General features: G+C 69.0%; 41 protein-coding genes. 13 read left to right on the forward strand and 28 right to left on the reverse strand.

Annotation, left to right across the window (positions count from 1 at the left end; genetic code table 11):
- Positions 1–37 precede the first annotated feature (37 nt).
- Positions 38–529 carry a MarR family transcriptional regulator gene (locus AB0C20_RS11030; protein ID WP_357567833.1) on the reverse strand — a complete coding sequence of 164 codons (492 nt, stop codon included), beginning with the start codon at positions 527–529 and terminating at the stop codon, positions 38–40.
- A gap of 109 nt (positions 530–638) precedes the next feature.
- Here AB0C20_RS11030 and AB0C20_RS11035 point away from each other — a divergent pair, with 109 nt between their 5' ends.
- The 3 genes from AB0C20_RS11035 to AB0C20_RS11045 are packed head-to-tail and all read left to right on the forward strand — an operon-like array spanning position 639 to position 3,438.
- On the forward strand, positions 639–1,688 hold the full coding sequence (locus AB0C20_RS11035) for an LLM class flavin-dependent oxidoreductase (RefSeq protein ID WP_357567834.1): 1,050 nt from the start codon (positions 639–641) through the stop codon (positions 1,686–1,688).
- Positions 1,681–2,709 carry an LLM class flavin-dependent oxidoreductase gene (locus AB0C20_RS11040; RefSeq protein ID WP_238686411.1) on the forward strand — a complete coding sequence of 343 codons (1,029 nt, stop codon included), beginning with the start codon at positions 1,681–1,683 and terminating at the stop codon, positions 2,707–2,709. The genes AB0C20_RS11035 and AB0C20_RS11040 overlap by 8 nt, the downstream gene beginning before the upstream one ends.
- Before the next feature lie 27 nt (positions 2,710–2,736).
- On the forward strand, positions 2,737–3,438 hold the full coding sequence (locus AB0C20_RS11045; protein WP_357567835.1) for an NAD(P)-binding domain-containing protein: 702 nt from the start codon (positions 2,737–2,739) through the stop codon (positions 3,436–3,438).
- Positions 3,439–3,532: 94 nt separating this feature from the next.
- On the opposite strand, the gene AB0C20_RS11050 is transcribed toward AB0C20_RS11045, so the two are convergent.
- From AB0C20_RS11050 to AB0C20_RS11060, 3 genes are all read right to left on the reverse strand, one after another.
- Entirely contained in the window at positions 3,533–4,000 is a 468-nt protein-coding gene (locus AB0C20_RS11050; RefSeq protein ID WP_357181882.1) for a hypothetical protein, read from the reverse strand.
- 118 nt (positions 4,001–4,118) lie between these two features.
- Complete coding sequence (locus tag AB0C20_RS11055) at positions 4,119–4,841, reverse strand: tetratricopeptide repeat protein (RefSeq protein WP_357181879.1); 723 nt, start codon at positions 4,839–4,841, stop codon at positions 4,119–4,121.
- Between the two features lie 44 nt (positions 4,842–4,885).
- A complete protein-coding gene (locus AB0C20_RS11060) occupies positions 4,886–5,647 on the reverse strand; it encodes a GNAT family N-acetyltransferase (protein ID WP_357181876.1) in 762 nt (253 codons plus the stop codon).
- 208 nt (positions 5,648–5,855) lie between these two features.
- Between AB0C20_RS11060 and AB0C20_RS11065 the strand changes: the two genes are divergently transcribed.
- The 5 genes from AB0C20_RS11065 (at position 5,856) to AB0C20_RS11085 (ending at position 9,697) form a co-directional block, all read left to right on the forward strand.
- Positions 5,856–6,302: a hypothetical protein gene (locus AB0C20_RS11065; protein WP_357181873.1), complete on the forward strand. Its 447-nt coding sequence runs from the start codon at positions 5,856–5,858 to the stop codon at positions 6,300–6,302.
- A gap of 120 nt (positions 6,303–6,422) precedes the next feature.
- On the forward strand, positions 6,423–6,938 hold the full coding sequence (locus tag AB0C20_RS11070; RefSeq protein ID WP_357567836.1) for a hypothetical protein: 516 nt from the start codon (positions 6,423–6,425) through the stop codon (positions 6,936–6,938).
- Positions 6,939–7,008: 70 nt separating this feature from the next.
- Positions 7,009–7,809: an inositol monophosphatase family protein gene (locus AB0C20_RS11075; RefSeq protein WP_357181867.1), complete on the forward strand. Its 801-nt coding sequence runs from the start codon at positions 7,009–7,011 to the stop codon at positions 7,807–7,809.
- A gap of 111 nt (positions 7,810–7,920) precedes the next feature.
- A complete protein-coding gene (gene sodN, locus AB0C20_RS11080; protein ID WP_357182395.1) occupies positions 7,921–8,325 on the forward strand; it encodes a superoxide dismutase, Ni in 405 nt (134 codons plus the stop codon).
- A gap of 61 nt (positions 8,326–8,386) precedes the next feature.
- A complete protein-coding gene (locus AB0C20_RS11085) occupies positions 8,387–9,697 on the forward strand; it encodes a radical SAM protein (RefSeq protein WP_357181864.1) in 1,311 nt (436 codons plus the stop codon).
- A gap of 52 nt (positions 9,698–9,749) precedes the next feature.
- Here the strand turns inward: AB0C20_RS11085 and AB0C20_RS11090 are convergent, their stop codons facing one another.
- Positions 9,750–11,309 carry a pectate lyase gene (locus tag AB0C20_RS11090; protein ID WP_357567837.1) on the reverse strand — a complete coding sequence of 520 codons (1,560 nt, stop codon included), beginning with the start codon at positions 11,307–11,309 and terminating at the stop codon, positions 9,750–9,752.
- Between the two features lie 414 nt (positions 11,310–11,723).
- Here AB0C20_RS11090 and AB0C20_RS11095 point away from each other — a divergent pair, with 414 nt between their 5' ends.
- The gene (locus AB0C20_RS11095) at positions 11,724–13,037 is read left to right on the forward strand and encodes a hypothetical protein (protein ID WP_357567838.1); all 1,314 of its coding nucleotides are present in this window, start codon (positions 11,724–11,726) and stop codon (positions 13,035–13,037) included.
- A gap of 61 nt (positions 13,038–13,098) precedes the next feature.
- Here the strand turns inward: AB0C20_RS11095 and AB0C20_RS11100 are convergent, their stop codons facing one another.
- The 8 genes from AB0C20_RS11100 to AB0C20_RS11135 all read right to left on the reverse strand — a co-directional run bounded on the left by AB0C20_RS11100 (position 13,099) and on the right by AB0C20_RS11135 (position 24,540).
- The gene (locus tag AB0C20_RS11100) at positions 13,099–14,166 is read right to left on the reverse strand and encodes a hypothetical protein (protein WP_357567839.1); all 1,068 of its coding nucleotides are present in this window, start codon (positions 14,164–14,166) and stop codon (positions 13,099–13,101) included.
- Between the two features lie 59 nt (positions 14,167–14,225).
- On the reverse strand, positions 14,226–14,858 hold the full coding sequence (locus AB0C20_RS11105) for a hypothetical protein (protein ID WP_357567840.1): 633 nt from the start codon (positions 14,856–14,858) through the stop codon (positions 14,226–14,228).
- A 27-nt stretch (positions 14,859–14,885) separates the two neighbouring features.
- On the reverse strand, positions 14,886–17,303 hold the full coding sequence (locus AB0C20_RS11110) for a family 43 glycosylhydrolase (protein WP_357567841.1): 2,418 nt from the start codon (positions 17,301–17,303) through the stop codon (positions 14,886–14,888).
- Between the two features lie 204 nt (positions 17,304–17,507).
- A complete protein-coding gene (locus AB0C20_RS11115) occupies positions 17,508–20,024 on the reverse strand; it encodes a glycoside hydrolase 43 family protein (RefSeq protein ID WP_357567842.1) in 2,517 nt (838 codons plus the stop codon).
- A 231-nt stretch (positions 20,025–20,255) separates the two neighbouring features.
- On the reverse strand, positions 20,256–21,410 hold the full coding sequence (locus AB0C20_RS11120) for a serine hydrolase domain-containing protein (RefSeq protein ID WP_357181844.1): 1,155 nt from the start codon (positions 21,408–21,410) through the stop codon (positions 20,256–20,258).
- A 3-nt stretch (positions 21,411–21,413) separates the two neighbouring features.
- Entirely contained in the window at positions 21,414–22,238 is an 825-nt protein-coding gene (locus AB0C20_RS11125; protein WP_124860646.1) for a carbohydrate ABC transporter permease, read from the reverse strand.
- Positions 22,235–23,188 carry a sugar ABC transporter permease gene (locus tag AB0C20_RS11130; protein WP_357181839.1) on the reverse strand — a complete coding sequence of 318 codons (954 nt, stop codon included), beginning with the start codon at positions 23,186–23,188 and terminating at the stop codon, positions 22,235–22,237. The genes AB0C20_RS11125 and AB0C20_RS11130 overlap by 4 nt, the downstream gene beginning before the upstream one ends.
- Positions 23,185–24,540 carry an extracellular solute-binding protein gene (locus AB0C20_RS11135; RefSeq protein ID WP_357567843.1) on the reverse strand — a complete coding sequence of 452 codons (1,356 nt, stop codon included), beginning with the start codon at positions 24,538–24,540 and terminating at the stop codon, positions 23,185–23,187. The genes AB0C20_RS11130 and AB0C20_RS11135 overlap by 4 nt, the downstream gene beginning before the upstream one ends.
- Positions 24,541–24,912: 372 nt before the next feature.
- Between AB0C20_RS11135 and AB0C20_RS11140 the strand changes: the two genes are divergently transcribed.
- On the forward strand, positions 24,913–25,938 hold the full coding sequence (locus AB0C20_RS11140) for a LacI family DNA-binding transcriptional regulator (RefSeq protein WP_357181833.1): 1,026 nt from the start codon (positions 24,913–24,915) through the stop codon (positions 25,936–25,938).
- Positions 25,939–25,957: 19 nt separating this feature from the next.
- Positions 25,958–26,968 (forward strand): family 43 glycosylhydrolase, encoded by a 1,011-nt coding sequence (locus AB0C20_RS11145; protein ID WP_357181830.1) that lies wholly within the window; start codon positions 25,958–25,960, stop codon positions 26,966–26,968.
- Positions 26,969–27,034: 66 nt separating this feature from the next.
- On the opposite strand, the gene AB0C20_RS11150 is transcribed toward AB0C20_RS11145, so the two are convergent.
- The 6 genes from AB0C20_RS11150 to AB0C20_RS11175 form a co-directional block, all read right to left on the reverse strand.
- A complete protein-coding gene (locus AB0C20_RS11150; RefSeq protein ID WP_357181827.1) occupies positions 27,035–29,428 on the reverse strand; it encodes an RICIN domain-containing protein in 2,394 nt (797 codons plus the stop codon).
- 80 nt (positions 29,429–29,508) lie between these two features.
- Positions 29,509–30,360: a sugar phosphate isomerase/epimerase family protein gene (locus AB0C20_RS11155; protein WP_357181824.1), complete on the reverse strand. Its 852-nt coding sequence runs from the start codon at positions 30,358–30,360 to the stop codon at positions 29,509–29,511.
- Positions 30,361–30,366: 6 nt separating this feature from the next.
- Positions 30,367–31,551 carry a substrate-binding domain-containing protein gene (locus AB0C20_RS11160; protein ID WP_357181821.1) on the reverse strand — a complete coding sequence of 395 codons (1,185 nt, stop codon included), beginning with the start codon at positions 31,549–31,551 and terminating at the stop codon, positions 30,367–30,369.
- Positions 31,552–31,564: 13 nt separating this feature from the next.
- Complete coding sequence (locus tag AB0C20_RS11165) at positions 31,565–32,548, reverse strand: ABC transporter permease (RefSeq protein WP_091401048.1); 984 nt, start codon at positions 32,546–32,548, stop codon at positions 31,565–31,567.
- Between the two features lie 2 nt (positions 32,549–32,550).
- Positions 32,551–33,522 carry an ABC transporter permease gene (locus AB0C20_RS11170; protein ID WP_357181818.1) on the reverse strand — a complete coding sequence of 324 codons (972 nt, stop codon included), beginning with the start codon at positions 33,520–33,522 and terminating at the stop codon, positions 32,551–32,553.
- Positions 33,519–35,030 carry a sugar ABC transporter ATP-binding protein gene (locus AB0C20_RS11175; RefSeq protein WP_357181815.1) on the reverse strand — a complete coding sequence of 504 codons (1,512 nt, stop codon included), beginning with the start codon at positions 35,028–35,030 and terminating at the stop codon, positions 33,519–33,521. The genes AB0C20_RS11170 and AB0C20_RS11175 overlap by 4 nt, the downstream gene beginning before the upstream one ends.
- Positions 35,031–35,549: 519 nt before the next feature.
- Here AB0C20_RS11175 and AB0C20_RS11180 point away from each other — a divergent pair.
- Positions 35,550–39,098 (forward strand): ThuA domain-containing protein, encoded by a 3,549-nt coding sequence (locus AB0C20_RS11180; protein ID WP_357567844.1) that lies wholly within the window; start codon positions 35,550–35,552, stop codon positions 39,096–39,098.
- Between the two features lie 89 nt (positions 39,099–39,187).
- On the opposite strand, the gene AB0C20_RS11185 is transcribed toward AB0C20_RS11180, so the two are convergent.
- From AB0C20_RS11185 to AB0C20_RS11220, 8 genes are all read right to left on the reverse strand, one after another.
- Positions 39,188–40,180, reverse strand: coding sequence for an aldo/keto reductase (locus AB0C20_RS11185; RefSeq protein ID WP_357181809.1), 993 nt, complete (start codon positions 40,178–40,180; stop codon positions 39,188–39,190).
- Entirely contained in the window at positions 40,177–41,055 is an 879-nt protein-coding gene (locus tag AB0C20_RS11190) for an amidohydrolase family protein (RefSeq protein ID WP_357567845.1), read from the reverse strand. The genes AB0C20_RS11185 and AB0C20_RS11190 overlap by 4 nt, the downstream gene beginning before the upstream one ends.
- Positions 41,052–41,813 carry a 2-dehydro-3-deoxy-D-gluconate 5-dehydrogenase KduD gene (gene kduD / locus AB0C20_RS11195; protein ID WP_357181803.1) on the reverse strand — a complete coding sequence of 254 codons (762 nt, stop codon included), beginning with the start codon at positions 41,811–41,813 and terminating at the stop codon, positions 41,052–41,054. Before kduD ends, AB0C20_RS11190 begins: the two co-directional genes overlap by 4 nt.
- Positions 41,810–42,835 (reverse strand): alcohol dehydrogenase catalytic domain-containing protein, encoded by a 1,026-nt coding sequence (locus AB0C20_RS11200; RefSeq protein ID WP_357181800.1) that lies wholly within the window; start codon positions 42,833–42,835, stop codon positions 41,810–41,812. The genes kduD and AB0C20_RS11200 overlap by 4 nt, the downstream gene beginning before the upstream one ends.
- A 106-nt stretch (positions 42,836–42,941) precedes the next feature.
- Positions 42,942–44,165 carry a mandelate racemase/muconate lactonizing enzyme family protein gene (locus AB0C20_RS11205; protein ID WP_357181798.1) on the reverse strand — a complete coding sequence of 408 codons (1,224 nt, stop codon included), beginning with the start codon at positions 44,163–44,165 and terminating at the stop codon, positions 42,942–42,944.
- 1 nt (position 44,166) lies between these two features.
- Positions 44,167–44,994, reverse strand: a complete 828-nt coding sequence (locus AB0C20_RS11210) for a carbohydrate ABC transporter permease (RefSeq protein ID WP_238682275.1) — start codon at positions 44,992–44,994, stop codon at positions 44,167–44,169.
- The gene (locus AB0C20_RS11215; protein WP_238686464.1) at positions 44,994–45,968 is read right to left on the reverse strand and encodes a sugar ABC transporter permease; all 975 of its coding nucleotides are present in this window, start codon (positions 45,966–45,968) and stop codon (positions 44,994–44,996) included. The genes AB0C20_RS11210 and AB0C20_RS11215 overlap by 1 nt, the downstream gene beginning before the upstream one ends.
- Positions 45,969–45,978: 10 nt before the next feature.
- Positions 45,979–47,241, reverse strand: coding sequence for an extracellular solute-binding protein (locus tag AB0C20_RS11220; protein ID WP_357181795.1), 1,263 nt, complete (start codon positions 47,239–47,241; stop codon positions 45,979–45,981).
- A 147-nt stretch (positions 47,242–47,388) separates the two neighbouring features.
- Between AB0C20_RS11220 and AB0C20_RS11225 the strand changes: the two genes are divergently transcribed.
- Entirely contained in the window at positions 47,389–48,159 is a 771-nt protein-coding gene (locus AB0C20_RS11225; protein ID WP_210781643.1) for a FadR/GntR family transcriptional regulator, read from the forward strand.
- Between the two features lie 72 nt (positions 48,160–48,231).
- Here AB0C20_RS11225 and AB0C20_RS11230 read toward each other — a convergent pair.
- Positions 48,232–49,142, reverse strand: a 911-nt coding sequence (locus AB0C20_RS11230) for a glycosyl hydrolase (protein ID WP_357567846.1), incomplete at its 5' end; no start/stop codon positions are given.

Below are 49,142 nucleotides of genomic sequence, written 5' to 3' on the forward strand. Positions count from 1 at the left end.
CTCGGGCAGCTCGCCAGATGAGCGGAAAGCCCGGTGATCAGTCCTTGCCCAGGACGTCGAGCTGCGCTCGCAGCGCCGTGGCGATCTCGCCCGCCGCGACGATCTGCTTCGGCGTGAGGGCGTCGACGAAGAGCTCCCGGATGGCGCGCAGGTGGGGAAAGGTGGCTCCCCTGAACGCCTCGGTGCCGGCCGCCGTGAGCAGCACCTCCGCCCCGCGGGGAACCGTGGCGCACTCCTGGCGGCGGATGAGGCCGCGCCGCTCCATCCGCCCGAGATGGTGGGAGAGCCTGCTCCGCTCCCACCCGATGTGCGAGGCGAGTTCGGACGACCGCATCGACTCGCCCTCCGCCTCGCTGAGGGCGAGGAGCACTGCGTAGTCGCCGGTCGAGAGCGAGGAGTCGCCCTGTAGTCGGGACTCGAGCCGGGAGCCGAGCGCTGCCGTCGTCTCGATGAAGTCCCGCCAGATTCGCAGCTCGTCGGCGGTCGGGAGTTGGCGTCCGCCCCGCCGGCCTGGTGTGGCCTCCGTCATCTCACTCTCCCGGGAATTGACGTGTCAATCATCAAGTTAGCATCATTGACACGTCAACCGGTAGGTCCGCTCCCGCGGGTCGCCGGCGGATTGCACCGAGGAGGAGACGATGGCAGCTGCAGACTTCGAGCTGGGGCTCAACTCGTTCGGGGAGGTGGCCACCGACGGCGACCGGGTTCTGAGCGACGCCGAGACCGTACGGCTACTCGTGGACGAGGCACGGCTCGCCGAGTCGGCCGGACTCGACGTGTTCAGCGTCGGTGAGCACTACCGCGAGGGCCACAACGACTCGGCGACACCAGTGCTCCTCGCCGCGGTAGCGACGGCGACCGAGCGAATTCGCCTCGGCACCTCGGTCACAGTGCTCAGCACCAACGACCCGGTACGGCTCTACCACGAGTTCTCCACCCTCGACGCCGTCTCCGACGGCCGCGCCCAGATCGTCCTCGGACGCGCATCGGCTACCGAGTCGTTCCCGCTGTTCGGTTACGACCTGGCCGACTACGAGCGGTTGTTCGAGGAGAAGCTGGACCTCTTCCTGCGGCTTCAGCAGGACGAACCGGTCACCTGGTCCGGGACGGTACGAAGCCCACTGACGGCGCAGCGGCTGCACCCACTGATGCAGCCGGGCGGCATCCCGACCTGGATCGGTGTCGGGGGAAGCCCGAACTCGGTCATCCGCGCCGCCCGGCACGGACTTCCGCTCATGCTCGCGATCATCGGCGGGCGCCCCCAGCGATTCGCCGGCCACGTCGACCTCTACACCAGGGCGCTCAAACAATTCGGGCATACCCTGCAGCCAATCGGGCAGCACTCACTCGGCCTTGTCGCGGACACCGACGAGGAGGCGGTGGAGACGTGGTGGCGATACTGGCAGCCGGTCGTGGCGGCCCTGGCCGCCGAACGCGGCTTCTACAAACCGGACCGCGCGCGCTACGAGGCCGAAATCGACCACGGAGCGCTCTTCGTCGGTTCGCCCGAAACGGTGGCGCAGAAGATCGCCACTGTCGCTCGCGACCTGCGGCTGAGCCGCTTCGACCTGAAGTACGACATCATGCACCTGCCCCGCGAGGCACGCGCGCGCACCATCCAACTGCTGGGCAGTGAGGTCGCGCCGCGGGTCCGGGAGCTGCTGGCTAAGGAGCCCAACCATGTCTGATCTGCTGTTCGGCCTGGACACGTTCGGCGACGTACCGGAGGACGACAACGGCAAGCTCGTCTCCCACGCGGCGGCGATCCGGCAGGTCGTCGACGAGGCAGTGCTCGCCGACCAACTCGGGGTCGACGTCATCGCCCTGGGAGAGCACCACCGACCGGAGTACTCGGTCTCCACACCGGAGACGGTGCTGGCCGGAATCGCCACCCGCACCTCGCGGATCCGGTTGGCCTCCGGCGTGACAGTGCTGAGTTCCGACGACCCGGTACGGGTGTTCCAGCGCTTCGCCACAGTGGACGCCCTGTCGAACGGCCGAGCCGAGGTCATCCTCGGTCGCGGCTCGTTCACCGAGTCGTTCCCGCTCTTCGGCTACGACCTGCGCGACTACGACACGCTGTTCGAGGAGAAGATCGAACTGTTCGTCAAGTTGCTGGACGAGAAGCCGGTCACCTGGAGCGGCACCCTGCGTGCCCCGCTGGAGAACGCCGACGTGTTCCCGAAGACCGAATCGGGTCACCTGGACACCTGGGTCGGTGTGGGTGGCTCGCCGCAGTCGGTCGTCCGCACCGCCCAGTACGGGCTGCCGCTCATGCTCGCCATCATCGGCGGCGCCCCCGAGCGCTTCGCGCCGTACATCGACCTGTACCGGCGGGCCGCCGACCAGCTCGGTACGACCGCGCACCCGGTCGGCATGCACTCGCCGGGCTTCATCGCCGACACTGACGAGCAGGCCAAGGAGATCTACTGGCCGCACTACCGGATCATGCGAGACCGGATCGGCAAACTGCGCGGCTGGCCACCGATCCGCCGTCAGGAGTTCGACTCCGAGGTGGAGAACGGCTCCCTCTACATCGGTTCACCGGAGACGGTGGCCCGCCGGATGGCCCGTGCGATCCGCAGCCTCGGCGTCGGCCGGTTCGACCTCATCTACTCGGCCGGAGCGCAACCGGCCAGCGCCCGGATGCGCGCCGTGGAACTCTACGGCTCGAAGGTGATCCCCATGGTCCGCGAACTGCTGGCCTGATCAGCACTTTCCCAGCGAGAGGACGACATGAACGACAACGACCGGAGCCAGCCGGCGACCCTCGGCATCCTCGGGGCCGGCAAGGTGGGCACGGTGCTGGCCCGGCTCGCCGTCGCCGCCGGCTACCGGGTACGGGTGGCCGGCTCCGGCGACCCGGCGAAGATCGCCCTGACCGTCGAGGTCCTCGCCCCGGGTGCCGAGGCCACGACGGCTGTCGACGCGGCGGCCGACGCCGACGTCGTCATCCTCGCCCTGCCACTGGGCAAGTACCGCAGCGTTCCCGCCGAGGCGTTGCGCGGCAAGCTCGTGGTCGATGCCATGAACTACTGGTGGGAGATCGACGGCATTCGCGACGACCTCACCAACCCGCGTACCTCGTCGAGCGAGACCGTCCAGGCGTTCCTGTCCGGCTCACGCGTCGTGAAGGCGTTCAACCACATGGGCTATCACGACCTGGAGGACGAGGCCCGGCCGGCGGGGGCGACAGGCCGCAAGGCCATCGCGGTCGCCGGCGACGACAACGCCGACCTCACCGAGGTCGCGGCCCTGGTGGACGCGCTCGGCTTCGATCCGGTCGTCGCCAGCCCGCTGGCCGAGGGGGTACGCCTCGAACCGGGCAGCGAGTTGTTCGGCGCCAACGTGAGCGCCGACGAGGTACGCGCCATGCTCGACCGCTTCGGAGAGTCGGAGCGGGGACGAACCATCACCGCTGCCCGCACGGCGTCGTAGCCGTCACCTGGGGCCGCTCAGGTCAGAGATGATCGGGTCGCGGGGAGTCTCCGAACCCGCCCGCCGACCCGATCATCGTCATCGTGCCCCGGAGCTAGTTGTTGTTACGCCACCAGGGCGACCATCCGGAGCAGCCCCAGGCGCCACAGGCCCGGAACCGCACCCGACTGCCTTGATCTTCGTAGCGGTGGGTCGTGCCGTCCTCGTAGAAGTCGTAGTTGCACACTCCCCAGGCACCCTCGCCTTCGAGGTTCTGGCAGTCGCCACTGCGGTAGTTGTGCCAGGTTCCGCCGTAGTAGAGCTGGTTCTGCCATTCCCCGATGGCCGCGTACGGCGTGTCGCGGTCGTAGACCCAGATCTGGTCACCGTAGGCCCGGAAGCAGGCTTGGGCTGGCGACGACGAGCTGGAGGAAGGGCCCGGTGCGTCGACGCAGTCCACGACGTCGGGCGGCCAGCCGGCCGGCGTCGCGATGGTAGCCGCCGCCGGTGCGCCGGCGAGTAGGACGAAGAGGGCCGCCAGGGCCACGATGAAAGCTGGTCGCGTTGCTCTCTTGACTGACATGAGGCGAACCCATCATCGCCACTCGAGCCCCACAAGCCATCAGGGTGTACGGAACAGTGCGGATTCGTTCCGAACGCTGGAAGACCGCTGTCGAACGACGGGCAACACTCCCCGCGGTTCAGCCGTTGCCGAACGCCGCCCGCGGTTCGAGGTGCTGGCCCACGGCGTACTGCTCGTCGAAGTCGGTCGGGCCGAGCGCCTCGGTCGCGGCGGCGCGCATCCGGGCGAGGTCCGCGGCGTCGTCCGGGTCCGGCACCTGGCCGAGCGCCGCGAACGCGGCGTCCGCGACACCGATCATCCGCGCCGCGCGGGAGTGTTCCCCCTCGGCAGTCGCGAGCGCGGCACCGGCGACGCAGACGTACGGCACGAAGTCCGCCCAGCCGTTGTGGAACACCCGCTCGCGGTTCTCGGCGAACAGTGTCCGGGCCACGTCCAGGTTGCCCAGCCCCAACTCGCAGAACGCGAGGTTGTGATATTCGGAGTTGACAGTCTTGGGTTGGCCGAGCGCCTCGTTGAGCGCGATGCTCTCCCGGTACAGGTCCCGAGCGCGGAGCAGGTCACCGGACATCCTCGCGACGCCGGCCAGCACGTGCCTCGGCCGTTCCTCCAGGGCCCGGTCGCCGGAGCGCAGCGCCACCGCGAGAGCCTCCCGGGCCCGTGCCTCTCCGCCCGGCAGGTCACCGCCGCGAATGGCGACCCGGGCGAGGCTGTACCGGGCCTCCACCTCGCCCGCCAGATCGCCGGCCGCCTGGGCCCGCTCGATCTCGGCCTCGCTCATCCGCACCACGGCGTCGGTCTCGCCTCGGCGAAACGCCGAGCGCACGCTCTCACTGAAGGTCATGACTCTCTCCCCCATACCTGACACCGCCCGGTCGACATCGTCAGTCACCGCGCGTGGAACATGGTCCAGGTCTCCACGAGCGTGAAGCCCATCGACTCGTAGAGCGGCCGACCCATCACGCTGGTGTGCAGGTAGGCGGCGTCCGCGCCAGCCGCGATGCCGTCCCGCAGAACCGTTTCGGTGATCATCCGGCCCAGGCCACGACCCCGGGCGGACGGAACGACGGCGATGTTGAACACGCCGACCACCCCGGAGGTCCGCATCCCGAGCCCGGTGCCGACGGGCCGGCCCGACTCCTCGGCCAGGTAGCCGGTGATGGGTTCGGCGTCGAGCACCGCACCACCCATCAGCGAGCCGAAGAGACCCTCGGGAACCTCGAAGCTCCGGGTGAGTGCGTCGGTGTAGAGGTCGTTCTCGGCGGCACCGACCTGACGCACCGAGGGACGCTCTGCCGAGCCGGCACGGAAGGTGAGGTCGTCCGCCGCGCAGGCCAGCAGTGGCAGCTCGGCGCGTTCGAGGAGGCCGTGCCGGGCCGCGAGGTCAGCGACCCGGTCGTCCGCCTCGCCCCTGACGATGATCGACCACTGCGGGGCCTGCCCGCCGACCTCGGTCGCCATCTCGTCGAGCGACCCGAGGTCGGGCTCGGTGGACCTGTCGTAGGCGGCGTTGAGCGTCGCGACGCCGGCCTGCGTCACCCCCGCGCGGGCGGTGCCCCGCTCGGCGTACCCGCCCTTCGGAGTCGCCCTGCACAGCGTCTCGAAGGCGTCGAAGTACGCCGCCGCCATCCGATCGGCGGTGATGTTCATGACGGGACTCCCTAGACCGGTCGTTCTGCTTCGGTCGACAACCTAGTCACCGATCACGCTGACCAGCAAATCACGGGTACGAGGACCGCCACCTGCTGTCCGGCTCCGAACCGATCACGAATCGAGAAGCCCGACAGGGCCGACCGGCCTAGCCTTTCCCCAGGTGAACGGCAGCACGCCGACCTGGACGACGAGAGGGAGCCCGAGAATGTCCGCGAAGACCACTACCGTGTCCGACGGCTTCAGCCCCGAGGAGCGGGCCGCGATGAAGGAGCGCGCCGACGAGCTGCGCGCCGAGGGCAAGAAGGGCGCCAAGAAGGCGGACGGGCTGCAAGCGGTCCTCGACCGGATCGCGCAGATGGAGCCGGAGGACCGCGCGCTCGCCGAGCGCGTGCACGTGACGGTGACCGCCGCCGCCCCGGGCCTGATGCCGAAGACCTGGTACGGGATGCCCGCCTACGCGAAGGAGGACGGCAAGATCGTCGTCTTCTTCCAGGACTCCGGCAAGTTCAACTACCGGTACTCGACTCTGGGCTTCCAGGACCCGGCCAACCTCGACGACGGCGATCTCTGGCCGGTGGCGTACGCGTTGCGGCAGTGGAGCCCGGCCGTGGAGAAGAAGATCACCGAGCTGGTGCGGAGGGCGGTCTCCTGACCGACGCCCGCCCCCCCCTCGTCGGCTCGCTCACGGTGCGATGATCGAGGGCCGTAGCCGACGGAGACAGGTGGTGCGGACGATGCGGTATGGGCCGCCGGCGGTACGACGAGTCGCCCGATGACCGCCCGGGCCGGTGAGGTGTTCGACACCGGTCGGACGGTGTCCGACATCGAGTCCGTGCTCGCCACGGACCTGCCCACTGGCGGCGTACCGGTCAGCGAGGGAGATCCGGCCACCGGCGAGTGGACGGGCACCCGAGGCGAGGGCTTTCGGATCGTTCCGCTCTGGGAGAGCGACGCCCTGACGGGTGTGTACGGTGCCGAATGGAACCAGGCCGAGGAGGCCGCCGAGGCGAACCTGGCCCTCGTCGTGGCGGAGTTGGACCAGAGGTGGGGCGCGCACCGCACGGTCTCCATGCGGGTGCCGCTGTTTCGGCATCAGGCCGGTGAACCCATGCCGGCACTGTTCCAGTCACTCTGCGACCTGGACTGCTACGGCGACCTGACGGTCTGGGGGCCGACGGTGACCGAGGGTCGGTGGGTAGCGGTCTCGGTCAACCAGTGTGACGGCGACGCTCCCATGATCATCACGGCGGTCGTCAGTCAACCACCGATCATCGAACTGTCGGACTGACCTGCCCGGTGACCCATGGCCGGGCGCGGGGGCTGTCATCGACGTTGCCCACGGCTCCTATGGTTCGGGCATGTCGATCACAGACCAGGCCCTGGCCATCGAGGCGGCGGAAGCTGGAGCCGCGGTCGTCCGCTCCCGGTACGGCTCAACACTGACGCGCGTCATGAAGACCGCCGGCGACTTCGCCACCGCCGCCGACGTCGAGGCCGAGCAGGCCATCCTCGACGTCCTGCGGGCGGCGCGTCCGGACGACGCCGTGGTGGCCGAGGAGAGCGGGCGGACGGGTACCGGCGACAACGGGCGCACCTGGCTGGTCGATCCGCTGTGCGGAACGTTGAACTTCGCCGCGCGGACCATGCTGGCCTCGGTCAACGTCGCGCTGCGGGTCGGGTCGGACGTCACAGTGGCGGCCTCGGTGGACCCGTTCGCCGCAGAGGTGTTCTGGACCGACGGCACCGCCGCGTACGTCCGGGGCGCGGGGACGGACGAGCGACTCGTCCCGTCGGCCGAGTCAACGCTTGTCGACCTGAACCTCGACCCTCCCTTCCCCAACCGGGACGTCTTCCTGGCCGCCCGCATGCTCACCGACGAGGGCTTTCTCGAACAGTTCCGGCCCCGGGTGGTCTCCACCAGCCTGGCCGTGGCCTGGGTCGCCGCCGGTCGCCGCGCCGCCTATGTGACGGACCGCCGCGACCTGCGCAACAGCGTCCACTTCGCTGCCGGAATCGCGCTCTGTCAGGCGGCTGGCTGCGTGGTCACCGGGCTCGACGGCCAGCCGCTGCACGCCGGTGGGGACGGTCTCGTCGTGGCCGCGGACGAGCGGACGCACGCCGCCCTGCTGACGCTCATCCGGAAACAGCGCTCGCGATAGACCCGGCCTTGACATGAAGTGCGGTTGAGGTTCTAGCGTCCCTAGATGATCACGTCCGGGCGACAGTGCCCGGCCGTACGTCAGCCGAGCACCACCGTCGAAGGGATTCCGATGTTCCTGTCCCGCCTTCTCCGCCCGCGTACCGTCGCGAGCGCGCACTGCGACCTCCCCTGTGGCGTCTACGACCCGGCGCAGGCCCGCATCGAGGCCGAGTCGGTCAAGGCGATCTCCGAGAAGTACCAGGCCAGCGACGACCCGGAGTTTCGCACCCGCGCGTTGCTCATCAAGGAGCAGCGCGCCGAACTGGTGAAGCACCACCTCTGGGTGTTGTGGACCGACTACTTCAAGCAGCCGCACTTCGAGAACTACCCCCAGCTGCACGGCCTCTTCAACGAGGCGACGAAGCTGGCAGGTGCCGGCGGCGCGAAGGGCGCCGCGGACCCGGCTGTCGCCGAGCAGCTCCTCGGCAAGATCGAGGAGATCTCGAAGATCTTCTGGGAGACCAAGCAGAGCTGATCAGCCGGCACCGGGTGGCACCCGCCACCCGGTTCGGCGTACCGCGTTCGGGAGGAACCGCATGACGTCGCGCACCGACCTCGTCGAAGAGTTGATGGGCCGTTTCCCACACGTGCCGCGGGAGGCGATCCTCAAGGAGGACCTGCTGCGGGGCGGCCTCGCCTTCGACGACGCGGCACTGACCGACAACGAGCACGGCGACGTCAAGCCGAAGTCGTACTTCATCTTCTCCTTCGACCATCGGACGCTGCCGGAGTTGGGGACGGCGGCGCTGCGCCGGCCACCGGAGGAGATCGTGCTCACCGGGGGCCCGTACGACCTGCGTCGTACCGTCGTGTCGGTCCGCACCAATCCCAGCTCGCCGTACCGCGTCGGCACCGACAGCGACGGTCGACTGCGCCTGTTCCTGGACGGACGGCCGATCGCCGATGTCGGGCTGCCCCCCATGCCGGCGTACTACCGCCACACACTCGGCAACGGCAAGTCGGTGATGGAGGTCGCCCCGACGATCCAGTGGGGCTATCTCATCTACCTCACCGCGTTCCGGGTCTGCCAGTACTTCGGCGCCAAGGAGGAGTGCCAGTACTGCGACATCAACCACAACTGGCGGCAGCACAAGCAGGCTGGCCGGCCCTACACCGGGGTCAAGCCCGTCGACGAGGTCCTTGAGGCCCTGGAGATCATCAACCGGCACGACGTCGATCGCGCGTCGCAGGCGTACACGCTGACCGGCGGCAGCATCACCTCCCAGGTCAACGGGCTGGCCGAGGCCGACTTCTACGGCCAGTACGCGCAGGCGATCGAGGAGCGGTTTCCGGGACGGTGGATCGGCAAGGTCGTGGCACAGGCGCTACCCCGAGCCGATGTGCAGCGGTTCCACGACTACGGCATCCGCATCTACCACCCCAACTACGAGGTGTGGGACAAGCGGTTGTTCGAGTTGTACTGCCCGGGCAAGGAGCGGTACGTCGGTCGGGAGGAGTGGCACCGGCGCATCCTCGACTCGGCCGAGGTGTTCGGCCCGCGCAACGTGATCCCGAACTTCGTGGCGGGCGTCGAGATGGCCGCCCCGCACGGCTTCACCAGCGTCGACGAGGCGATCGTCTCCACCACCGAGGGGCTCGACTACTTCATGTCCCGGGGTATCACGCCCCGGTTCACCACCTGGTGCCCGGAGCCCACCACACCGCTGGGCCGGACGAACCCGCAGGGCGCGCCGCTCGAATACCACGTCCGCCTGCTGGAGGCCTACCGGGCGACAATGGACGCCCACGGTCTGTCCACCCCGCCCGGGTACGGCCCCGCCGGGCCGGGGCGAGCGGTCTTCTCGGTCAGCTCCTTCATGGACACCCTGCCGACCACGGATTCGTGATGGGCGCCCGCGGGCGGGGGCGGCAGGCCGAGCCGCTCCCGCCCGCAAACACCTAGCTCGCGTACGTCTCGAACTCGCCGATCCGTGGCGTACCGCTGGAGCTGTTGATCTTGAAGTTGATCTTGCTCATCGCGGTGGCCGAGAAGGTGATCGAACCCGCCCCACTGCCGGATGCCAGGACGGCTCCGTTGTCGTTGTTGATCAGCTGCCAGGACCCGATGGAGCCCTGAGTGCCGGACGGCTCGCGGATCACCACCCGGGACACCTGGGTCGCGGAGCCCCACTTGATCGAGATCGTGCCGGTCGACCCGGCCGGCGACCAGTAGGTGCTCAGGTTGCCGTCGCGCACGTTGCCGTAGCTGGTTCCGCTGGCCTTGCTGGAGCCGTCGGCGCCGGCGCCGAGGCTGAGGTTGGTCCCGCCGGTGGGCGGGGGCGTCGTGGGCGGAGGCGTGGTGGGCGGGGGCGTGGTGGGCGGGGGCGTGGTCGGCGGCGGGGTCTGCGGCGAGCAACTGCCGTTGGACACCTTCAGGCCCGTGTTGGCGCCGACCGTCTGACGGACGATGTCCGGCACGCAGCTCGCCCCGTCGAGGCTGTACGAGTACGGGATGCTGACAGTGGTGGTGGAGGTCGGGTTGGGGCCGGCGGGGTAGTTCTCGCTGCCGGCGCTGGACCAGGTCACGTTGTCGAAGACGTTGCCGGCGACCTGCCAGTAGCCGCGCTCGTTGGTGTAGAAGGTCCCCAGGACGTCCTTGGAGTTGCGGAAGTAGTTGTTCTCCACCTTGGCCCTGGCTCCGGCCCGGGAGTTGATTCCGGACTCGCGCAGGCTCACGTAGTGGTTGTTGTAGATGTGGGCGACCCCACCGCGCAGCAGCGGCGTGCGGGAGTCGATGTTCTCGTAGAGGTTGTGGTGGTACGTGATGAAGCTGTTCGACAGGTCGCTCTCGCTGGACCCGACGAGGCCGCCGCGACCGGAGTTGCGCAGGATGCTGTAGGACAGGGTCACGTACTGGGTGTTGTCCTTCATGTCGAAGAGGCCGTCGTACCCCTCGGACTCCCCGCCCGACGCCTCCAATGTGACGTGATCGACCCAGACGTTGCGGACCGTGCTCTCCATGCCGATGGCGTCCCCACCGTTGGAGGTGGGCGAGCCCGACTTCTTGACGTTCCGGATGGTCACGTTCTGGATGATGATGTTGCTGGAGTCGCGGATGTGGATGCCGAGCTGGTCGAAGACGGCGCTACCGACCCCGATGATGGTGACGTTGCTGATCTGCTTGAGTTCGATCACGCCCGCGGCGGTGTTGCAGCTCGACCCGGACACCTTGCTGGTGTTGCCGTGATTGATGGTCCCGGTCACCTCGATGGTGATCGGAGTGCTGCTGCTGGTCCGACCGCACAGCGCGGCGTGGATCGCAGTGCCCGTGGAGGCCCGTACCGTCTGCCCGCCCGCACCGCCGGTGGTCCCGCCGTTCTGGGTGGCGTAGCCGGTGGCGCTGCCGACCGCCGCCGATGCCTGCGGGGTCGGTAGGACCACCCCGACCGCGATCACCATCGCCGCCGCAGCCGCCGCGGCCAACACCGCCTGACGTCGCAGCACGACTGGTCGTCTCATGTCGCCTCACCTTCGCATTCGTCTCGTTCCAGGCTTCGCCCCGACGGACATCGCGACCACACCTACCGACGGACGTCATTCAGAAATTGGCGACAGTCAATCGCGAAGAGTTCATCGAGTCTCTCGTGCCCTGGTGGAAGCAGGGTTGTGTCGTGCGAGCGGAGTGCGCCCGGTGCCATCGCTCGCCCGACCATCAAATGGAACATCGATGTAACGCAATCGTAGGAAAGCGGTTTCCCTGAAGGCAATAGCTGACGCTTGCAGGTTTGTTGCAGTGCTCGGTATTGACACCGCCAGGCCCGCCATCGATGCTCTGCTAAATCAGTTTAGCGACCGGCTCGCTCCGACCCGTCCCACTCCCGGTCCCCGGGCGGGATCGCTGGCTGAGAGCTCCACCCCCGAGAAAGGACACGCATGAGACTGCGAAGAGGACTGATCCCGCTCGCCGCCACCCTCGTCTTGGCCGGCGCCTCCGGCACGGCGTACGGCAGCGCGAGCGACAGCCGGGGCGCCACCGACGGAATCCGCAGCATCACCCCGATCACCACGGTCTACACCTACGGCCAGAAGGTCTCGGCGGTGGCGATCGAGTACGGGGCCACTGTCAACCCGCGCACCCTCGACACCGCCACGTTCTCGGTGACCGACACCATCTACAACTTCCGCTTCAACCCCATCGAGGACCTGCCGAAGCTCGCCGACCGGACCGTCACCCACACGTACACCAACGGAACACCGGGCACCCGTGCCGACCACCGGTCGGCGCCGGGCCGGTACGTCATCGTCGAACTCGACCCCGCCGACACCGGCGGCTCGACGGTCATCGTCTCGAAGTGCCCGACCTTCCTCTGCACGGTGAAGGTCAACCCCGAGCTGCCGACCCGGGTCGTGCAACGCAAGGACGTGCACGGCCAGCCCGGCCGCGGGGCCGGCAAGGGGCCGGTGCTCGCCCGGGCCACCCCGCGCGACTCCCGTCCCGTCACGGAGAAGCCGGTCAACCAACTGGTCGACGAGTTCACCTACGGCTCGTTCCTGAGTGGCGGAATGGTGCTGCCGTACCACTACCACCTGCCGAAGAACTACCAGCCGGGCCGCACGTACCCACTGATGGTCGTCCTGCCCGGTCACGGCATGGGCTGGGACGGTGACAACCTCGGCGTCCAACTCGCCGCCGACATCCCGGCGACCGCGTGGCTCCAACCGCTGTGGACCGGCACCGCCGAGGACGTCATCGTCCTGGCGCCCCAGCACCAGCGGGTCGGTGGGGTCGCCGAGGCGGACCTGCTGGTCAAGCTGCTCGACCAGTTCGCCGGCCAGTTCGCGGTGGACACCCGTCGGGTGTACGCGACCACCGTGTCGTACGGCTCGCAGCTGCTCTGGGAGGCGTTCGCCAAGCGTCCCGACCTGTTCGCCGGCGGGTTGGTGACCGGCGGTTTCCCGGTCAACGCCACCCAGGCGACCGCCATCGCGGCGGCCGAGGTGCCGGTGTGGATCACGCACGGCGAGCACGACCACCTGCTCAACGTCTCGGGCGCGCGCAACTCCACAGCGGTGCTGCGGCAGGCGTACGCCGCCCGGGGCAAGACGCCGGAGCAGGCAGCCGACCTGGTGCGCTACACCGAGTACGCCGACGCCGCGTTCTCGTTGCCGGACTACCACGCGGCGTTCGGGCCGACCTACGAGGACGCCAGCATCCTGCGCTGGCTGCTGGGCCGGTCCAAGCCCTGAGGCCGCGGACCGGGCGACGCCTCGCCGCGATCCGGCAGCGCGATTTCCTCGCGCCGACGGGCTATCGGCGGGCGTCGCCCGCGTCGGACTCGGCAGCAGCGGGCGCGCTCCCGACGAGCACGGACTGCCGGCCCTCCTGCCTCGCGCGGGCCAGCAGCCCGGCCAGCCGACGACGCCGGTGCCGGGCCGCCGCCCGCAGCCCCAGGAGCAGGCCGGCGAGCAGACCCAACAGTGCGAGCTGCGCCCACGGCACGACCCAGGTGGTGACGGTGGCGGAGGCCGGTCGGAGTGCGGCCCCGGCCTGGCCGTCACCGAGCAGCGTCGGCGACGTGCTGACTGTCGTACGGAGGCGCCCCAGGGCCCAGACGCCGTCGGCCCGGGTCTCCACCGTCCGAGCACCGCCGGGCAGCAACTCCTCCACGCCGCTGGTGGCGTCGTGGCTGCTCCGGCCCAGGAGGTCGGACATCGCCACCCGACTCGTTCCGCTGACCCAGACGTTGCCGTCGTTCTCGACTGTGTAGCGGACCCGCACCGTGCCACCGGCGAAGGGGTTCCACGACGGGGAGTACGTCGCGCCGAGGCCCCGGATGGCCAAAGCCGCCTGCGCGGAGCCGTTCACCCGCAGCATCACCCGGAAACCGACGCGGCTCTCGACGTTGACAGTGCCGCCGGTGCTGGTGACTGTCGCGGCGATGCCGGCCGGGTGGTCGCCCGGTGTGGCGCCCTCGGGCACCGTGATCGTGAACGGCACCACCCGTGTCTCGTTGGGACCGACGGTGACCTTCTCCTGCACGTCGATCCAGGTGCCGCCGTCGACCGAGGGACGGTCGGACGACAGCATGTTGAAGCGGCCCTTGTCGGTGAGATAGCCGTCGGCGGCCTTCAGGGAGAAGGCGACGGCGGTGCGGCTGAAGTTCCGTACCGCCAGGTGTTCGGTCACCGCCTGCCCCGGGTCGAGGCTGGCGTTGATCCATCGGCGTTGGTCCGGCCCGGTCGCGGTGGCCGGTTGGACCGTCCAGGTCAGGGCCTTCGGGTCCGGCTCCGCCGCCGCCGCGCTCGGCGCGGCCGCAACCGCGAGGAACGCGACGGCGAGGACCACGAGCGCCCGGCGCAGCGGGGTGACGGTCATGAAACGGCCCTTCGGCACGGGGCTGGGCGGGGGCCCGGTCCGGGCCCCCGCCCAGGCCACTACTCGAACAGTGAGAGCGTGAGCGTGGAGCTGTACTCGCCGGCGGCGACCTCCGCGGGGGTCCGCAGGTAGAGGTCGGCGTTGACCGAGTACGAGTCGCTGGCGACGGCCTCGGAGTCGAAGGCCGAGACCAACAGCTCCTGGTCGACGAGGCCGACATTGTTGCCCGGCTGGGTCGGCTCGTCCAGGCTGGTCACCACCTCCTCACCCTCGGTGACCAGGCCGGTCTCCCCGCCGTCGAGCAGGCGCGGCTTCCAGCCGAGGTGGTCGGCGGTGATCGGCGCCTGGCCGGCCCCGCCGGCGAAGTCGGTGGCGCTGCCGAGCACCGCCCAGTTGGCGCCGTCGGGTACCTCGTCGGCGACGCGGGTGTCGGTGACCGTCACCGTCGGCAGCGTGCCGACGAACTGGCGAACCAGCAGGGTCGAGCCGTCCTCGGACAGCGCGACGGCGTCGCCGGCGATCGACAGGGCGAGCACGCCCGGTTCCCTGATCTCGTCGATGTCGACGGTGACCCGCACGCTGGCGTCGTCGCCGGGGTCGGCCAGTGCGGGCGACGGCAGCACCGCCGCCCCGGTCAGCACGGCGCCGACGACGCCAGCCGCGAGTGTCTGCCGCCGTTTGTATGTGTTCATGTGATCTCCGTTCTCCGCCATCAGGGGTTATCCGCCGCAGGTGCCGGCGGGGTGTTGCACGGTGCGGACTGTCGTCACGTCGTGTCCACCGATCGCCCCGGTCACCCGGACCGTCGCCGAACCCGCCGACACCGACACGGCACGGGTATTGAAGGACTGGTAGGCGTTCGCGCCCGGCGCGACGGCAGTGAACGACCGCTCGCCGTACGGCGTCTCGAGGGTGATGCCCACGGGCGCGTCGTGGTCGTTGCGCGCCTGCACCGCCACGTACGCGTTGCCGCCCACGCACCGCGCGGACGCGGTGAGCGTGACCGGCAGGTCGAGGCTGGCCGCCGCGAAGGCCCAGTTGTCGATCTCGAAGAGGTCGACGCCGGTCGGGCCGGTGTAGGTGAAGTAGACGTCGTGCACGCCGCTGACACCGTCGAGCTCGGCGGTCACCTCGGCCCATTGGCCGACGGCACTGTCCACAGTGGCCGTACCGACGACGGGACCGTTGACGTCGTCCAGCCGGACCTGGATCTGCCCGCCGGCGGCGAGCGCACGCACCCGCGCCGTCAGGCTCTGCGCGCCGTTGTCCCCGAAGTTCACCGAGGACAGCGCCGTCCAGTCGCCGTTGTCGATGTCGCGGACCACGAGGTTGGGTGCCGCGGCACCGAACTGGGCGGAGCTGCCGTCGACCTTCGTGGTCGCGACGCCCTTGCTCCAGCCGAAGGTCTCGGCCTCGAAGACGCGGTACGGGTCGAAGTCGCGGACCTGGTCCACACCGGCGTAGGTGCCGACGACCTGCTGGATGGTGCCGTCCGGGTTGAAGGTCAGTTCCTGGATGTGCGGGCTGCGGTACCCCTGGGTGGTGTTGCCGTTGATGCGCTTGTTCAGAGTCGGGGCGTGGTACGTGAAGTAGTACTTGCCGCCGAACTCGAACACCGACTGGTGGTTGTTGCCACCGGTGCCGGCCCCGAAGAACTGCGACTGGTTCGGGAAGAGCACACCGGCGTAGGTCTCCTTCGGCCACGACATCGGCCCGTCGGAGATCATGTAGCCGATCTGGCCACCCCCGGGGTAACCGGGGAGCGGCTGCTGGCTGCCACCGAAGTCGTTCCCGCCGAAGTGCGACGAGTACGAGAAGTAGTACTTGCCCTGGCGCTTGAAGACGTGGCCCGCCTCGAAGGCGACCGGGGCGTCGACCACAGCGGCCGTTCCCTCGGTCGACACCATGTCGTCGCCGAGCTCGATCGACCGGATGTTCTTCGGGTTGTTGAAGCGCTCGGCCGGCGGCATGCTCGTCGACGCGGGGCCGCCACCGAAGTAGAGGTACGGCTGGCCGTCGTCGACGAACGGGGCCGGATCGAACTTCCACGCGACGGCCTCGGCGCCGGGGGTACGACCGTCGATCAGCGTGCTGGTGCGCTCGCTGGTCCACGGGCCGAGCGGCGACGCACCCGTGATCACGTTGCTGGAGCCACCGCCGTTGGCGTAGTAGAGGAAGAACTTCTCCACCCCGTTCACCACCTTCTTGGTGATGCCCGGAGCCCACGAGTTGGCGGTGAACGGTGCCACCCCGTTCGGGCCGGCGACCTGGATCTCACCGTGGTCCGTCCAGTTCACGAGGTCCTCCGAGGAGATCACCGTGATCTGGTTGATGTCGCCGTAGTTGATCCCCGGCGAGACGCCGGTGGTCGGGTTCGGGGCGTAGCCCTGGGTGTCGTTGGTCATGTACATGTAGACCCGGCCGTCGTGCACGAGGCCGAAACCGTCAGCGCCGAACTTGTGCCCGATCAACGGGTTGTGTTCCCCGGGCAGCTTGCCGACGACCTCGATGGTCTTCGACGCGGGCGCGGGCGGCGCGGCGCCGACCACTGAGACGTCGTCGAGCTTGAAGTCCATCAGGTGCAGGGCCGGGTCGGTGGACGGCGTGCTCGTCCAGGGGGTCTCGAAGAACAGGCGCGCCGTCGACACGCTCTGCGTCGTCGGGATCGTGAAAGTGCCGTTGAACTGCGTCCACTGGCCCTTCGTCGCCGTCACGCTGACCAGGTTGGTGTAGGTGCCACCGCCGTAGTGCATGGTGGCGAAGAACTGCTTCGTGGCCGGTCCGCTCTCATTCTCGTACTTGATGCGGGCCGTCAGGGTGTAGGCCTGACCGGCCTGCACCTTGCCGCTGAGGTCCTGCATCGGGCCGGAGCCGGTGGTCGTCCGGCTGGTGACCAGCGCGGCGTTCGCGCCGGCGTAAGCGTCCGACGTGGCCGACAACTGGGCGCCGTCGGTGGCGTTTCCGTTGTTCACGAACCAGCTGGCCAGGCCGTCCTCGAACCCGCCGTTGACGACGAGGTTCGTGTCGGCGGCCTGGACCGGCGACGCCGGGGCGACGAACCCCGTGGCCAGCATCAGGCCGACCGTCGCGAGCGCTGCGACCCGTCCTCGGGTCGCCCGTCGCATTCGTTGTTCCACGAGACATCCTCCTTCATCTCTGACGTGCGGTCATCGGTGTACGGGGGATCGGTGGGTGCGCTTTCCGTGGGTGGTCCGGACATCAGGGGTCGACTGCCGCCACCGGTCCGACAGTGGCCGGCGGCGCGGGACAGGTCCGCTGTGCCGCGCCGCCCGGCCGGTCGCCGGTGGTGCTGGTCGGTGGGCCGAGGGCTCGTGGTGGAGTTATCCGCCGCAGGCGTTGGCGGGGTGCTGCACGGAGTGGACGGTGGTCACGTCCCGGGCGGCGACGGTGCCGCTGACCCGGACCGTCGCCGAGCCGGCCGCCACCGACGCCGCACGCGTGTTGAACGACTGGTAGACATTCGCTCCCGGCGCGACGGCCGCGAACGACCGGTTTCCGTACGGGGTCTCCAGGGTGATCTCGACCGGCTCGGTCGAGTCGTTGCGCGCCTGCACCGCCAGGTACGTCTTGCCGCTCAGGCAGCGCACCTGGGCGGTGGCCGTCACGGGCAGGGCCGCCAGCACTCCGAGTCGGGCCAGTTGATAGCTGAGTGCCCGCTCCGGTGCGTCGATCTGGTTCTGGGTGCCGAACTGGCCGGCCCGTGCCGACGTCGCCGCCGCCAGCGCGGACTGCGTCGCGGCCCAGGCGTCGGCCGGGTAGTGGCGCGCGTCGAGTGTCTGCGCGTGGGCGATGGCCGCGTCGAGGGCTGTGGTGTCCAGCGGCCGGGCCTGCGCGGTCAGCACGTCGCTGAGCAGGTAGTCGTCGAAGTCGACGTGGCCGCCGGTCTCCTGGGTCGCGTAGTTGAACAGGCCCACCCGGTGGCCCATGAAGTGGGCGAGGCTGCCGTCGAGCGCCTGCGGGCCCACGCGGTTGCCCAGCCGGGTCCACTGGACCCCGTCCAGGCTGTAGTAGAACGTCGTCCACAGTTGGCCCACCGGCGAGGAGAAGTCGAGGTCCGCCTTCACGTGCACCTCGGTCGCATCGCCCAGCGACACCGTCGTGCCGGCGATGAAGTTCTCCAGCGTGGACTGGTCCAGGTCGACGGCGAACGGCTGCGACCGGTTCACGACGCCGAGGGTGTTGACGTCACCGACGCGCTTGACCGCCACGTACGAGAATCCGCGGTTGTAGGCCGCCAGGCCCGCGACGTCGCCGTTCTTCATCCCGGAGACGTCCATCCGGGTCTGGACCGACTGTCGTGGCCCGAACGTCCGCTGCGAGAGCGTGTTGCGTGCCTCCTCGAACCACGCCAGCTCGGCCCGGTTGGACAGCTTCGTGTAGACGTACTGGCCGGTGACCACCTTGCCGGCCGTCAACCGCAGCCAGCCGTCGCGGTCGGTGAGTGACCAGTATCGGTTGTCCGGGGCGTGGTTCCACTCCCACGCCAGGTCCAGCCGTGAGCCGTTGGGAGCGATCTCCGCCGGGTCGAGCGGCGCGGGGACGGTCCACTGCTCGTCCTGGTACGCCTTGTGCGGCGCGTCGTTGGCGAAGTCGTCCGAGGCGACGATGCTCTTCTGCCGCTCGAACAGCTCCTCGGCCGGGCTGAGCCGGATCGGCTTGTCGAACAGGCCGTTGACCGGCACGACCCCGTTGGTGCCGAAGGTCGGCCACCCGTTCTGCCAGGTGGCGGGGATGAGCGCCGGGATCCGGCCGATCGGGAACGTGTCCCGGAAGAACATGCCGTGCCAGTCGGTCCCACCGCCAGCGCGGCTGATCGGCACCAGGCTGCCCTGCGCGAAGCCGTTGGAGTTGAGCACTCCGCGCGCCTCGTAGGTGTTCACCCCGCCGGCCGAGGTGTAGCGCCCGAGCAGGTCCTTCGACCGGAACATGACCACCTGACGCCCCTGACCGGACGGCCACGTGATGATGACGGCGTAGTACCAGCCGTCGATGTGGTACACCTGCGCGCCCTCGAACAGGCCGCCGATGAACGGCTGCCCGGCGTAGTTGTTGGCGGTGAAGATGTTCGGGTAGTCCTGCGCGATGGCGGTCAGGTCGGCGTTGAGGCGTACGGCGCTGGTGCCGCCGGAGCCGTAGAAGATGTACGGCGTGCCGTCGACGTCGAAGAAGAGCGACGGGTCGTGCAGACCACGGCCGAGGGCGGTGCGCTGCCACGGGCCGTTCTCGATGTCGTCGGTGCGGTAGAGGTACGCCCCGCTGAGGTTGTTGGTGTTGAAGACGGCGTAGAACGTGCCGTCGTGGTAGCGCAGCGACGACGCCCACTGGCCCTGGCCGTACGAGTTCTGGCCGTTGCGCAGTGAGAAGGAGTCGCCGATGCTCGCCCGGTCGAAGACGTAGTTGACGATCTCCCAGTTGACGAGGTCGTACGACTTCATGATCGGCGCACCGGGGCTCAGGTGCATTGTCGTGCTGATCATGTAGTAGAGGTCGCGGCCCTCGTCGTTCTCGGCGGCTGGCACCCGCTCGACGCTGATGTCCGGCACGTCGGCGTTGAGCAGCGGCACCGAGTAGGTGCCGGCACCGGTGTCGGTCGAGGTGTACGACGATCGGGGCGACCATCCGTCGGCGGCGTGCGCTCCGGCGGGGGTGGCCACCAGGCCCGCGCCGACGAGGACGGCCACGGATGCGAGCGCGCACAGTGAACGGAGACGATACGAGAGCACCGTGGACGTCACTCGGGTCATCGTGGTGGTGGCGTGGCGAGCGGCGGCGTTCAGGCTGTTCACAGCGGATGCGCGGGCGATGTTCAGGACACGCGAGCGGACCGACACGACCATGGCGAGCTCCAAACGCGAGAGCGGCGTGAAGGCCATCGTGTTATCGCTAACAACCCCTGTCAAGACTATCGATGAAACGCGCCCGAAGTATCCCCGTAACACCGCCGGCCTTCCACAGTGGACGGTCACACCGCAGCTCCGACCCCGGTGATCATGAAGCTGTTGCCATGACACGCCGTCATTGACGGTAACAACTTCATGATCACCGGGGAGCGCGGCGGCTCGAGCGCCTCAGGCGGTCAGGCAGGCGCGGAGGGCGGCCGTTAGGCGGTTCGCGCGCTCGTCACCCATCCCGCGCATCTGGTTGACCACGTAGCCGAAGCCCACCTGATGCTCGGCGTCGGCGAAGGCCAGGTTCCCGCCCGCGCCGTCGTGGCCGAAGCTGCGCTCACCCAGCAGGGGCCGGGCCGGTGGCGAGTGCAGCAGGAAGCCGGTGCCCCAGCGTTGCCCAGTGTCCGGCGGCCCGTGCCGCTGCTGACCACGCGAGCGGACCACTACCGCGTCGTCCACCGACGCCGCCGCGAGCAGCGGTCCACGGTGGAGTTTCGACACACAGGCGGCGTAGAGGCGCGCGAGGCCCTCGGCGGTGCTCACCGCGCCCGCGCCGGGAACACCGGCGGCCCGGATGGCGTCGTCGTTGAAGCTGACCAGGCCGTCGGCGTCGGCGGGGAAGGCGAATGCGCCGCCCATGGTGATGCCCCGTTCGGCCACCGGGTCCACGAACGGGTCAGGGTCCGGGGGCGGTGCCAGGCCCCAGGCGACGGTGTCGCTCTGGGCGGCCGGGAGCCCCAGCCAGGTGTGCAGGCCGAGCGGGCCCGCGACGGTGTCGGCGAAGAACGCGCCAGGTAGTTGGCCGGTGATGCGGTGGATCACCTCCCCGACCAGCCAGCCGTAGGTCATCGAGTGGTAGCCGTGCGCCGTACCCGGCTCCCACAGCGGTGCCTGCGCCTCGATCGCCTTGATGACCGGATCCCACGCCAGCACCTCCTCGAGGGTCAGCGGGCGGTCCACAGCGGGCAGACCTGCCTGGTGCGTGAGCAGCCAGCGCACCGGGATGCCCGCCTTGCCGTGCTGTCCGAACTCCGGCCAGTAGCGCGTCACGGGAGCGTCGAGGTCGAGCCGGCCCTGCTGGGCCAACAGGTAGGCGCAGATCGCCAGGATCCCCTTGGTGCAGGAGAAGACGACGACCGGCGTGTGCGCGTCCCACTGTCGGCCGGTGCGGGTATCGGCCACCCCGCCGTACAGGTCGACGACCTTGCGGCCCCGGACGTAGACCGTAACCGCGGCGCCGACCTCGCCCCGGGAGGTGAAGTTGTCGCGGAAGACGTCGGCGACACGCCCGAAGTGATCGTCGACGTCGCCGTGGATCTGCGGCTGTGTGACCACTGCCTACCCCTTCACTGACCCTTGGATCAGGGCCTTGATGAACTGTCGCTGGAAGATCAGGAACACGATGAGGGTCGGAGTGAGGATCAGCAGCGACCCGGCGCACAGCAGCACCAGGTCGGTGCCCCACTGGCCCTGGAACGCTCCGAGCGCCCCGGCCATTGTGCGTTTGGTGGCGTCGTCCACGAGGACGATGGCGAGCAGGAACTGGTTCCACGTCCAGAGGAACATCAGGATCGTCAGCGAGGCGATCGCCGGCCGGGCGAGCGGCACCTGGACCCGCCAGAACAACTGCCACGTGCTGCTGCCGTCCACCCGGGCCGCCTCGGACAACTCGACCGGCACGTTGGTGAAGTGGGCCCGCATCCAGAACACCGCGAACGGCATGTACAGCCCGATCAGCGGCAGGATGATGGCCCAGCGGGTGTTGAGCAGGCCGAGGTCCTGCATCTGGTAGTAGAGCGGCGTGACCACTGCCTCGAACGGCAGGGTCAGACCCAGCAGGAAGAGACCGAAGACGAGTCGGCCACCGGGCACCCGCAGCTGACCGAGCCCGAAGCCGGCCATGGTCGCGATGAGCACCGACACCGGTACGACACCGGCCACGATGAGCAGGCTCGAGCGGAGCAGGGCGCCCATGTTCGCCGCGGTGAAGGCGTCGGCGAAGTTCCCCCACTGCGGGTCGGACGGCCACTCGAGCCCGCTAGGCACCGTGCCCCGGGGCTGCAACGCCGCCGAGAGCATGCTCACGAACGGCAGCAGGGTGACGACGATCAGGGCGATCAGGAAGACCCGGCCGGTCAGCTGTTCGCGTCGACTCAGGTTCACGGCTTCTCCCCTCGGCTCAGACGCTGGATGGGCAGCACGCACGCCAGCACGAGCAGCATGAGGACGACAGCGAGCGCAGAGGCGAGCCCCACCTGCCGCTGCGAGAAGGCCAGCCGGTAGATCTCCAGGCCCGGCACTGTGGTCTGGAGGCCGGGGCCGCCGCTGGTGGAGATGTAGACGATGTCGAAGCTCGCCAGCGCCGCGATGATCGTGACGGTGAGGCAGACGCCGATCTCCTGGCGCAGGCTGGGCAGGGTCACGGCGAGGAACTCGCGGACCGGACCGGCACCGTCGAGGCGGGCGGCCTCGTACAGCGCCGGATCGATCTTGCTCATGCCGGTGACCAGCAGGATCGTGCAGAGACCGAGCAGGACCCAGGCCCCGATGACGCCGACGGCGGGCAGCGCCGTGTCGAAGTCGCCGAGCCAGGCGCGGGCGACGCCACCCAGGCCGACCGCGCGCAGCGCCTGGTTGACCAGACCGTTCGACGAGAGCAGCCAGCTCCACGCGATGCCCGCCGCCACCAGGGGGATGACCTGCGGCAGGAACAGGATGGTACGGACGACGGTGCCGAACGCGCCGGTGGTGATCCGGCGAACCATGCTTGCCACCAACAGCCCGAGCGCGACAGGGATGAAGCTGAAGAAGACGATCAGCACCATCGCGTTGCCGATGATTTTCAGCAGGTCGCTGTCGGTGAAGACGGTGAGGTAGTTGTCCAGGCCCACCCAGCGGGCCACCCCGATGCCGTTCCAGTCGTAGAGCGAGTACTGGAGCGTCAGGACGAGCGGACGCAGGACGAACACCGCGTACATCACCAGGGCGGGCAGGACGTACAACCAGCCGGTCCCGGCCGCGCGGGCCCACCGGAATCGGTGGGCCCGCGTCGGGGTGGGGCGGGCACGACGATCGTCGCGCCCGGTTGGTGCGCTGCCGAGGGCAGACGTCATCGGGACAGTTCCTTCTGATACTCGGCCTGGACCGCCTTCACGTACCCCTCGGGCGTCTGCTGACCGGCGATCAGCTTCTGCATCTCCGGCGTGATCGCGGCGGCGAAGATGCCGCCGGTCGCGTTCGCTGTGAAGTCCACGGCGCCGTTCTCCGCACCGAGCTGCTGCGACGCCTTCAGGGTCTCAGCCAGCACCGTGTTCGGGGCGGCGCTCGGCACCGGCAGGTCACTCGGGCCGCCAGGGCTGGAGCCGCCGACGGTCACCGAGATCTCGCGGGCCTTGGCGTTGGTGTGCACCCAGTTCAGGAAGTACGCGGCGGCGTCCGGGCTCTTGGCCTTGGCGGAGACGCCGAAGGTGTTGGGGGCGGACATCGCCACGTGCTTTCCACCGGGAGACGCGGTGGGGAAGAGGAAGAAGCCGACGTTGCCGGGCATCGACTTGTCGAGGTTGGCTGACTCCCAGTCGCCGTTGAACATGAACAGGCCGTTGCCCTTCTGGAACTCCCCCACCATGCCCGCGTAGTCGAGGGCGTTCGCGTCCTTTGTGAAGTAGCCGGCCTGGGCCCACTTCTGGATGGTCTGGGTGGCCTTCAGGGCGGCCGGGGTGTCGAACGTGGCCCCCGGCTTCTGGAAGATCCAGTCGGCGACCTGGGTCGGGTCGCCGAACTGGTTCTGTAGCGCCTGGTGCGGGAAGTTGATGCCAGCGGTGTTCTTGTTGAACTGCATGATCGGCTGGACCCCGCCGGTCTTCGCCTTGGCCAGCAGCTCCTCGAACTCGGCGACAGTGGTCGGCGGCTGGGTCATGCCGATCTGGCTGGCCAGCTTCTTGTTGTAGAACACGCCGGTGACGCTGTAGCCGAGCCCCATCCCGTACAGCGAGCCGGTGCCCCGGGTGTTCTCGCCGACGCGCAGCTGCATGAGCTGCGAGGCGGGGAACTTGTCCCAGCCGTACGCGGTGAAGTACGGGTCGAGGTTCTTGAGCAGGTCGTCCTTGACCAGGTCGACCATGGTCGGGAGCCGGATGATGTCGGGCGAGTTGTCCGAGGCCATCACCCGGGGCGCGTTCTCCACGATCACAGTGAACTGGTCCTCGCGGATGTTGAACTTGACGTTCGAGTGCTGCTTGGAGAACTCGTCGGCCAACGCCTTGGCCAACGGGAAGCCGGTCTCCGCGTACATGTCCAGGGTGATCGGGTCGGTGCCCAGCTCCGTCTTGACGGCGGCATCGGACTTCTGGGTCGACGACCGGTCCTCGCCCGGCGCGCTGCATGCCGTCGCGGTCATCCCGACCGCCAGGAGCGACGCCAGGAGCAGCGTTCTCCGTCGCGGAAACTTTGTCAGTAATTCTGCCATTTCATGACTCCTTGACATCTCCACGCGTCCCGCGACCCATGGCCGCGCGACGGCTCCACCGGGACCACCGCGACCGCGCGACCGCCACGACACGTACGCCGTGACCTGTCGCCCGGGCGCAGCACCCGTACCGTCAGCAGAAAAGAACCCGGCACGGCCACCGAAGGCGCCTCTGGATGCACCAGAAGTGGTCGCTAAACTGATTTAGCAGAGCATGCGCGCGGCGCGGGGAGCTGTCAAGGACAACTTGGCAACGGTGCGGAAACGTCGGGTTCACACCACGCCGACGTGACCGGCGCTCGATCCCGGACGGCGACGCATCATGATGGGCGGGAGCGGCGCCTGTGGCACCGCGCCTGATTCGGAGGACTGATGGGCCGCAACAGAGCAACACTCGCCGACGTCGCGCGGAAAGCCGGGCTGTCCAAGACCGCCGCGTCGATGGTGCTCAACGGCAGGGAGGGCACCCGACTCTCGGCCGAGGCGCACCAGCGGGTGTTCGCCGCCGCCGAGGAGCTCGGCTACCGGCCCAACCTCGCCGCGCGCAGCCTTCGCACCCGCAAGACGGCCACCATCGCGTTCGTCTCCGACATCGTGGCCACCACCCGGTTCGCCGGTGACCTCATCCGCGGCGCCCTCGACGCGGCCCGCGAACGGGACCACGTCCTGCTCATCACCGAGACGCAGGGCGACGCCACCTTCGAGCAGTACGCCATCGAGGCCGTCCTGGACCGGCAGGTCGACGGGGTGATCTACGCGGCGATGGCGACCCGACGGCTGACGGTGCCCGCGGCCATCCTCGGCGGCCCGGTGGTGCTGCTCAACGCCACCAGCCCCGACGGCCTGCCCAGCGTGGTCCCCGACGACGAGGGGGCCGGCCGCTCCGTCGCCACCGCCCTGCTGGAGCTTGGCCACCGCGACGCGATAGCGCTGATCGGCCGCAACCGACTCAAGGAGGACGACCCGGAGGTCTCCCTCGCCGCCAGTGCCCGCCTGCACGGCATCCGGCAGACACTGGACGAGGCGAAGGTCGGCCTCCTGGCCGAGTGTTTCTGCACCGAGTGGTTGCCCGAGCACGGGTACGCCGCCATGCGCAGCCTGCTGAGCAAGCCGAAGCGACCCAGCGCGATCATCTGCATGAACGACCGGCTGGCCTTCGGGGCCTACCAGGCACTCGGCGAGGCGGGACTGACCGTCCCAGAGGACATCTCGGTCATCTCGTTCGACGACGACCCGATCGCCGCCTGGTTGCGTCCGAGCCTGGCCACCACGGCGCTGCCGCACGAGCAGATGGGGCGGCGAGCGGTCGAGCTGCTCCTGGACGGGGGCATCGCGGAACCCTCGCTCGTTCCGATGCCGCTGCGCCGACGCCGGTCCCTCGCGCCTCCGGTCGGCTGACCACCGGCTGTCCCGATCCGTGCCGACGGGTTGGCGTTGGCCGACGCTAAAACGGTTTAGTGCTAGGTTTCCGACCATGCTTCGCCTACCCGACCACTGGGTGTGGGACAGCTGGTACGCGCGGGACGACAACGGCCTCTGGCACGTGTTCTTCCTGCGCGCGTCCCGCGCCCTGCACGACCCGCACCGCCGCCACCGCCGGGCCACGATCGGCCACGCCGTCTCGGCGGACCTGCGCTCGTGGCGCCTGGTCGCCGACGCCGTGGTCCCCGCCGACGCGCCCGGCTGGGACGACCTGGCGACCTGGACGGGCTGCACGGTCCGCGGGCCGGACGGGCTGTGGTACCTGTTCTACACCGGGGTCGGTCACGCCGAGGACGGGCTCGTCCAACGCATCGGACTGGCCGTCTCCGACGACCTCATGACCTGGCACCGGCACGGCACCGAACCGATCGTCGAGGCGGACCCCACCTGGTACGAGCTGCTGGACAAGGAGCTGTGGTACGAGCAGGCGTGGCGTGACCCGTGGGTGTTTCCCGACCCCGACGGCGAGGGTTGGCACATGCTCATCACCGCCCGCGCCAACACCGGTCCGGCGGACACCCGTGGCGTCGTCGGCCACGCCACCTCCACCGACCTCGTCACCTGGACCGTCGCGCCGCCGTTGTCGACTCCGGCCGGCTTCGGTCACCTGGAGGTGCCCCAGGTAGCGGTCGTCGACGGGCAGCCGCTGCTGCTCTTCTCCGCCGAGGCCACCGGCAGCGCTCGGCGCGACGACCACCGGATCTGGGTGGTGACCGGCGAGACCACCCTCGGGCCGTGGGACATCGCCTCCGCCCAGCCGTTCGCCCACCCGCACCTGTACGCGCCCCGGCTGGTCCCCGGCCCCGCCCACGACTGGTCCCTCATCGGTTTCCTCGACCACGTCGACGGAACGTTCGTCGGGGAACTCACCGACCCAATCTCCGTCCGCTACCAGGCCGCGACCGGGCTGACAGTGGACCCGGCGAGGGCGAACCAGGCGCGGTAGACCAGACAGGCCCGGGTCGAGGCGTGTGTCGCCCCGACCCGGACCCGTCGGTGTCCAGCTACCGGATCAGCTGCGCACCTGCCACTGCTGGTTGGTGCCGCCGCTGCAGGCCCAGAGGATCAACTTCGTGCCGTTCGCCGTCGCAGCACCGTTCGCGTCGAGGCAGAGACCCGACTGCACGCCCGTGATCGTGCCGTTGGAGTTGATGTTCCACTGCTGGTTGACACCACCGTTGCAGTCCCAGATCACCACCTTCGTGCCGTTGACGGTGCCCTGGCCGGAGGCGTCCAGGCACTTGGTGCCGTAGATCATGAGCTGCCGGCTCGCAGTGTGGGTCCACCGCTGGTTGGCGACGTTACTGATGCAGTCCCAGATCTGAGCCTGCGTGCCATTGGTGGTGCTGGAGTTGCCGATCTCGGCGCACCGGCCCGACTGGGCACCCACGATCTGCACGTTCGTCGGGTTGGTGCTGCCACCGCTCTGCACGCCGGCCGTGTTGATCACCGTTTGCGCGCCCGACGGCCAGTTGCCGTTGCTGACCGTGACGTTGCTGTTGACCACGTTGCCGCGGTCGCCGTTGGTCACGTTCGTGCTGTTGTTCGTCGACCAGTTGTTGGTGACTGTGTAGTTGCCCATGTTCTCCGCGTACCAGTAGTTGGCGGTGGCCCAGGTGCCGGTGGAGGAGAACACATTGTTGCGGGCGGTGTAGTAGCGCGAGCCCTCGTCGAAGTAGAGCCCGAACCAGCCGTTGGTGCGCAGGCAGTAGTTCTCGGCGATCAACCCGCCCGGGTTCGCCGACAGCGAGTAGATGCACCCGCCGTCGGTCATCTGCTGCATGACGTCGTGCACATAGTTGCCGATGACCTGGTTGTTGGCCGCGGTGGTCGCCGTGGTGTAGCGCGGCTGGTAGTTGTACAGACCCCGGTTCGCGTAGTGCTGGCTGCCGCCGGCGTCGTTGGCGCCCCAGCCGTAGCCGACCGACAGGCCGGTGTACGGCATGTTGTAGACCTCGTTGTGCGAGACCAGCGAGGTGTTCACGTAGGTCGTGAGGATCGAGACGACGCCCCGGTACTCCAGACCGAGATCGTGCACCTTGTTGTTGCTGATGGTGACGTTGCGGTTGACCATCCGCTGGTCACTGGGGTGGTGGGCGTCGGCCCGCACGCCGCCGACCACGACGCCACCGGCCGAGTTGCGGGCGATCTCGGAGCGGGTGACGGTGATGTTGTTGGCGCCCAGGCCGACACCGCTGGCGTGGGCGTTGGCGTCGTTGCCGATGCCGATCGCGGTCTGCCCGAGGTTGACGAACTGGGAGTCGCTGAAGCTGATGGTGTTGGCGGCGGAGACCTGCACGGCGGCGGGCATCTGGTTCCAGTTCGGCCGGGTGGCCTCGAACTGGGGGCAGCCGGCCTGGCAGGAGGTCAGCGCGTCGGACGGACGGGACCAGGTGCCGGTGATGTGGGCGCCGGTCTGCTGGTCGGCGAAACCGTTGCTGCTGCTCGGGCCGAGCCAGCTGGTGCCGGTGAAGGTGATCCCGCTGAACGAGATGTGGTGCGCGGGCGCGTCGTAGGTGCCGCCGACGTTCACCAGGGACTGCAACTGCGGCAGCTCCACGCTGACCGAGCTCATGTTCTGTCCGGCGAGCGGGATGTAGTTGAGCTGGCCGTTGCTGGGATTGAGGTACCACTCCCCCGCCGAGTCCAGGAACTCGTACGCGTTGGTCAGGTAGAAGGGACCGGCGCGGTGCGGGCTGGAAAGGGTGTCGAACCCGAAGGTGTTGTTGTTCCACGCCGGCTGCTGCATCGTCAGGAAGTTCCCGCTGATGCTCTGCACCGGCGAGTACCGGTCGGTGAACGAGCCGACGCTCTCCACCTCGACCCGGTTCTGGTTGCCGAGGTTGTTCAGGTAGTTGAGCGCGCCGTTGGTGAACCGCATGCCGGACGTGGTGAAGGTGAAGTCGGAGCGGTTCACAGCGGTGCGCGCCCGGGTGGCGACGGCCCCGTTGACGTAGAGCTGACGGGAGTCGAGCCCGGCGCCGACGTTGGCCCGCCAGATGTTCTTCCCGGAGTCGACGAGCGACCAACCGGTGACAGCGCGGGCGCCGGTGACCGTCGGACGTGCGCCGGAGGCCGCCCGCCAGATCACCTGATAGCCGTTGTTGCCCGAGTCGGCCGCTGTGAACCGCAGCGGCGCCGAGAGGCGGTACGCGCCGTTGGCCAACTCCACGACGATGTCACCGGACATCGCGCTGTTGATCGCCCGCACCGCGGTCTGGGCGGCGGTCAGCGAACACGGTTGGCTGGCGGAACACGTGGTGCCGGTGCCGGAGGGTGACGCGTAGAGGGTGGTGGTGGCCGCGAGGGCCGGGGACGCCGAGGCGGTTACCGCGACCACTGCGGTCACCGCTGACGCGGCGGCGCCGGCCAGCAGTCGGCGCAGCGCCGGAAGGGACGAGGACACGGGACGGTGCTCCTGACGTGAGAACGGGGTGGGGGTGGCGGAACGGCCTCGACCAGCGCGGGGGTGGCGGGTCGAGGCGGTCATCCGAGGATCTCCCGGAGATAGCGCAGGCCGTCCGTGGCGAGACGGTCCTGCGAGGGGGCCAACGGACGCCAGATCGCCGCAGCGGTGGCGATCGCATCGTTCTCCGCGGTGAACGACTCGATGCAGATCGCGCCCTGATAGCCGGTGTCCCGCAGGACGGCGAAGAAGCGGGGCCAGTCGAAGTGGTCAGCACCGGGAGCGCCCCGGTTGGTGCCGCTGACCTGCACGTGCTTGATGTGCGGGCCAGCGACCGCGAGAGCCGCGTAGGGGTCGGCCTCCTCGATGTTCATGTGATAGGTATCGATCATGATGCCGACGTTCGACGGTAGCCCGTCGATCAACTCGATCGTCTGCTCGATCGTGTTGACGACGCTCGTCTCGTAGCGGTTCAACGCCTCGACACCGATGCTCACACCCACCTCGCCGGCCTGGTCGGCAACCGGCGCCAGGGCCCGCCGGAAGTCCGCGTAGCAGGCCGCCCGAGCCGCCGGCGACATCCGCCAGGTGCGGCCGACCGAGGCGTACGCGGGACCGCCGACGCATCCAGCGCCGACGGCCGCCGCGCTCGCCACGCAACCCTTGAGGTACGCCACCGTCGACTCGACGACCGCTGGTGGAGCGTCGACCAGTTCCCGCCCCGGCGAGGTGACCGCGCAGACGCCGGCGGCGACGAGGCCGTGCGCCGCCAACAGGTCCCGGGTACGGATCGGGTCCCAGTCGCCGGGCTGCTCGATCGGCAACTCGACAGCGTCGAAGCCGAACGAGGCGATCCGCGGGATCAGCTCGGCCAGGGCCTCGTCGTCGACCGGCGAGGCCCAGACCCAGGGGTTGACGCCGATGGCGTACATCAGGCCCTACTTCCAGCGCTGCGGGTAACCGGGCAGGTCGGTGCAGCCGCACATCGCGTAGTGCAGCGGCGGCATGCCCGCGTCGAGGTACTGGTCCAGGTTGTCCTGGGTGACTGTCGGCTGCGGCAGCTTCCACGGGCTGGAGACCTGCTGGCCGTCGAGGATCCGCAGCGCGGCGATGACCGGCGTACGCCACTGGTAGGTCGGGTAGGTCGGTGCGATGGCGGTGAGCTTCTTGTCCTTCCAGATCTTCAGGAAGTCGAGCTGGTCCTCACCGTTCATCGGCGGAACCGGCTTGCCCGCGTCCTGGAACGCCTCGACCGCCGCGACGGCCACCGCTCCGGCGTCCATCCAGACCCCGTCGATGGTGCCGTACCGCTGGATGTAGTCGTCGACGATCTTCTTGGTCTTGGCCGGGTCACCATCGGTGAACTCGACACCGACGACGTCGACCTTCGCCTTGTCGAACGCCACCTTCGCCGCCGACCAGCGGGTCTCCAGGACGTCGACGCCGGGCAGGATCCGCAGGGCGAGGACCTTGCCGCCGGGCTTCATCTTCTGGCTGACGAACTCGGCCCCGACGTGGCCGAACCCGTAACCGCCGATGGGGTTGATGAACGTCACCGGGCACTTCGTGTTGACACCACGGTCGAAGACGACGACCGGCAGCCCGGCCTTGCAGGCCGCCTCGACGGCCGGGGTGAGCGTGGCGGTGGTGTTCGGCGAGACGATGAGCGCGTCGCAGCCCTTGCCGAGCAGATCGTTGATGTCCGCGATCTGCTTCTGGTCCTTGCCCTCGGCGTCGACGTGCACGAACTCACTGATGCGGCTCTTCTGCGCCTCGACCTCCGCCTGCATGGTCTTGAACCCGACCTGCCGCCACGGGTTGTTCAGGGCCGCGTTCGAGAAGCAGATCTTGTGCGGGCCGCTCTTCTTGAACTTGGCGGTGTCGACCATCGTCGGGTTGAGCACCTGCTCCCACGGCTTGTCGGCCGGGCCTGTCGGTGCCGCGTCGAGCAGCGCAAGCTCGGCGTCGTAGTCGGCCTGCACGAAGAACTTCGACTGGTCCCCGGTGCCGGACCCGGCGGCGGCGGACGCACTACCCGACGGGCTCGCGGCCGGCTCGTCGGTCGCACAGGCGGCGAGGGACAGTACTGTGACAGCGGCAATGGCCGCCATGGATCGTCGCACTATGGTTTCCCCTTTATCTCGAAGAAGAACGCGTTGCCGAGACCGCCACGGCGAGCAGGATGATGCCGCCCTGGACGGTCGACCTGAGGGCGCCGGAGACGCCGTAGAAATTCATGAGGGCGAACAGCAGTTCAAGGGTCAGCGCGCCGAGCATCGCCCCGACGACCGCGCCGCGACCCCCGCCGAGCGCCACCCCGCCGAGGACGACAGCGGTGATCGCACCGAACTCCAGGCCCGCGCCGGCCTGGAACGACACGCCGCTGTAGCCGCCCAGCAGGATGGCCGCCACCGCCGCCGCGAGTCCGCTGAGGATGAAGGCGAAGGTCCGGGTACGCCACACGCGTACGCCGCTGAGCTCGGCGGTGCGTGGGTTGTCGCCGACGGCGACCAACGTCCGGCCGAAATCGGAGCGCATCAGCAGCACGGCCGCCACCGCCAGGACCACAAGGACCAGCAGCGCGTACGGCACGCGGCCCAGCACCGGCACGTCCTCGAAGGCCCGCCGGCCGAACCGCCGGAACTCCTCGGAGAGCCCGCCCTTCGGAGCGCCGTCGGACCACAGGTAGACCGCGCCGACGAGGATCAGGAACATGCCGAGGGTGGTGATGAACGACGGCACCCGCAGCCGTGTCGTGATCAGGCCGTTGACCAGCCCGACCAGGGCGCCGAAGGCGAGCAGGAGCAGCACCACCGGCCAGGTACGCGCCGGGTCGCTGTCGATCAGCCGGGCGGCGACCACCACCTGAGCGGTGACCAGGGAACCGACCGAGAGGTCGAACTCGCCGGACACGATCACGAAGTACTGGCCGGCGGCGAGCAGGATGATCGGCGCCGAACGACCGAGGAAGGACATCAGCGACTGCGGGGCCAGGAAGTCGGGCTGCCGGATGCCGACGAGCACCAACAGCACCGCGAGGATCGCGAGGATCGGCAGGACGCCGCCGGGACGAACCCGCGGCAGACGCAGCGGCAGGGAACGGGGCTGGACGGTCTGCATGGCTAGGCCGCCTTTCGCATGGCCCGGCGGGCGTAGACGGCGACCGCGGCAATGATGATGACGCCCCGGATCACCTGCTTGAAGAAGGCGTCGACCTCGAGCTGGTTGAAGATGGCGTCGATGCTGGCCAGCAGCAGCACCCCGCCGACAGTGCCGATGACGCCGCCGCGCCCACCGGCGAGGGCGGTACCACCGATCACTACCGCGGCGATCGACTCCAGGTCGTAGAGGCCCTCGGTGCCGACGCGCGGAGCGCCCGAGCCGAGCCGACTGGCGAGGTAGATGCCGGCGAGCCCCGCGCACATCGAGCACAGCATGTGGGCGGTGATGAGGACCCGGTCGTTGCGGACGCCGGAGAGCCGGGCCACCTCCGGATCCCCGCCGACGGCGACCAGGTGGTGGCCGAAGCGGGTCCGCGAGAGCGCGAACCAGGCCGCCGCGGTGACCGCCATCAGCAGCAGGAACGACACCGGCACCGGACCGACGCGCTGATAACCGAGCGCCTGCACCAGTGAGGGTGCTGTGGTGCCGGCCGGGCCGTCGTAGCCGTTGTCGAGGTAACCCTTGAGCAGCAGCCCGACGCCGAGGGTCGCGATGAACGCGTTGACCCGGAACCTGGTGACGAGGAGCCCGTTGAGCAGCCCGACGCCGGCGCTGACGACAAGCACCAGGCCGATCGCCGGCAGCACCGCGCCGTCGCTGCCGTTCATCGTCTCGGCCGCGACGAGGGTGCTGAGGCTGATCACGAACGCCACCGAGAGGTCGAGCGAGCCCCCCAGGATGACCAGGGTCTGGCCCACCGCGACCAGCCCGAGGCCGGCGGCGACATGCAGCAGACTCACCGTCGTGGACTGGTTGAAGAGCTGACCCCCGTCGAGCAGGACGACCAGCCAGCCGATCGTCAGGGTCAGGGTCAGGGCCACGAACACGCCCGGTACGGAACGCCGGGCCGGCAGCAGCGACAGTGCGCTCACTGGACGGTCTCCCGCACGGTGCCGACCGCCAACGCGACGACCTCCTCCTCGGTCGCGCCGGCGGGCAGCTCGCCCGCGACGTGGCCATCCCGCATGACGACGATCCGGTCACTCATCCCCAGCAGCTCCGGTAGATCGGACGAGATCATCAGCACGGCCGCGCCGTCACGGGCGAGGCGGCGGACGAGGTCGTGAATGGCTGACTTCGCGCCCACGTCGATGCCCCGGGTCGGCTCGTCGAAGAGCAGGATCCGCGGGTTGAGCGCGAGCCATCGGGCCAGCACGACCTTCTGCTGGTTGCCGCCGGACAGGAAGCGGATCTCCTGGTCGTCGCCGGCGCCGCGGATCTCCACGGCGGCCAGCAGCTCGCGTACGCGGGCGGTCCTCGCGGCCCGGCCGGACCGGGCGGCGAAGACGGCCCGGCTGGCGAGCAGCGCGTTGTCCAGCACCGACTGCCGGGGGACGATCCCCTCACCCTTGCGGTCCTCGGTGACGTAGGCGATGCCGGCCCGCATGGCGGTGCGGGGTGAGCGCAGTCGGATCGGCCGGTCGTCGAGCGTCACGTCGCCGGTCGTGAACGGCGACACCCCGAAGATCGCGCGGGCCAGCGCCGAGCGTCCAGAGCCCTGAAGGCCACCGATGCCGAGCACCTCGCCGGCGCGCAACTGGAGGTTGACGTCTCGCAGCTTCCGGTTTCCCGCGTCGCGAAGGTTGAGCCGCACCGGGCCCCGGTCCTCCGGGACGGCCCGGTCAGGGTAGTAGCTGGACAGTTCCCGGCCGACCATGTGCCGCACCAACGCGTCGGCGGTGGTGTCAGCGGTGTCCACTGTGGTGACACGACGGCCGTCCTTGAGCACTGTGATCCGACTGGACAGGTCGAAGACCTCGGCGAGCCGGTGTGAGACGTACAGCAGCCCGATGCCCCGCTCCTGGAGTCGACGCACCAGCCCGTAGAGCAACTCGACCTCGTGGTCGGCCAGCGCGGCGGTCGGCTCGTCCATGATGAGCAGCCGCGCGTCCAGGGCGAGCGCCTTGGCGATCTCGACGACTTGCTGCTGTGCGACACCCAACTGCCCCACCCGGGCGTCGGCCGGCAAGGTGGTCTCGCCGATCGAGGCGAGCAGCCGCGTGGTGCTGTCGAGCATCCCCCGACGATCGACGAGCCCGCGCCGGACCGGCTCGTGCCCCAGGTAGACGTTCTCGGCGACGGTGCGCTCCGGGAGCAGGTTGAACTCCTGGTGGATGATGCCGATGCCGGCCCGCTGCGCGTCGCGCGGGCCACGGAACGTGCGCGTCGCACCGGCGAACTCGACAGTGCCCCCGTCCGGGGCGTACCCGCCCGAGACGATCTTCATGAGGGTCGACTTCCCGGCGCCGTTCTCACCGACCACGGCGTGCACCTCGCCCGGTGCGACATCGAGGTCGACGTCGTCGAGGACGCGGACTCCGAGGAAGGACTTGCCGATGCCCCGAAGGGTGAGAAGTGGCGTCGGCGGCGGATCTGACATCCCGAAAGCCCTCACAGACAGTAGTCATCGACATGATTAAATGCCACACTACGGCGGCTTCGAGGCGCCGAACAACAAGCTTTCGTGCCAACAACGAGGACTTACGTTCTTGCGTTGCAAACATTTCCTTGACACCGGCGAAACATCACACGTATGAAGATAGATGTTTGGATGCGGGTCCGCAATCCTCGATCAAGCCCGACCGCCAGGCCGGGTCGCGATCGGCAGGCGGTGCCGCGTCAAGGGGGCCGAGCGCGACCGCCGTCCACCGGGCAGGACGTCGGACGTTACTTCGTGCATTGACAGTCTTCGATCTCTAGCTCATCCTGACCTCGTGGACCACGGGACGAGAACCACAGCCACCATCACGCTGTGTGACGTCCCGCAGGTCTGACTGCCGTTGCGGCGAACGGCATGAGGACAGACCAGCGCGCCCGTGTCCCTCGCGTGTCCAGGTCAACCTGACGCGTCGTAGGACCCGTGTCCGCAATCCCAACGCCCGCCCAACTAGGAGACGGCATGCGTCGTAACACATTGCTCATCTCAGTGATCGCCGGTCTGTTACTGGCGCTCGGACTCGCTCCACCCGCGTCGGCCGCCCCGGCCTTCCGCGCCCTGGTGTTCAGCAAGACCACCGGCTACCGGCACGACTCGATCCCCGCCGCGATCGCCATGGTCCAGCAGCAGGCCGCCGCGAACAACTTCGAGGTGGTGGCGACCGAAGACTCGAGCGTCTTCACCGCCGCCAACCTGGCGACCTTCGACGTGATCGTGATGCTCCAGACCTCCGGCATGGTCTGGACCTCGGCCGCCCAACGCCAGGCGGTGGAGGGCTACCTCGCCAGCGGCAAGGGCATCGTGGCGGTCCACAACGCCACCGACATGGGCATCGAGTCCGAGTACCCGTGGTGGGACAACACCATCAACGGCGGCGCCCACATGCCCGAGCACTCCCCCGGCGTGCTGCAGGGCACCGCCATCGTCGCCGACAAGAAGCACCCGTCGACGGCCAGCCTGCCGGATCGGTGGACCCGCAGCGAGGAGTGGTACAACTTCGACGCCAACCCGCGCGGCAAGGTGCACGTCCTGGTGACCGCCGACGAGCGCACCTACAACCCGGGATCCCGGGCGATGGGCCCGGACCACCCGATCTCCTGGTGTCGGGACACCGGCGGCGGGCGGGTGTGGGCCACCGCGATGGGCCACGCGATCGCCTCCTACAGCGAGACGAACTTCCAGAACCACGTCCTCGGTGGCATCAAGTGGGCCGCCGGGAACGCTGCCGGCGACTGCGGCGGCACCGTCTGGGGCAACTTCGAGAAGCGCACCCTGGACGACAACACGGTCGACCCGATGGCGATGGCCGTGGCCCCGGACGGGCGCGTGTTCTACGCCCAGCGCGGCGGGCAGCTGAAGATCTTCAAGCCCTCCACGAACAGCACGGTGACCGCCGGCACGCTGAGCGTCTACACCGGCGGTGAGGACGGCCTCACCGGCATGGCGCTGGACCCCAACTTCGCCACCAACGGGTACGTGTACCTCTACCACTCGCCGGCGAGCAGCTCGACCGACGTCAACCGGGTCTCCCGCTTCACGATGAGCGGCGACACGCTGAACACGTCCAGCGGGGTGACGATCATCGACATCCCGGCTTACCGCGACCGGACGTTCCCGGAGCCCGGCCACACCGGCGGTTACATCGAGTTCGGCCCGGACGGAAACCTCTACATCGGCACCGGCGACGACACGCCGCCGAACCTCGACCCCAACTGGCAGGGCTACGCCCCGCTGGACTGGCGCTCGGGCAAGTCCAACCTGGACGCCGCCCGGACCGCTGGCAACACCAACGACCTGCGCGGCAAGCTGCTGCGTATCCGTCCCGGGGCCAGTGGTAGTTACACCATCCCGAGCGGCAACCTCTACCCCCAGGGCACGGCGCAGACCAAGCCGGAAATCTACGCCATGGGCTTCCGCAACCCGTTCCGGTTCTCGATCGACGCGGCCACCGGCTGGGTCTACCTGGCCGACTACGGACCGGACCGCAACCCGCCCACCACCAACCGCGGCCCCGAGGGCCTGGTCGAGCTCAACGTGATCAAGACGCCCGGCAACTACGGCTGGCCGTTCTGCCACGGCAACAACCAGCCCTACGCGCCGTTCAACCCGGACACCGGCGCCGTCGGCTCGAAGTTCAACTGCTCGGCGCCTGTCAACAACTCGCCGAACAACACCGGCCTGACCAGTCTGAAGCCGGTCGTCATGCCGAACATCTGGTACGGCTACCCCACCTCGACGACCTTCCCGGAGCTGGGCTCCGGCGGCTCCGCCCCGATGGGCGGCCCGGTCTACCGGTACGACGCGTCGAACCCGTCCCAGACGAAGTTCCCGCCCTACTACGACGGCGTGCACTTCTTCTACGAGTGGTCGCGCAACTACATCAAGGAGGTGCACTTCGACTCCTCCACGGCGGTGACCCGCACCAACCCGTTCCTGCCCAGCGGTGGGTTCAACAAGCCGATGGACATGGAGTTCGGCAAGGACGGCTCGCTCTACCTGCTGGAGTGGGGCACCAACTTCGGTGGCGGCAACAGCGACTCCGGGCTCTACCGGATCGACTACATCCAGGGCGGCCGGTCACCGATCGTCAAGGCCACCGGCACACCCACCAGCGGCTCCTCGCCGCTGACCGTCCAGTTCAGCAGCGCGGGCACGTCCGACCCGGACGGCAACACGCTGAGCTACCTGTGGACGTTCGGCGACGGCACCACCTCGACGACGGCCAACCCGTCGAAGACGTACACCTCCAACGGCAACTACACGGCCCAGTTGAAGGTCACCGACAGCACCGGCAAGACCGGCTTCGCCAACGTCCCGATCACCGTCGGCAACAGCGCCCCGGTGGTCACCATCACCACACCGGGCAACGGAGGCATGCTGACCTTCGGCGACAAGGTGTCGTACCAGATCACCGTGACCGATCCGGACGGCGGCACTGTCGACTGTTCGAAGGTCATCCTCAATCCGGCGCTGGGTCACGACGACCACGCGCACGAGACCACGGAGTACCCGGGCTGCTCGGGCACCATCTCCACCGACCTGCTCGGCGGTCACCCGGATGGCGCCAACCTGTTCTACGTGCTGAACGCGCGGTACACCGACAACGGCGGCTCGGGAGGCGGGTCCCCGCTCACCGGCACCGCGCAGGCGATCCTGCAACCGAAGCACAAGCAGTCCGAGTACTTCAGCAGCCAGTCCGGCATCCGGGTCGTCGACCAGGCCGCCGCGGAGAGCACCAAGCGCATCGGTGACATCTCCACCAACGACTGGATCGCGTTCAGCCCGATGAACCTGTCGGGCATCTCGACGGTCAGCTACCGGGTGTCGTCGCCTTCCGGCGGCGGTTCGATCGAGCTGCGCGCCGGCTCGCCGACCGGCACCCTGCTGGCCACCACCACGGTGCCCAATACGGGCGGCTGGGACAACTACCAGTCAACGACTCCGGTGAGCGTCGCCGCGCTCAGCGGGACACAGACGCTCTACATGGTGTTCAAGAACAGCAGCAACTCGTTCGATCTGGACTCGCACACCTTCGGCGGGAACGGCGTCGGGACACCCGGCACCGGTACCGGCGGTGGCCTGGCGGGCAAGACCTACACGGTCACGGCGCAGCACAGCAACAAGCTGATGGACGTCAGCGGTGTCTCCACCGCCGACGGCGCCCAGATCACCCAGTGGGCGAACACCGGTGCCAACAACCAGAGGTGGCAGGCCGTCGACGCCGGTAACGGCGCGCTCTACCTGAAGGCGGTGCACAGCGGCAAGTGCGTCGAGGTGGTCGGCAGTTCGACCGCGGCGGGTGCCTTCCTCCAGCAGGCCACCTGCAACAACGGCAACCAGCAGAAGTTCACCGCCACCGCGACTGGAACCTCCGGCGTGTACACGGTGAAGAGTGTGCTGAGCGGCCTCTGCGTGGACGTCAACGGTGCTGCCACCACCGACGGCGCCCGACTGTTGCAGTGGACCTGCCACAGCGCCGCCAACCAGCAGTGGCGGTTCACCGCAGTGTGACCCCACGGCTGTCGCGGTAACAGATGACGTCCCGGTCGGGACCGGTGTCCGAGTAACGGAACCGGTCCCGGCCGGGACGTCGTCGTCGGTCAGGCAGGCCGACCGGGCGGGGCGGCGAGCAGCCCGGCCGCGGCCAGGTCGTCCCACAGTTCCTCGGGTACGACGATCCCGGACCGTCGCACCGTCTCGACCGCCTGCGCCTCGTTGCGGACGCCGACCACCGTCGACACCACGGCCGGGTGCCTGCGGACGAAGGCGAGGGCCGCCTGCGGCAGGGTCACACCGTACGTCTCGCAGACAGTGGCGATCCGCCGCGCCCGCTCGATCAGCGCCTCCGGGGCCTGCTGGTAGTTGTAGACGGCGTCGGCCGGCGGCCGGTCCCGCGAGAGCAGCCCCGAGTTGTAGACGCCAGCGATGACCACGCCCACCCCCCGGTTCTCGGCGGCCGGCAGCAGGTCGGCTGCCGCGCCCTGTTCGAGCAGGGTGTACCGCCCGGCGCACATCATCACGTCGACGTCGGTCTCCCGGACGAACCGCGCCAGCATCGCCGACTGGTTCATGCCGGCGCCGATGGCGCCCACGACGCCCTCGTCCCGCAGGTCGATCAGGGCGGGTACGGCCTCGTGCGCGGCCTGCTCCCAGTGGTCGTCCGGGTCGTGCAGGTAGACGACGTCGATCCGGTCCAGCCCGGTCCGCTCCAGGCTGGCCTCGATGGAGCGGAGCACGCCGTCGCGGCTGAAGTCCCACACCCGCCGGTGGGTCGCTGCCACGTCGAACCCGTCGGAGTCCCGCAGGTGCGCGTCCTGGGGCGAGGGCACCAGGAGTCGCCCGACCTTCGTCGACACCACGTACTCGTCGCGCGGCCGTTGGCGCAGCGCGGCACCGAGGCGGCGCTCGGACAGCCCGAGACCGTAGTGCGGCGCGGTGTCGAAGTACCTGACGCCCGCCTCCCACGCGGCGTCGACCGCCGAGGCGAACTCCTCGTCCGTCGTCGTCCGGTACAGGTTGCCCGCCTGCGCCGCGCCGAAGCCCAGCTCGGTGAGCCGTAGCTGCGGGCGGCGCGGCAGTGCGCGCGCCATCATGACGGCCCCAGCCCGTAGACGCGGCGTGCCGTCCCGCCCCAGACCGACGCCTGGTCGGCCCCGTCCTGGCCCTTCAGCAGCTCCGCCAGGGTGTCGACCCACCGCTGGTACGAACTGGCGAGCAGACAGACCGGCCAGTCCGAGCCGAACATCAATCGGTCCGGCCCGAACGCGTCGAGGGCGTCCTCGACGGCCTGTCGGAGGTCGGCCGGCGTCCAGTGCGGGAGCGGCACCTCGGTCACCAGCCCGGAGAGCTTCGCTGTGGTGTTGGGCGAGGCCGCCAACGACCGCAGGTCCCGGCCCCACTCGGCCATCTCCGGACTGCCGAGTGCCGGCTTGCCCAGGTGGTCGAGGACGAAGTCCACCTCGGGCAGATCGCGCGTGAGACGCGCGGCCATGGGGAGCTGGTGTTGGCGTACCAACAGGTCGAAGACGAGGCCGGCGGCACCCACCGCCGCGATCCCCCGACGGACGTCGGGACGGTCCAGGTACGCCGGGTCGCTCTCGGACTGCACGAGGTGGCGGATGCCGACGAGGCGTTCCCCACCTCGGGCTGCCCGCAGAGCGTCGAGGCGCTCCGCGACGTCGGCGGCGGTCAGGTCCACCCAGCCGACGACCCCACTGACGACTGTGTCCTCGGCCGCCACTCCCAGCAGGTCGACCGTCTCCGTGTCGGAGGCGATGGACTGCACCACCACTGTCGCGGTGACCCCGGCCGCCCGGGCCAGCGGCGCGAGATCGGCGGGTTCGAAGTCGGCGTCGATGGCGGCCATGGTCACCGGGTCGATCCACGGCTGCGGGTGCCGGGCGCGGACCCAGAGGTGGTGGTGCGCGTCGACGATCCCGGTGCGCCCGGGCTCCTGTGCGCCAGTCATCGGCCCAGCCAGCCGCCGTCGACGGGCAGCACGACGCCGTTGACGTAGTCCGACGCGGTCGACGCCAGGAACACCGTTGCGCCGCCGAGATCGTCGGCCCGGCCCCACCGTCCGGCCGGGATCCGGCCGAGGATCGCCTGGTTGCGGTCGGGGTCGTCGCGCAGCGCCTGGGTGTTGTCGGTGGCGATGTAGCCGGGCGCGATGGCGTTGACGTTCACCCCGTGGGCAGCCCACTCGTTCGCGAGCGCCTTGGTGAGGCCGGCCACACCCGACTTCGACGCGGCGTAACCGGGGACGGTGATCCCGCCCTGGAAACTCAACAGCGACGCTGTGAAGATGATCTTCCCTCGGCCGCGCTCGACCATCGTCCGGCCAATCTCCCGGCTGAGGATGAACTGGCTGCTGAGGTTCACCTCGATCACGTGGTCCCACATCTCGTCCGGGTGCTCCGCGGCCGGGGTCCGGGCGATCGTGCCGCCGTTGTTCACCAGGATGTCGACCGGCCCGAGAGCGGTGATGTCGCTGGCCAACCGGTGCACGGCCGCCCGGTCACCGAGGTCCGCCCGCAGCGCTGTGAACCGGCGGCCGGTGGCGCGCACCCGGCGTTCGACCTCGCTGCCCTCCGCTTCGAGCTGGGCGGAGACGCCCACGATGTCGGCGCCGGCCAGGGCCAGCGCCTCGGCCATGGCGAGGCCGATACCGCGCCGCGCCCCGGTCACGACAGCGGTCTGGCCGGACAGGTCGAACAACGCCGTCACTGGTTGACCTCCCGCACATCGAGCAGCACCTTCATCACGCCGCCACCCTCCAGCGCCTCGAAGGCCGCGCTGGCCGCCTCGACCGGCTCGACCCGGGAGATCAACTGACGTGCCGGGATGGCACCCGAGGCTACCAACCGGATCGCCTCCACCATGTCGTCGCGCTGATACAGCCGGGCACCCAGGAGCTCCAGCTCACGCCAGAAGAACCGGTGCAGGTTGACCTCGCGGGGCTGAGGATGGATCGCCACCATGACCAGCCGCCCGCGAGTGGTGAGGACATCGACAGCCGTGGTGACACCGGCCGGTGAGCCGGACACCTCGAAGGCGATGTCGGCGCCCGCGCCATCGGTACGGTCGTTGACCAGCGCCACGACGTCGGTCGCTCGCGGGTCGACGGCCTCGATCCCGATGCCCTCCGCCACCTCGCGTCGGAACGGGTCCGGCTCGACGAGGAGCACCCGCGCGCCACGGCCCCGCGCGACGGTGGCGATGAGGACGCCCACCGGCCCACCACCGACCACTACCACCTGGTCGTCGGCGGTCACGTTGCCCCGGCGGACGTCGTGCACGGCGACCGCCACCGGCTCGACGAGCGCCGCGTGGTCGAGGGGCAACTCCTCCGGAAGCGGCAGAACCAGCTCCACCGGAACGGTCCAGGAGGACTGCATGGCACCCGGTGAGTCGATGCCCAGGAAGTTCATCGCGTGGCAGACGTGGGAGTTGCCCCGCTGGCAGGCGGCGCAGCGCCCGCAGGGCCGGGTCGGCATCACGGTGACGGCCTGACCGATGTTCCAGCCGGTCACGCCCTCGCCGATGGCCGCGATCCGCCCGGACATCTCGTGCCCGATGATCGCGGAGTCACCAACCCGGGCGTCCATGTCGCCGTGGTAGATGTGCAGATCCGTACCGCAGATGCCGGTGTACGCCACCTCGATCCGTACCTGGCCGGGGCCTGGTGGCTCCGGGTCGCGGTTCTCGATTCCGAGGTGTCGCGCTCCCCGGTAGACGACTGCCTTCATCGTTCCTCCGTCTCGACGGTCGGTACGTCGGTCGTGCCGACCGGGCATGGTCGTGGGTGCACCGCCGTCGCGATGCACCCACGCCTTACCTGTTCTGGTTGTCAGCTCAGTGCCGAACGGTCGGCGACACCTCGTTGTGGGAGTTCAGCGACACGACAGGCACCTGGCGGGTGGGGATCACCCCGTCGACCCCGGCCAGCAGCCGTCGTCCGGCCCGCTCCGGCCGGACGTTCGGGCTGTCGGCCGTCTGCGCCTGCGGACGGCGGTTGACCGCCCGGATCCGCTCCTCGTCCACCCGGACCCCGAGCCCGGGTGAGTTGCCGAGGATGAAGGCGCCATCCTCGACGTGCAGGTCGATGGAGACACCAACGGGTGAGTGCAGGTCCTGCAACTCGCTGGTCAGGTGGTTCGGCACCGAGGTCGCGGCGTGCAGCAGCCCGACCGGGCTGTTGCCGATCGGGCTGACCGGCAGATCGTGGGCGTGGGCCAGTGCGGACGCCCGCAGGAAGTGGGTGACCCCCCAGACAGCCGCCATCTGGACGATGTCGACCGCGCCGGCGGCGATCAGCGGACGGTACTGTTCGAGCCCGGTGAGGTTCTCACCGGTGGCGACCGACGCGGACACGCCTCGGCTGACCGCTGCGAGACCCTCGGCGTCCCAGCGCCGGACCGGCTCCTCGATCCAGATCAGATCCAGGGTGCGTTCCAGTTCGCAGACATGCCGGACCGCCTGCTTGCGGGTCCACGCCTCGTTGACGTCGAGCATCAGGCCCGGCCGTCGACCGTGCCCGGCCTCGGTCAGGACCTCCTTGACCAGGCTCAGGCGGTGCCGATCCCGCTCGATGTCGAGGCCGCCCTTGAGCTTGGCAGCTCGCAGGCCGTGGCTGGCGTAGACCTCGTACTCCGCGACGAGTTCGTCGTCGGTGAGCCCGATGTCCAGCCCGGACGCGTAGGCGGTGACCCGCCGGTCCCGTCCGCCCAGCAGCCGCCACAGCGGCTCGCCTGCGGCCTGCGCCTTGATGTCCCACAGCGCGGTGTCCAGAGCGCCGATGGTGCCGAACACCGGCCCCGCGTGGCCAGCCTTGAAGGTGTGCCGCAACATGCGGTCGTACAGGGACGTCACGGCCCGGGGGTCTTCACCCTCGATGGCTGGGAAGATCCGCTCGATCTCGACGTGCGGCCCGAGGCCGACTCCCGAGATGCCCTCGTCGGTGTCGACGATGACGATCGAGACCGGGACCACCCCGTCGGCGAACACACCGTTGGCGTCGCCGACTGGTCGGCCCCATTCCTGGACCGTGGAGAGCGTCCGATATCCCGTGATCCGCATGTCAACCCTTCGTGGAACCGGCGGCCACGCCGTCGGCAATTTGGCGCTGGAGGAACAGGTAGACCAACAGGACGGGTATCGCGGCGATCAGCACCCCTGAGGCGAAGGTGGGGATGTTGTCGGAGTACTGCCCGCGCAGCGAGGTCACCCCGATCATGAGCGTCCGGTGATCGGCCGAGGGCATCATCACCAGCGCCATGAGAACGTCGTTCCAGCAGAACAGGGCATTGAGGATGCCGACCGACAGCAGCGCCGGGGTGCCCAGCGGCAGCATGATCCGGCGGTACACGCCGTACACGGTGCTGCCGTCGATCCGTGCGGCGTCGACGATCTCCGGCGGAATGCCCTTGTAGTAGCTCGTCATGAGAAAGACCGTGAAGGGCAGGAACTGGGCCACGTAGACCAGGATCAGGCCCGGGTACGTGTCGATGAGCGCGGTGTCCGCCATGATCCGGGCGAGCGGCACCATGATCACCTGGAACGGGATGAAGAGCCCCGCGAGGCAACCCAGGAACAACGCCGACGAGCCACGGAACCGCAGTTGGCTCAGGGCGAAGCCGGCCATCGACCCGAACAGCAGCAGCAGGAGCACCGACACCGTCACCACGAACAGCGAGTTGACGAAGTAACGGCCCATGCCGACGCTGTTCCACGCCGTGCTGATGTTCTCGAAGCGCAGGGCGTCGGTCAGGCCGAACCGGTCGAGGATGTAGTCACGCCGGGTCTTCATCGCGACGTTGGCGGTGAACAGCAGGGGGTAGATCGTCGCCAGGGCGAGCAGCGACATGGGGATGGCGACCAGCCACCGTCCCAGGCGGAGGCGAGACATCAGTCCTCCTTTCCGGATCGTTCGAGCAGCTTGATCTGGAGAAGCCCCACGACAAGCATGATCATGAAGAGGATCGTCGAGGCTGCCGACGCGAGAGCCGGACGGTTCATCTGGCCCTGCTGCTTCCAGATGTAGAACTCCGGCAGGTACGTCGACCCTTCCGGCCCGCCACTGGTCATGATGTAGAGGAGGCCGAACATCGAGGTCAGCATCCCGATCATCGTGGTCACGAAGACGAACTGGATGGTGCGCGAGAGAGCCGGGATGATCACGTGCCAGACGACCTGGCGGAGCGTCGCCCCGTCCACCCGGGCGGCGTCCAGGAGCGCGGCGTCCAGCGTGGCGAAGCCGGCGAGAAACACCACCAGGGCCATCCCGAAGGTGGCCCAGATATGCACGCCCACCACCATGAACATCGCGATGTCCGGGTCACCGAGCCAGTCCACCGGACCGACACCGAACGACCCGAGCACGGCGTTGAGTGGGCCGTCAAAGGCGAGCAACAGGTTGAAGATCGCACCGACGATGACCGGCGACAGCACCGCCGGGAAGAAGTAGACGCTGCGGTAGAAGCGGTGGCCCGGCACCCGAAGGTAGATGAACGTCGCGAGCAGACCGGGGATCGCCACCGCCACCGGCAGCAGAAGCACCAGCAGGCCGACGTTCTTCAGCGCGGTCTGGAACAACGGGTCGGCGAAGAGCTCACGGTAGTTGCCGAAACCGACAGCCGTCCCGTTCTGCTCACCGTCGCCGGTGAAGGAGAAGTTGACGCCGAGGAGCAGCGGGTAGAGCCGCAGCAGCACGATGATCAGGACGGCCGGGAGGACCAGGATGTAGGGGGCGTATCGCTCGGCCCTCAGGCCACCACGGGTGCGACGGGGTCGTGCGCCACTCCGATGCGCGGCGGGGGTGACCGCCGCCCCGCCGGCCCGTCCGGCCGAAGCCGGACGGACCGACGGTTGCGTGTTTCCCATCGGCACGAGGTCAGCCCGCCTGGTCGGAAGCGGCCAACTGCTTCACCACCTCGTCGACGGTGATCGACCCGCTGAGCAGCTGCTGAGAGAGGCGCCCCATCAGGTCCAGCGTCTTCGAGGAGAGCGCCACGTGCAGAGCGGGCTTGCCACTCTTCAGCTCGCTGACGAGCGTGCCGACGGCCGGCCCGGCCTGCGACACGTCGATGGTGGTGTCGGCGGCGATCGCGCCGGCGTCGGCGTAGAAGGCCTTCAACGCGTCGGCCGAGCTCAGGGCGCGCACCAGGTCGGCCGCCACCTTCGGGTCCTTCGTCCACTTGGCGACCGCGTAGCCGATGCCACCGTCGTACGGGAGGGTCGGGGTCGTGCCGGCGGTGACGACCGGGGCCTTCATGACGCCGAGCTTCTCCGGGGTGAGGAACTCGTTGAAGTCCTGCCAGTGCCCCACGTCCGACATCAGACCCATGACGTGGGCGGCCTTGCCGGACTGGAAGAGCGCGAACGAGTCGTTGAACATGGCGGTCGAGTTGGCCCCGTCGCTGTTCATCTTCTTGTCGCCGGCCTCCTTCCAGGTCTGGAAGATCCGCTTGACGTTGGGCGAGTTCCAGTCGCGCTTGCCGGCGATCCAGGCGTCGTACTCCGCGGCGGTGAGGGTGGTCGAGCCCAGGCTGGAGAGCCAGAACTGGATGCCGACGCCCTCCTTGTTGCCGAGGGCGAAGCACTTGGCGCCGGCCTTGGCGATGGCGGCGCAGTCGGCGACGAACTTGTCCCACGTGGTGGCCGGGCTCGCCGGGTCGAGGTTCGCCTTCCGGTAGATCTCCTTGTTGTAGTAGATGGGGTAGCCCTGGAGCGTCACCGGGGAGGCGTAGGTCTTGCCGTCCTTGGCGAACGCCTCCCAGCCGGCCAACCGCTGCTTGTCCTCGGCCACGTAGTCGTCGAGGGGCACCAGCGCGTCCACCCGGTCGCGGATCTGGCCACCACCGTTGAACAGCATGACGTCCGGGCCCTTGCCGGACTGGATCGCCGCACCGAGCAGGGTGTAGTACTGGTCGAAGGGCTGCGCGACGAACTCGACCTCGACGTCGGCGTGCTTCTTCTTGAAGTCGGCCTTGGCCTTCTCCAGATAGGATTTGGCGAACGGCTCGCCGGACTTCCAGTCCCACACGACCAACTTGCCGTCCGAGCTGGTTGACTTGCCCGAATCGCTAGCACTTCCACAACCGGCCAGGGCCAGGCCCACAACGAGGACGGCCGACCATATTGCGCGCTGTCTCATCGATTGTCACCTCTATATGGGGGGTGGCCGGCGGGTGTCCCGCGAGCCAAATGTTGACCGGAAGGTAACTCGTATGACGTGTGACGTCAACAGTCGGCCGTACACTGACCCAGACGTCGTGCCACGGCGAGCCATTCGGAGGGGGACATGACGCCACCGCAGGAGACAGCCCTGAACAGCCCGGCTACCCCGGCGTGGGTGCGTCGGCCGACCAACCTCGCCAGGGCGGTCACCGCCGAGCTGGTGGAGCGCATCGTCCGCGGCGTACACCCGTCCGGGTCGTCCCTGCCTCCCGAACCGATCCTCTGCGAGACCTTCGGCGTGAGCCGGACCGTCGTCCGGGAAGCAGTGAAGATCCTTCAGGAGAAGGGGCTGGTGCAGGTCCGTCAGGGCGCCGGCACCATGGTCACCCCACCGTCACACTGGGACATGCTCGACGAGCTCGTCCTCGCGGCCACCATCGCCGTGGACGACAGCCTCGCCATACTCGACGACCTGGTCGTCACCCGGCGGGTGCTGGAATCCGACATGGCGAACGTCGCCGCCCGCCTCGCCGACAGCGGGACAGTCGATCGACTGCGGGCCATGGTGGACCGGATGGACGAACTCGTCGACGACCACGTGACCTACCACGACCACGACCGGGCCTTCCACGACACGATCATGCAGGCATCCGGGAACCGGATCGCCCGCGGCGTCGTACGCGCGCTGGAGAGCCAGGTCATCAACACCGCCCGGTACATGGGCCGGACCGAACGGGCGTTGTGCGTGGCGTCCAATCAGGGCCACCGACGCATCTACGAACGCATCGCGGCCCACGACCCCAACGGCGCCGCCGAGGCGATGTTCACCCACATCACCGAGGCCTGGTTGGTCCGTCGCAGTGGCTCGGGGAGCCCGGTCCGCCTCGAACGCTGATCATCGCGGGCAACGGACGGCGCCCGCCCCCGAGGTACGGGAGCAGGCGCCGCCAGCTGTGGCCGACAAGAGTCACGAGAACTGGGCGAAGAACCTCCAGATCTCACCCTTGGTCCAGGTGGTGATGCCGCTCTCGGCGTAGGTGCCGTCCACCGGGCCGGGCATGTGGCCGTTGTCGTACGCGGCCCACTGCACCGGGTAACCGGACCGGCAACCCGAGTACGTGGTCGTGACGTGCGTGCGGCTGCCGGCCGCCGGCTCGCGCGGGCTCTGCGCGGTGCAGCCGTTGTTCCGGACGAACGTGTCGCGCAACGCCCGGCCACCCGAGATGCCCAGGACATTGTCCGAGATGCCGTGCAGCCCGAAGTACGCGATGGGCTGCGTACCGCCACTGCAGCCGCTGATCTGCCCACCGGAGATGACGGCGACGGCGCGGAAGACGTTGGCCCGCGCACAGGCGACGGCGTAGCTCATGCCGCCACCCCAGCTGAAGCCGAGCGCGAACCGCTGCCTCGGGTTGACGCAGAGGCTGCTCTCGATCCGGCTGATCATGTCGTCGACGAAGACGATGTCCTCACCGCCGGAGTTGCCCCAGCCGTTGCCGAATCCCTGGGGCGCCACCAGGATCGCGCTGTTGTTCGACTGCTCCTGCTGCCCGTAGTAGGACCACGGGGTCCCGCTGGTGCCGCCGGAGGAGATCTCCTGCATGGTGCCGCCCCGCCAGTGGAAGGCGAAGATCAGCCGGTAGGGGTTGCTGTTGTTGTAGTTGGCGGGCACCCTCAGGATGAAGGTCCGGCTCTTGCCGTTGCTCTGGATCGTGTGCGTGCCGCTGGCCAGCGTCGGCGCCTTGCCGCACCCGCTACCACCCGACGGCGGCGGGTTACTGCCGCCCACCTGGACGAGTTGCCACTGCTGGTTGGTGCCACCCCAGTCGGCGTACTGCACCACGTTCCCACCGTCAGCCGTGGACGCGCCCTGCACCT

Source organism: Micromonospora sp. NPDC048843 (assembly GCF_040649965.1).
Taxonomy (GTDB): Bacteria; Actinomycetota; Actinomycetes; order Mycobacteriales; family Micromonosporaceae; genus Micromonospora; species Micromonospora hortensis.

Bases quoted from the DNA above. Each gene is read 5' to 3' on its own strand.
- AB0C20_RS11030 (WP_357567833.1), bottom strand. From the start codon at position 529: ATGACGGAGGCCACACCAGGCCGGCGGGGCGGACGCCAACTCCCGACC.
- AB0C20_RS11035 (WP_357567834.1), top strand. From the start codon at position 639: ATGGCAGCTGCAGACTTCGAGCTGGGGCTCAACTCGTTCGGGGAGGTG.
- AB0C20_RS11040 (WP_238686411.1), top strand. From the start codon at position 1,681: ATGTCTGATCTGCTGTTCGGCCTGGACACGTTCGGCGACGTACCGGAG.
- AB0C20_RS11045 (WP_357567835.1), top strand. From the start codon at position 2,737: ATGAACGACAACGACCGGAGCCAGCCGGCGACCCTCGGCATCCTCGGG.
- AB0C20_RS11050 (WP_357181882.1), bottom strand. From the start codon at position 4,000: ATGTCAGTCAAGAGAGCAACGCGACCAGCTTTCATCGTGGCCCTGGCG.
- AB0C20_RS11055 (WP_357181879.1), bottom strand. From the start codon at position 4,841: ATGACCTTCAGTGAGAGCGTGCGCTCGGCGTTTCGCCGAGGCGAGACC.
- AB0C20_RS11060 (WP_357181876.1), bottom strand. From the start codon at position 5,647: ATGAACATCACCGCCGATCGGATGGCGGCGGCGTACTTCGACGCCTTC.
- AB0C20_RS11065 (WP_357181873.1), top strand. From the start codon at position 5,856: ATGTCCGCGAAGACCACTACCGTGTCCGACGGCTTCAGCCCCGAGGAG.
- AB0C20_RS11070 (WP_357567836.1), top strand. From the start codon at position 6,423: ATGACCGCCCGGGCCGGTGAGGTGTTCGACACCGGTCGGACGGTGTCC.
- AB0C20_RS11075 (WP_357181867.1), top strand. From the start codon at position 7,009: ATGTCGATCACAGACCAGGCCCTGGCCATCGAGGCGGCGGAAGCTGGA.
- sodN (WP_357182395.1), top strand. From the start codon at position 7,921: ATGTTCCTGTCCCGCCTTCTCCGCCCGCGTACCGTCGCGAGCGCGCAC.
- AB0C20_RS11085 (WP_357181864.1), top strand. From the start codon at position 8,387: ATGACGTCGCGCACCGACCTCGTCGAAGAGTTGATGGGCCGTTTCCCA.
- AB0C20_RS11090 (WP_357567837.1), bottom strand. From the start codon at position 11,309: ATGAGACGACCAGTCGTGCTGCGACGTCAGGCGGTGTTGGCCGCGGCG.
- AB0C20_RS11095 (WP_357567838.1), top strand. From the start codon at position 11,724: ATGAGACTGCGAAGAGGACTGATCCCGCTCGCCGCCACCCTCGTCTTG.
- AB0C20_RS11100 (WP_357567839.1), bottom strand. From the start codon at position 14,166: ATGACCGTCACCCCGCTGCGCCGGGCGCTCGTGGTCCTCGCCGTCGCG.
- AB0C20_RS11105 (WP_357567840.1), bottom strand. From the start codon at position 14,858: ATGAACACATACAAACGGCGGCAGACACTCGCGGCTGGCGTCGTCGGC.
- AB0C20_RS11115 (WP_357567842.1), bottom strand. From the start codon at position 20,024: ATGGTCGTGTCGGTCCGCTCGCGTGTCCTGAACATCGCCCGCGCATCC.
- AB0C20_RS11130 (WP_357181839.1), bottom strand. From the start codon at position 23,188: ATGACGTCTGCCCTCGGCAGCGCACCAACCGGGCGCGACGATCGTCGT.
- AB0C20_RS11135 (WP_357567843.1), bottom strand. From the start codon at position 24,540: ATGGCAGAATTACTGACAAAGTTTCCGCGACGGAGAACGCTGCTCCTG.
- AB0C20_RS11140 (WP_357181833.1), top strand. From the start codon at position 24,913: ATGGGCCGCAACAGAGCAACACTCGCCGACGTCGCGCGGAAAGCCGGG.
- AB0C20_RS11155 (WP_357181824.1), bottom strand. From the start codon at position 30,360: ATGTACGCCATCGGCGTCAACCCCTGGGTCTGGGCCTCGCCGGTCGAC.
- AB0C20_RS11165 (WP_091401048.1), bottom strand. From the start codon at position 32,548: ATGCAGACCGTCCAGCCCCGTTCCCTGCCGCTGCGTCTGCCGCGGGTT.
- AB0C20_RS11175 (WP_357181815.1), bottom strand. From the start codon at position 35,030: ATGTCAGATCCGCCGCCGACGCCACTTCTCACCCTTCGGGGCATCGGC.
- AB0C20_RS11180 (WP_357567844.1), top strand. From the start codon at position 35,550: ATGCGTCGTAACACATTGCTCATCTCAGTGATCGCCGGTCTGTTACTG.
- AB0C20_RS11185 (WP_357181809.1), bottom strand. From the start codon at position 40,180: ATGATGGCGCGCGCACTGCCGCGCCGCCCGCAGCTACGGCTCACCGAG.
- AB0C20_RS11190 (WP_357567845.1), bottom strand. From the start codon at position 41,055: ATGACTGGCGCACAGGAGCCCGGGCGCACCGGGATCGTCGACGCGCAC.
- AB0C20_RS11200 (WP_357181800.1), bottom strand. From the start codon at position 42,835: ATGAAGGCAGTCGTCTACCGGGGAGCGCGACACCTCGGAATCGAGAAC.
- AB0C20_RS11205 (WP_357181798.1), bottom strand. From the start codon at position 44,165: ATGCGGATCACGGGATATCGGACGCTCTCCACGGTCCAGGAATGGGGC.
- AB0C20_RS11210 (WP_238682275.1), bottom strand. From the start codon at position 44,994: ATGTCTCGCCTCCGCCTGGGACGGTGGCTGGTCGCCATCCCCATGTCG.
- AB0C20_RS11215 (WP_238686464.1), bottom strand. From the start codon at position 45,968: ATGGGAAACACGCAACCGTCGGTCCGTCCGGCTTCGGCCGGACGGGCC.
- AB0C20_RS11220 (WP_357181795.1), bottom strand. From the start codon at position 47,241: ATGAGACAGCGCGCAATATGGTCGGCCGTCCTCGTTGTGGGCCTGGCC.
- AB0C20_RS11225 (WP_210781643.1), top strand. From the start codon at position 47,389: ATGACGCCACCGCAGGAGACAGCCCTGAACAGCCCGGCTACCCCGGCG.